Here is a 43,548-nt window from a genome sequence, read left to right as displayed (position 1 = left end):
GCGGACACCCTTGCCTTAAGCTAACGTTTACTGCTACCTTCAACGTTCGGGACTTTCACCCTATAGACATTGCCCATGCCGGGCACACATAAAAAGCCGCCTCGGCAATGCCGGGGCAGCTGTTTTAAGCAGTTTTTCTACCGGTATCAAAATTCAAAGCTCTTTTCGGGCACACCGCCGTGCAGCTGGCACACTTGATGCAATCCGCATCCATTAACCGGCCTGTTTCCTTATCCCGGTTGGGAGTTAGTCCCATGGGGCAGGCCTTGGAGCACAAACCACAGTCGGTGCAATTTTCGCTGATGTAAAGAGGTTCTTTTCCTTTCCCAAACCAACTGGCCAGTGTACCCATGGGGCAGATGTGGCACCAAGCCCTGGGATGTACAAAAACGGCCAGAACAATTCCTACAATGGTAGTAACTGTAAGTAATCTCACCATGGCCAATCCCATGCCGTGCAGATCTCCCCAGGCCAGGTAGAACTGTGTTCCCAGCACGGTAAAAATAACAGCCAGCATAAATGCCCGCAGTTTGTTGGAACGAAGCCAACTGGGAACGGGTTTGCTTTTATTCACACGCAGGAAAAAGATATCAAAAAAACTGCCCCGGGGGCACATCCAATCGCACCATGCCCTCCCGCGGAAAAAGGACAGACCCACCGCACCGATCATACATACAAACAACACAAACCCGGCCGGTGGATAAATCCAACCGGCAGCAATCACGACGGGCAGCACCACCCAGGTTAAGCCCTGCTTGCGAAACCTATTAATTAACAGTTTATTTCTCATTTTGATTCCCCCTTGATGTCTATTATATTCAACGTATCCCATTATACTTTTAAGTTATTTCACTGTCAATTAATTTAATGAAAAAAATCATAGAAATAATTGGCAATCATTTTATTCGTAAGAGGAAAATCAACCATATCGTCGAAAGAAAACAATTACATAGCATTTGTTGTTTTAAGGAGTGTTAAAAGGTTGAGACAAACTTGTGATCGGTGTAAGTACGGAGTTGAGATCATCCGCGGTGATTATAAGTGTGAAATACAGGAAGTAAAAATCTTCAGGGATGAAGCCTTATACCCCTTTAGACGCTGCAGCTTTTTTGTTTTTAAAAACAGCCTGGTTAAAGTAAAGAAGCTGCACAGCAAAGCTAAAATTCCCCAGCGGGCCACTGCCGGAAGTGCCGGCTTTGACCTGCACAGTATTGAAGGGTTCACCATCAATCCAGGAGAACACCGCACCATAAGAACCGGGTTGGCCTTTGAACTTCCCCCCGGTTACGTAATGCTGATTTATACCCGCAGCGGCAACGCCAAAAAACACGGCATTACTTTAAGCAACGCCGTGGGGGTTATTGATTCCGATTACCGGGGCGAAGTGGCTGTATTACTGTATAATTCCGGCCAGCACCCGGTTACCTTTCAGCCCGGGGACAGAATTGCCCAGGCGGTGGTACATCAAATTCCGGACATTGAACTGGTGGAATGCGAAGAGCTAACGGAAACAGAAAGAGGTAAAGGCGGTTTTGGCAGCACCGGTTCATAGGGTGGAGGTATGCCATGAAAATATCCAGTATTAATAAGCAGACATTTTGGCCCGATAAAAATAAAATTCAATCCAAGGGAGAAAAATCTTTCTTCAGCTACTTAGACATGAATCAAAGGGATCACAGTAAAGAGCAGTTAAGACAGATGCTGAAAAAAATTAAAAAAGCGGGCAGTAAGTTAAAACAACAGGTAACGGAAGCTAATATAATCGAGTATAGGCAGCTAATTACCGAGTATTTATCTTATGTATTAAAAAATTTTTATAAAATAAGAAAAACTCACAGCCTGGATTACAGCACTTTATATACCAGGATAGAAATAATTGATCAAGAAGTGGAAAAATTCACTCAAGAACTGCTGGAAGATCAAAAAGAAAACATCGACATCATGGCCTCTTTGGATAAAATTACCGGGCTGCTGTTAGATTTATATCAATAGAAACACCGCTTATTTTTTAATAAGCGGTGCCTTTATTTTTTACCCAGCCTTACTTTCAATCCGCAATTTATCTGCCACCATGGCAATAAATTCACTGTTGGTGGGCTTACCCCGTTCTAAATTGATGGTGTAGCCAAAGAATTTAGTCATCATTTCAATGTTACCCCTATCCCAGGCCAATTCTATGGCATGTCTTATGGCCCGTTCTACTCTGCTGGGGGTGGTATTGTATTTTTGGGCAATCATGGGATAAAGCTCCTTTGTCACCGCACCCAGCAAACTTATTTCTTCTATTACCATTAAAATGGCATCCCGTAGGTAGTGATAACCTTTAATGTGGGCCGGTACCCCCATCTCGTGGATGATATTGGTAACAGCCACATTTAAATTTTTTGTTTTAGATGGTACAATATACCCCGATACCTCTACGCCTTGGGCCAGCTGTCTGATTCTTTGGGCCAGTACGGAAAAGTCAAAGGGTTTTAAAATATAGTAATCTGCACCCAGTTCAACGGCCCGCTGGGTAACGCTTTCCTGCCCGAAAGCAGTTAACATTATTACTTTTGGTTTCACCGCCGTAGTACCGGATGATATTTTTTCCAACACGCCGATACCATCTAAATGGGGCATTATAATATCTAACACAACCACATCAGGCTTTTGCTGTTCGATAAGTTCTAACGCTTCAATGCCATTGGAAGCTATACCTGCCAACGCTAGATCTTCCTGAGAATTAACAAATTCTTTAAGCAATTCACAAAATTCCCGGTTGTCATCTGCAATCAGCACTTTAATAGCCATAATATTTACCCCCGCCTCCTAATTTTTACCTCTTTTTACCAATTATTGTATTTTTATTTATGTGCTTAGACATTCGACAACCGGGGGGCAAAGTCCTTTTTTGAATTGTAAAAAAATATCAATTATTTTAAAAAACCTCTAATTAAAAATTACACTCCTTTTTAATTTTATGCGGCATGTAAATTCGATAAATTCTTACCGGTTTCTTTTAAAAGGGTTTTAGTTTCTTCTAACATCCATTCTGCCAGTACTGCATATCCACGGGTGGGATCATTGATGAAAACATGGGTTACCGCCCCAACCAGTACCGGATTCCCGTTTTCCGTATATTGAATAATGGGACTTCCCGACATACCCTGGATTATTCCCCCGGTTTTTTGCAGCAATTTAGGATCGGTAATTTTTATTATCATTCCCTTACCATCCGGGCGAGATTGGCGGGTTACTTTTTCAATTTTAATTTTAAATCTTTCCATTCTATTTCCATGTAAAACGGTAATAATTTCTGCCGGTCCCTCTTTTATTTGGCTGGGTAATGCCACCGGTATGGGATTTTTAAAATAAGGGTTAGTAATGGGATAAGATAATTCTCCAAATATTCCATAGGGTGTGTTCTTTTTGATGTTACCACATAATTTACTGTCGTTTTCTAATAATCCTATCTTTTCCCCCGGCTGTCCCGTCTTTCCGGGGTGAATATCTTGTATTGATGCTTCAAAAATTCTACCGTTGGATAAATCAATCTTCTGGCCGGTGTCGCTGTCAGTTATTACATGACCAAGGGCCCCGTATATAGATGATACCTGGTCATAAAATGTCAATGTACCCACCCCGGCAGCACTGTCTCTTATTAATAATCCCAGGCGGTAATCTTTGGTCTCTTTACAATAAGCCGGCTTTACTTTGACGGTAAACTTTTTATTTTGTCTTTTAATTTCTAATATCACCGCTTCGCCTTTATGACCGGCTTTAGTTACCATATCCCTTACTTGGTTTTCGGTTTCAATGGATTGGTCATTGATTTTTAAAAGTATATCCCCCACTTTAATCCCCGCTTCCCTGGCCGGGTTATAACTTTTGCCCCGGCTGTTTTCTACAGCTGCTAAACCGACAACAATAACTCCCTGGGAATGCAGCATTACGCCTATTGACTGCCCACCGGGTAAAACTTTTACTTCGGGAACCACATCCACTGTCACATTACGTAAGGGTATAATTCCAAACAGTTTCAAGTACATATTAATTTTTCCCGGCGTTGTAGCAACCGGTGCTGCACCGGCCAGCGTGAATGTACTGTTGTTTAAAGTTAAACCTTCAACACAGTCGGCCTTTTCCGCTTCAATGTCCACCTGCAAAGCACGCAAAAATTCATTTGTTCTTTCAAAACCTAAATCCAAGGCCTCCCCAACCATAATTTTCTTCTGCATTGGCAGTGTGCATAAATGCATCACCTGGGTATTAAGGCACAATAATGCCAGTGCCAATATAAAGATCAGTGATAAAAGTTTTATTTTTTTATCCCGGTCCAACTTATTAAACCCCCCCTTTATTTTAAAGTGCCATAATACTTAATAATTTTAAAAGAATGAGCGTAATATTAAGGTAACCTTCTTAAAAAGCAATTATTATACCTAAATGTGCCGTCATTTTCCAAATTCAGTTTTTATCATCACTCCGGCGATTTTGTAATTTTTGTTTTATTTCCGCAAAAAAAAAAAAAAACAAATAAAAAAAGCGCGTATTACCGCGCCTTATTCCGATATAAAAAATTTTTACTTAGTACACTGATTTCAACAGTTCTTCGGCATGTTCCAACACTGCATTTGATGAATCCCCGCCGCCCAGCATTCTGGTTAGTTCATTAACTCTTCCCCGGTAATCTAACTTTTTAATGCTGGTATAGGTTCTGTTTTCAAGCACTTCTTTTTTAATTAAGTAATGGTTCCGGGCAAAGCAGGCCACCTGGGGAGCATGGGTCACCGTAATAACCTGGTGTTTTTGTCCGATTTGGGCCATCTTTTCCCCTACCGAACGCAGTGCCCGCCCGCCTATCCCGGTATCCACTTCGTCAAATATCAATGTGGGAACTTTGTCCGCTCCGGCCAATAAACACTTTACCGCCAGCATAAACCGGGACAATTCACCGCCGGAGGCAATTTTATGCAGCGGTTTTAAAGGTTCACCGGGGTTAGTGGCAATTAAAAATTGTACTTCATCCATTCCTTTAGGAGTGGGCTTATCCAGAGGTTGAAAACCCACTTTAAACCGCACTTTACCCATTTCCAGCGCGGCCAATTCTTTAGTGACCTTTTGCTGCATCTTCTCTGCCATCTCCCGGCGCAGGTTTGAAAGTGCCTCGGCTTCCTGCTTCCACAGCCGGTAATATTTTTCCCTCTGCTGCTTTAGTTCATCCAACTGTTCTTCGCTGCCGGACAGTTCATCCAGTTGATTAAGAATATTTTTGTGGTAGGATAAAATTTCCGCCACTGATTCCCCATATTTTTTCTTTAACCGGTTTATTTCGTCCAGACGTTTTTCTATGTAATCCAACCGCTGGGGGTCATATTCCACGTTATCCAAATAGCCGGATATCTCCCGGGCCACGTCTTCCACAGTGTACAGCGCTTCTTCCAACGACTGCAGCATCTGGGCCATTTTTTTGTCGTACTGGGTTAATTCCCGTAGGGAATTAACCGCTTCACCAATTAATTCCACCGCCGAAACACTGTACTGCCCACCACCGCTGTACAGGTTCCGGCGCACCGTGTTTCCCAGCAGGGAAATTTTTTCTGCATTGGCCAGTACATTTCTTTCATCCATTAACTGGTTATCTTCACCGGGTGCCAGATTGGCCTTTTCAATTTCCTGGGCCTGAAACTGCAGCATGTCAATTTGCCGGGCTATATCCCTGGCGTTGTTTTGCAGCTGCCGCAGGCGATTTTCCAGCTGCTGCCACCGGTGATAATACTCTGCCACCTGCTCCTTGCGGCTGGTTATCTGCCGGCCGCCAAAACTATCCAGCAGATCCAGGTGCCGCTCCGGGTCCAACAGCGACTGCTGCTGGTGTTGGCTGTGTAAATCCACCAGCCCCGCCCCCGCTTGGCGGTACATGGCCAGTGTCACCACCTGGCCGTTAACCCGGCACCAGTTGCGCCCGCTGCGGCTGATTTCCCGGGAAAGTATCAGCAAACCGTCCTCTGACGGTTCAAGGCCCAGCGATTCAAGCCGGGCTTTTAAATCAATATGTTCCGTTTGAAATGCCGCCTGTACCACCGCTTTATCTTTACCGGCCCGGATATATTCCGCCGAGGCCCGCCCGCCCAGTGCCACCTGCAGTGCATCCAGCAAAATAGATTTACCGGCACCGGTTTCACCGGTTAACACGTTGAAGCCCGGTTCAAACTCCACTGTGATATCATCTATCAGGGCAAAATTTTTAATATAAAGTGAGTGCAGCAAAGTATCACTCCTTGAACAAGTTATTAAACCTGTTAATCACGGTGGGTGCAGCTTTTTTGGGTTTAACAATCACCAGGATGTTGTCATCTCCCCCGATGGTTCCAATTATTTCCGGCCAATTGGAGTTGTCAATGGCTGAGGCAACTCCCATGGCTTCACCGGGCATAGTTTTTATCACTATCAGGTTTTCACTGTAATCCATTTCCAGTACAGATGTTTTAAATAACCGTTTTAAGCGCTCATCATTGTGACGAACTATTGGCTGGTTGGGCATGGCATATCTGGACACGTTATTCTCCCCGGGTATTTTTATCAGTCCCAGTTCTTTAATATCCCGGGAAACAGTGGCCTGGGTGACGTCAAAACCGGCTTTTCTAAGGGCGTTAACCAGCTCTTCCTGGGTTTCAATGGGCTGATCCCGCACTATTTCTTGTATCTTTAACTGACGCCTGGCTTTAGTCATCTCTAACCCACCCTTTCTATAAAAAATGATACCGGGGCAGCGGCCGGGCGGTTAACAAACCTTACTCCAACCACCCAATAATTACGGGAATCCAGCTCTTTTATTGCTGCTTCAACGGCATTAAATTCTTCCAGACCACCTTCATGACCGGTGTAAACCACCAGACTTATTTTTCCTCCCACCTTCAGCAGCCGGACAGCCTTTTGTAATGCCTCTACTGTACTGTCCGGTTTCGTAATGATACAGTGATCTCCCCCGGGCAGGTAACCCAGGTTGAACATCACCGCATCCACCGGCTCTTGTACATAGTTATCTATATTTTGATGGCCGTCATGAATTAACTTTACTCTATCCATAATCCCCTGCTGTTTCAACAGGTCTGCCGTATTATCCAGGGCCTGCTTTTGAATATCAAAAGCAAATACCCTCCCCTTTTTTAAATGCTGAGCTAGAAAAACAGTATCATTGCCGTTGCCCGCCGTGGCATCTATAGCTGTGCCGTCCACAGGCAGATTAGAAGCGATAAATTGATGGGCCATTGCCACAGCACTTCTCTGCTGTCTAAACATTTGAACTGTTCCACTCCTCCAGCTTTTCCCTTAGCACACTGTAAAAACTTCTTTGCTGTGTTCTGATAAATCGGGCTTTATACGGTGCCCGGCGCACCTGTACCTCGTCATTAGGTTCCAAAGGATAACCGTACTGACCGTCCAGGGTAAGCATAATTTCACCCCGGGAGGTTTCTGTGACCACTGTAACCACGTTGTCCGGGGATATAACCAGCGGTCTCGCCGACAAAGTGTGGGGACAAATGGGAGTAACTACCATTAAATCAATATTGGGTCCCACCAGCGGCCCCCCGGCAGACAGCGAGTAGGCAGTTGAACCGGTGGGGCTGGCTATGATAACCCCGTCAGCTGGGTAGCTGTTTACCAGTTCTTTATTGGCATATATTCTAAGCCAAATCATTCGGGCAAATGCATTTTTAGAAATAACTGCATCGTTTAAACCCCAGGATGTTTCCACCACCTGCCCCTGCCGGTATACCCGGGCTTCAATCATCATCCGTTCTTCAACGGTGTACTTACCGGCCAGCAGTCGTTCTAAACCGGGCAGAATATCAGGAATGTCTACTTCCGTTAAAAAACCCAACCGGCCGGCATTAACCCCGTAAAGGGGTGTTCCCAGCGGCGCGGCCACCCGGGCACAGTTAAGTATTGTCCCGTCCCCACCCCATACCAGCATGCAGTCCGACTGCCGGGCCAAACTGGCCAGCGGGTGGCCCTTCTCAGGCTGCCCTAAAGTTTCAGCACACTCGTCACTCAACAACACGTTTATATTTCTATTTTTCAGCCAGTGATATATTTTTTCAACCACCGGCGCCACTTGATATTTTTGTTTGTTTAGCACCAGACCGATGGTTTTCAAAAAATTAGTCCTCCCTTAACTAAAAGTAATGCCAATAACACCCCGGTGGCCATGGCCATAGCGTGGGTGACCCAGGTTTTTGCCCGGGAGGGCAGGATTAACTTAAATTCAACTGTATGTATATTTTTATTTTCCATATCCAGCAGCAGTACCCCATCGGTACGGTATATTAGATAATACTCCAGCAGCTGCCGCCTGATACCGGCGCCGGTGGGTTTTGCTACCTGTTTTCCGGTTTTAACCTCCACCACATATTTAAAGCCGCCTTTTTTGACTATAAAGTCTGCTTTAACGTGATTTTTATAACTGCGGCCGTCAATTTTCGTATATATAGGTACCCTTTTTTGAACCGCCACAATGGTATATCCCTGCTGCTGCAGGTATTTTTGGGCCTTTTGTTCCGCCCGCCGGGATTTTATTGACTGCCGCCTTAATTTATAAGCATGCACTAACTTGATTAAATAGTAAACTAAAAGGGCACCGAAAACAATGCCCAAAATTAAAAGATCTGCAGGCTTCATAATCACAGCTCCGCATTTGCGGTTTTAACCACCGCGCTTACATAATTATTATCTATCATTTTATCGTTTAAACCACCGGAAGAATTATCCCTGGTAAAATGAAGCAGGTATTCAATGTTCCCCTCCGGCCCCCTCACCGGAGAATAATCCAGGCCCAGTACCTGGAAACCCAGCTGCCGTACCACTTTCAATACATTGTTAATAACATCCTGGTGTACCGCCGGGTCACGAACCACACCTTTCTTGCCCACTCTTTCCCTTCCGGCTTCAAACTGCGGTTTAATCAGCGCCACCCCGCTGGCATCAGCAGTGGTTAACTCCGTTAACTTGGGAAACACTTTAGATAATGATATGAAGGATACATCAATTGTAACAAAATTGGGTAATTCTTCTAATTTATCCGCGGTAAGATAGCGGATATTGGTGCGCTCCAGCACCACCACCCGGGGATCTTGACGTAAGGACCAGGCCAGCTGCCCGTATCCCACATCAACGGAGTACACCTTTTCAGCCCCGTTTTGCAGGGCACAGTCGGTAAAGCCCCCGGTGGATGCTCCAATATCCATTACCACTTTACCGGTAAGATCGATGTTAAAGGATTTAATAGCCTTTTCCAGTTTCAAACCGCCCCTGCTCACATAGGGCAGCAGTTTTCCTCTAATATCAATTTTTGCCTCACCGTTTACCTGGTATCCCGGCTTGTCTACACGCTGCCCGTTAACAAAAACCAAGCCCGCCATCACTGCGGAGCGGGCTTTTTCCCGGCTTTCGAATTTACCAAGGGATACCAGCAGCTTATCTAATCTCTGTTTACCGGACATGGGTACCTCCAGTAATGGTAAGTATTATTCCTGGGCCGCCTGCAGCCTGGGTCTTTTCCCCACCATGTACAGGGCTTGCTTTAAAATACTGCCTGCCGTCAGCCCGTATTGTTCCTGCATTATTGACGGGTGACCGTGTTCTACAAACTCGTCACCAATTCCAAATCTGGTTACTTTAACGCCGCTCAGGCCCCTGGATTCCAGCATTTCTAAAACCGCGCTGCCGAACCCGCCGGCCAGAACATGTTCCTCCACCGTGATAACCCGCCCGGTTCTGCCGGCATAGTGGGCAATACATTCTTCATCCAGCGGCTTTACAAACCGGGCATTGATTACAGTGGCTTGTACACCCAGCTTGGCCAGTTCCCGGGCCGCTTCTTCAATCACCGGTACCATGTTGCCCACAGCTACCAGGGTTATATCACTGCCCCGGCGCAGCACCTCGGCCTTTCCCATGGGCAGTGCCAGCGGGGTTTCATCCATGGAACAGCCTACACCGGAACCCCTGGGGTAGCGCACTGCACACGGTCCCGGGTGCTCTAAAGCCGTTTTTAACATGTGCTGCAGCTCGTTTTCATCCTTGGGTACCATCACAGTGAGGTTGGGTATGGAACGCATAAAAGTTATGTCAAATACACCCTGGTGAGTGGCACCGTCATCACCGACAATACCGGCACGATCAATGGCAAATACCACCGGCAGGTTTTGCAGACACACATCATGCAGCACCTGATCGTAGGCCCGCTGCATAAATGTTGAATATATGGCCACCACCGGTTTGTATCCACTGCTGGCCATACCGGCCGCCAGCGTTACAGCATGCTGTTCCGCAATGCCCACGTCAAAAAAGCGTTCCGGGTAACGTTCGGCAAACTGTGACAGGCCGGTACCGCCGGCCATGGCTGCAGTAATGGCCAGTATTCTTTCATCCTGCCCGGCCAGGTTAACCAGCGTATCACTGAATACCGATGTATAGGTTGGCGCGCCGTTCTTTTTGTTTACTTCCCCGGACACAATGTCAAAGGGACCAACACCGTGAAATTTATCGGGATTTTCTTCCGCCGGTTTATATCCTTTGCCCTTTCTGGTTATGACATGAACCAGCACCGGTCCTTTCATCGCCCTGGCCTGCTTTAGTATGCTGGTAACTTCTTCTATATTATGGCCGTCTATTGGTCCCAAGTAAGTAAAGCCCAGTTCTTCAAATAACATTCCCGGTACCACCAGGTATTTTAAGCTGTCTTTTAATCGTTCGGCCACCTTTAATACCTGCTTGCCGATGGGCAGCTTTTTAAGCAGGTTTTCAATTTCGTCTTTACCCCGGGAATACATTGGATCGGTACGAATACGGGTGAGGTATTTGGACAACCCCCCCACATTTTCTCCAATGCTCATTTCATTGTCGTTTAAAATAACAATTAAATCCTTCCCCAGGTGGCCGGCATGATTAAGGGCCTCAAAGGCCATCCCGCCGGTCATGGCACCGTCACCGATTAACGCCACCACAGAGTAATTCTCACGGCGCAGATCCCGGGCCACCGCCATACCTAAAGCAGCGGAAATTGATGTACTGCTGTGACCGGTGCCGAAGGCATCGTGAATGCTTTCGGCACAGCGGGGAAACCCTGACAGGCCTCCATACTGGCGCAGGGTGTGAAACTCTTTCCGGCGCCCGGTAAGCAGTTTATGCACGTAGCACTGGTGACCGACATCAAAGATTATTTTATCTTTACTGGTATCAAAAACCCTGTGGATGGCCAGCGTCAGCTCCACCACCCCCAAATTGGGAGCCAGGTGCCCGCCATTTTTAGAAACGGTTTTTATTATCTCCTCCCGGAGCTCACCGGCCAGTATTTGCAGCTGCCTGCTGCTTAATGCCTTAACATCCTGCGGTGAATAAATGCTGTCCAGTAAATTCAAAACCTTTATACCACCTTTTGCCGCTATCCTTTGGAGCGACGGTTTTTGCGAAAGGGATCTTGTCCCAAAAGTTTCTCCAACCGCGCCATGTTCTTACCGACAAAAAAAATAATGTTGTTTGGACGGCTCAAAGCAAATTTTTTGCCCAAAGCCTTCCCGGACACCGTTATTGAGGCTACGGATGAAGTTATGAGGATATTGAGAATAAATGCATCCCAGCCGGGATTGAGCATTATTAAGCGGGCCACAATTGATATGCCCAAGGCACCGGAAACCGTTCCGGCAATATCTCCTATTACATCATTGGCTATATTTGCCACCCGGTCGGCATTGCGTATTAAGTATACGCCCTGCTGGGCACCCATAACGCGCTTTGCCGCCATGGCATGAAAAGGGGTTTCCTGGGCTGCCGTTACAGCCGTTCCCAAAGTGTCGGAAATTATACCTATAAATATAATTACCAACAAAATGATAAAAGATAACGCTATATTATCTAATTTACGAACAAACAGCTCGGAAATAATGGCAAAAATTACGGCCAGCGAAAATGAACCTATTCCAACTAATAGTATATATGAGCCGGATACACTGGATTTATTATGGCCCAATCATTACCACCCCATCCGGAAATACGCATATGGGCTGCTTTTTAGCAGCCCATGCAACTAATTTATGTAACCGAATGTGTAAGTGATAACTTACCGGGTAAACGTTGCGGCTTAGGTCTAGCAGGTTTTCCCAAAAGGCCACCAGCTGTCGCCAGACTGGCGGTTTCCCTTTAAGGCCTTTTCCGGCCGTCACCGGTTCCGGGGCTAGATTACCACTTAGTCCGCACTGAAATCCCCGGCAAGCCCTGGTTTAACACCAGACAGCCTAGGAGTTTTCCTCAACAGAACAAACCTTTTCTAGCCTCTTTTGCAGTAAGGGTTTCATCCGGACTTTACCCAGAATGGGCCCAGACTGAGCAAAGCCCCTTCATGGAATCCACCGTTACCACTCAAGGCAGGCTACGCTGCACGCAGCTTTCCCCACGTGCAGGTTTTCCCAAGGGTGATTTTACCAACCACGCCTTGGGCCTCCACGGTGCAGGGTCAGTTCCCACATGCCCTTGTGGCTGCCCTATCACCTTAACTCCCAGCACCGCCCCCGACTGGGCGTCGAAAGCAAGCACCAGGAACTTCATCGATGTGCCCGTTGCGGATTTTTAGGCCCGCTTTCGAAAAGGCAGTTCTGACTAGGATACTGCATCACTTATCCACGGTTTTTTTCCTGCGTAAAGATTATAGCATAATTAACTTATACTATCAAAGTCGATGTTTGACCGCTAAACTTCGGATTGGTTTTGTACCGTCATAAGTTTTACAGTAGATTCTTTAATCTTTCCCGCAATACTCCGCAGTTCGTTTTATGGCTTTATCCGTACTTAATGATCCCTATTAATTATAAAATGCACGGCAGCGCGCAAAAATTCCACTTCCGGCCCAAAAATACTTAATGCTTTAATGGCATTGTCTGCCGCCTGCCGGGCCTTTTGCCGTGCTGCTTCAATACCGAACAGTGCCGGGTAGGTGGCTTTTTTGTTCTTTTCATCGCTGCCCACCGGTTTACCGATTTTTGCAGTGTCACCCTCCACATCCAAAATATCATCCACTATCTGAAAGGCCAGGCCCAGGTTTTCCGCATAGCCTGTCAGTGCCCGCAGCTGTTTTTCGCCGGCACCTCCCAGTATGGCACCGGAACGCACCGCAGCCCGGAACAGCGCCCCGGTTTTATGCCGGTGAATATATTCCAAAGTTTCACTGTCCACTTCGTTATCTGCCGATACGGTATCCATCACCTGGCCGCCTATCAATCCCTGGGAACCGGATAACCTGGCCACTTCCCGTATTACCTGCACCACTGCCTCTGCCGGAGCAGTCCTGCTGTTTTCAGCCATTAATTGGAATGCCATGGTTAACAATGCATCACCGGCCAGAATAGCCATGGCTTCACCAAAAACCACGTGGTTGGTTGGTTTCCCCCGGCGCAGTTCATCGTTATCCATTGCCGGCAAATCATCGTGGATCAGCGAATAAGTGTGAATTAATTCCAAGGCACAGGCAGTGGGCATTACCCGCCGGGGATCGCAGCCCACCGCTTCGGCGGCACCAAGTACCAGCGCCGGTCTTAATCTCTTGCCACCGGCCAGCAGGCTGTACCGCATGGCCCGGTGTATAGCGGAAGGATAGGCAGACTCCCGGGGTATATACTGTTCAAAGGCGTCTTCCACCATTTTAGCCCGTTCTTTTAACTGCTGTAAAAAGTCCACTTTAAAACTGCCCTCCCCCATACCCCGGAGCTTCTTCCAGTACTGGTTCCCCGCATTGGTTAGTTACCAGGGTATTGATCCGCTGTTCCGCAGCTTCCAGCTTTTTATTACACACGTTAGCCAGTTCAATACCTTCAGCAAACAGTTCCAGCGCCTGTTCCAGCGGCAGCTGACCGTCTTCCAGCTTTTTAACCACTTCCTCCAGCCGGAACAGCGCATCTTCAAAATTCATCTCTTTTAGCTGCACCTGCATGTCCTCCTAACCCATCCGCGAGCGCACAAGTTCCACTGTTTTATTTTTCAACTGCAGTGCTTCCGCCCCAAGCCGTTGTTTTTCCCTACCGGCCCTATCCACAAAGGTTTGATCTTTTATGCGCGGTATATTGCAGTCAGCGGTAACCAGTGCTGCCTGTACCGCCGCCTCTGCCAGGTGGGCGGCCACCGCTGCATCGCTCACGGCATTTTCAGTGCCCACATCGGCCACCCGGCGGGCCAGTGCCAGCACTTCCACCCCGGCCGCCGCTATGGCCAGCGGGGTTTCGGTAGCCCCTTTTAAAGCCTGCTGAATGCGTTCCGCCCTTTCCGCCTGTTCTTCCGGTGTATTTTTGGGCAGGCTCAGCACTTCCATAAAGGTATCGAAGTGGGCCATATCTTCTCTGGCCAGTTCTTTAAGTTTTTCCATCAGTTCTGAGCCCCTGTTAACAAGCTGCTTCATTTCTTGTTCCACGTGGCGGTATTTTTCTTTTCCCACCGTCAGGTTGCCCACCATCTGTACCAGCGCCGCCCCCAGGGCTCCGGTCAAAGCAGCCACACTGCCGCCACCGGGAGTGGGGCTGTCAGTGGATGCTGCTGCCAAAAAATCGTCCACACTTTGTTTAAATACATCGTTCATCGGCTGAACCCCTTCTTTAAAGGCATGTTTTTTCGAACATCCTCTTTAATTAACTTTCAATTCTACTAAAGCATCCTGTATGGCTATACCTTTGAGCAGGTTTTTCAGCATCATGGCGGTGGTTAAACTGCCCACGCCGCCCGGTACAGGGGTAATGGCCCCGGCCACTTCTTTTACCCCTTCAAAATCCACATCACCGTAAATTTTGCCGTCAACTTCGGAGATACCGGCATCCACCACCACCGCCCCGGGTTTTACCATATCTTTGGTTATCAAACCCGGTTTGCCCACCGCAGTGAAAAGAATATCTGCCTGCCGGGTGTGATGGGAAAGGTCTGTCGTGCGGGAATGGCAGACTGTAACGGTGGCATTTTCGGCCACCGCCATGTATAACAGCGGTTTACCCACCGTTTCTCCCCGGCCTACCACCACGGCATGTTTACCGTCCATGCTGATATGCGAACGCTTCAGTATTTCCAGGCAGGACAGGGGGGTGGCGGGGTATATGCACTGGCCGCCGCTCAGTATGTAACCCCGGTTCACCGGATGCACCCCGTCTACATCTTTGGCCGGCAGAATGGCATCCATTACCCGCTGCTTGTCGATATGCTTGGGCAGCGGCAGCAGCAATAGTATACCATGAATATCCCTGTTGTGATTTAATTCGTCTATTACCGCCAAAACACTGTCCTCCGCTGCATCTTTTTTAAGCTGTTCCAGGTGAAACTTTGCCCCCACACCTGCGGCTACCTTTTCCAAAAACTTGGCATAAGCAGCGGAAGCCGCATCCTCTCCCACCAGTAATACCCCCAAACAGGGGTTTATTCCCTTGGCCTGCCATTTTTTAACTTCCGCCTTTATTTCTTCTTTAATTTGAGCAGCAATTGTTTTCCCATCAAGAATCCTGGCCATCAGTACCATCCCTTTCTCGGTGATCCGGTTCTAAGAGCATTTATTCCCGGTCATTCACTGTACACAATAGTTTACCCTTATGCAGTGTTACCTCTATATCACTGCCTATGTCCACTTCCCAGGCATTTTTAATTAATTCTCCGTTTTTACCGGTGCACAAACTATAACCCCTGGCCAGCGTGGCCAGCGGGCTCAAACTTTGCAAAGCTCCGGACAGTTCGCCCAAACGGTTCCTCTTTTCAGCCACCAGCAAACGAATATTTTTTATCATTTCTCTCTGCAGCACATCCACATGCTGGTAACGGGTATCTACTATTGCCCGCCGGGGGCTCTTTAATGCCTTACTGTTTTGTAAACGCCATAATGTCAGCCGGTGCTGTTTTACACGCTGGGATAAAGCCCGGTGGGCTCTGGCCAACAATATATTTAAGTAACGCTTCACTTCCTGTTGATCCGGCACCACCATTTCGGCAGCGTTGGACGGTGTGGCCGCCCGGGCATCGGCCGCATAATCGGCAATGGTAACATCTGTTTCGTGGCCAACAGCGGAAATCACCGGCAGCTTGGAATCTGCCACCGCCCTGGCCACCGTTTCACTGTTAAAGGCCCACAGTTCCTCCAGCGAACCGCCGCCCCTGCCAACAATAATAACATCAGCCCTTCCCCACCGGTTAACCTGTTCTATACCCCGCCGGATATCCCGGGGGGCGTTTTCACCCTGTACCAGCACGGGTACCAATACCAGCCGGGCCAGCGGCCAGCGCCTGGTTATTATTTTAATCATGTCCCGAACAGCCGCCCCGGTTGGTGAGGTTACTATGGCAATACAGTTTGGAAACTTGGGCAGCGGCTTTTTATTGGCCCTGTCAAATAACCCTTCCTGCTGTAACTTTTTCTTTAATTGTTCAAAGGCCATATGGAGGGCACCAACACCCTCCGGCTCCATTTCTTCTACATAAAGCTGGTAGCATCCACCGGGCTCATATACCGATATATACCCACGCACCGTCACGGCCATGCCGTTGTCCGGTTTGAACAACAGCCGGCTGACCCGGGAACGAAACATCACTGCCCTGACACAGCTGTGGTCATCCTTCAGGGTAAAGTAAACATGACCGGAACTATGCTGTTTGTAGTTGGATATTTCACCCTTTACCCACAGGTTGGCTAATAAATAATCACTATCTAATTTATTTTTAATGTGCCGGGTTAAATCGGCAACCGATAAAACATGCATTTTAAAACCTCGCACTTTGGGCTTTGCTCCTGGCTATAAGGAAAGGCAGGCTATGTATTTACTAGTATAAGGTATGTAGCAATCAGCTTGATTGTTCCGGTTTGTATTTTTCCGGGTGTTTAACCATTTGTCCCAAGATGCCGTTTACAAATCTTCCTGACTCTTCTCCACCGCCAAATACCTTGGCCAGCTCCACCGCCTCGTTTATCGAAACCACCGGGGGAATGTCATCACGGTACAATATTTCATAAAGGGCCAAACGTATTATATTGCGGTCAACGGTGGCTAAACGGTTAATGTCCCAACGTTTGGACAGCTTTTTAATTACTTCATCCAGTACCTCAATGTGCTGCAGTGTACCTTCAACTAACTCCCGGCTGAATTTTTCCGCTTTGGCAGAGGTGCCAAAGGATTCTCTTATATGTTCAAATGCCTGGCCCGCTTCCGTTTTGCCCATTTCAACTGCATAAAGTACCTGTAGGGCCATTTCCCTGGCCTGTCTCCTGCTCAATTTATTACCTCCTGATGCAATTTCACAGTAGCTACCTGAAAAATGCTGCGGTTCTAAGCCGGCGGCTTTTGTAACGTTCGCTAAAATTCCTTCGCCGGTCAAGCTAAGCGCCCGGTCTGCCGGTGCCGCACAGGATGCGCGGCACCCTGTCCCCACTTTTACCGGTCTCGAAACAACCTGTCAAAAACATGCCTGATATTATTACTTTCATCCAGTCTTTTACCAATAAAAAATCCCACCGCAATACAAAGGGTTACAAAAAGGGCTTTAAATAAGCCGTAAGTGATGGCAAACCAACCGAAAAACAAACCCAGTATAACGCCCAGCGCTTTGCCCCGGTGATATTCCAGTATTTCCTGTACAAACCGTTTATACCCCAATACAGACACCCCTTCGCATTTATTCCACCCGGGATCCCTTGGTAGAAATACTTTCTACCATTATTTTGACATTATGCACCGATATTCCTGTTATTTCTAAAAGATATTCCTTAACCTGGTGCTGGATATGCTTGGAAACTTCCGGGATGTTGATATCCGGGGCAACGGCAGCTTTAATAACCACGCTAATACCACCGGCGCTGGTAATTATCCGGGGTTTTATTTCCCGTACTCCTTCCACTTTAAAAGCCGCTTTTTTTACCAGTTCTTCCATGGCCGGCATTGTAATGCGCACCTGACCCAGGGAATATTCCTGTACCACCGCCCGCTGCTCCCTGCCGCGGCGTAAACTGGCATAAAACAACCACAGCCCGGCCAGCACCAGTGCAGCTATGATTGTCCACAATATGGTGCTGTTTTCAGGATCACTGGGAGCCTTTAATATTATATCCAAAGGCTCTATCCACCAACCACCCAGGACAAGTACCGATATCAACAATAATACGGTAACGGTAAGAGAATATACCGCCAGTAGGCCCCGGTCGAAAATACCCACAGGCACACCTCCCCACAAAACAAGATAGAAGTGGGAAACGTTACCCACTTCTTTTTTCCTGTTTTTTATCTTCGAAATAACGCTGCGGTTCTGAGCCGCTGCTTTTTATCCCCTGGTGGTGCCGCAAGGCGGCAGGGGAAACCATTCCTAACGTACCCGAACAGGTTCATCCTCTTTTTCTTCGCTGGGAAATACAACACCCTGCACGTGGATATTCACTTCAACCACAGTTAACCCGGTCATACCTTCAATGGCCTGCTTCACATTGCTTTGAATGTTTGCAGCCACTTCGGGAATGCGCACGCCAAAATCTACAATTACGTAAAGATCCACAGCCGCCTCTTTTTGACCCACTTCAACCTTTACACCCTTGGACAGGTTTTTGCGGCCCAGCATTTCAGCAATGCCCCCGCCCAACCCGCCGCTCATGCCGGCTACACCGGGTACTTCGGTGGCAGCCAATCCGGCAATAATGCCCACCACATCATCAGCAATGCGAATGGAGCCTAAATTGTTTTCCATATCATGTACATAAATGTCTTTTTTATTTTCCACACACAGCACCTCCAAAAAATAAAACTTCCGGTTAATCAAACATCAAATTACTTAATTCAGTATACCAAAGAATGCCAATTACCGCAACTTAAGTTCTTCTTCAGGCAAAATACGACGCTGTATAAAGTTGGTATATACTTCGCCCCGGCGGTAAAAGGCATTTCCTAAAACCCGCAGGTGAAAGGGAACGGTGGTGGGCACGCCTTCAATGGCCAGCTCTTTTAAAGCCCGCTCCATACGGGCGATGGCTTGTTCACGATTTGGTGCCCATACAATTAACTTGCCAATCATAGAGTCGTAAAAGGGTGGAACTTTATAACCCTGGTAAACAAAACTGTCCATCCTTACACCGGGCCCCCCGGGGGGCAGGTAGGTGGTAATGGTGCCCGGCCCGGGCATAAAGTTTTTGGCCGGATCTTCGGCATTAATGCGGCACTCAATGGCCCAGCCGCGAATTTTGATGTCACTCTGCTTATAACCGAGGGGTTCCCCGGCAGCAATACGAATTTGCTCTTTTATCAAATCAATACCGGTGACCATTTCCGTTACCGGGTGCTCCACCTGAATTCTGGTATTCATTTCTATAAAGTAAAAATTATTATGCTTATCCAGCAAAAACTCCACTGTACCGGCGTTGTAATAATTTACCGCCTGGGCTGCCTTGATGGCCACTTCACCCATCCGCCGGCGCAGTGATGGAGTTAAGGCAGCTGACGGTGCTTCCTCCAGCAGTTTTTGATTGCGCCGCTGAATAGAGCAGTCTCTCTCGCCCAGGTTAACTATATTGCCGTGCTTGTCGGCCAAAATTTGAAACTCAATATGGCGGGGCTGCTCCACATATTTTTCCAAATATACCCCGCTGTCTCCAAAGGCAGCTTGAGCTTCAGACTGGGCAGCGGTTATGGCTTTAACTAAATCTTCCTGGTTGTGGGCTACCCGCATACCCCGCCCGCCACCGCCGGCGGAGGCTTTTATCAGCACCGGATAACCTATTTCCCCGGCCACTTTAACTGCCTCTTCGGTGTCATGAATAACCCCTTCGGAACCGGGAACCACAGGCACCCCTGCTTTAATCATTGTTTGGCGGGCTAACGCCTTGTTACCCATCCGCTCTATGGCTTCCATCGACGGGCCGATAAAGGTAATGCCGCAGCTTTCACAAATATCGGCAAAATTAACGTTCTCAGACAAAAAACCGTAACCGGGGTGGATGGCTTCCGCCCCGCAAAGTTCAGCAACACTGATAATATTGGCAATGTTTAAGTAGCTCTTATCCGACGAAGCAGGGCCGATACAGTAGGATTCATCGGCCAGGCGAACCGGTAAGCTGTCCCGGTCAGCTTCAGAATAAACAATTGCTGTTCTGATACCCATTTCCCGACAGGTACGAATTATTCTCTGCGCTATTTCTCCCCGGTTAGCTATTAATATTTTCTTAAACATACTTCCTCCATTACTTCTTAATTTTAAACAGCGGTTGGCCATATTCAACGGGCTGGCCGTTTTCTACCAAAATGTCCACTATTTCACCGGGGAACTCAGCTTCAATTTCATTCATTAGTTTCATCGCTTCAATGATGCACAGGGTTTGACCGGTTTCCACCTTTTGACCCACTTCCACAAAGGGATCTGCATCGGGCGCCGGGGCCCGGTAGAAGGTTCCCACCATGGGCGCTGTAACCGTTTCTACATTTTCATCATCAACAGTTTCTTTCTTTTCCGGTACTGCCGCCTCGGGTTTCGGCTTCACAGCAGCTTTAACTTCTGCTGCCGGCACATCGGTAATCTCCGGTGCAGCTACCACAGCAGTTTCAGCGCGGCCGCTGCCCTTTTTAATGGACACTTTCACCCCGTCGCTTTCCAATGATATTTCCGATATATCGGTATCGTTTAAAATTTTAATCAACTCTTTTAAATCGTTAAGGTTCACTTTATTACCCTCCTTGGTTCCATGCAGTTTTCCGCCTGCTTTATCCTTCTGCGCATTTTTTCTTGCCTTTTCTGCTTCAGCTTTAGCCTTGGCCTCCAGCTCTCCGCGGGCCCGGGCCTGGAAAAACCTCCTGGCTATTTGTGGAAAAAGAGCGTAAGAAAGCACATCTTCTTCCGAAGCTGCCAAATCCTTTATTTCTTCCCTCAGTTTATCCAATTTGGGTTCCAGCAAATCCGCCGGGCGGCAGGTAATCATCTCTTTATCTCCCAACACCTTGCGGGAAATGGCCGGATCAATGGGGGCAGGAGGTTCACCGTACAACCCCTGCACATAGGCCCTTACTTCACCGGGAATCAACTTATATCTTTGACCGGTTAAAACATTCAACACCGCCTGGGTGCCCACTATCTGACTGGTGGGAGTAACCAGCGGGGGATATCCCAGTTCTTCCCGCACCCGGGGAATTTCTTCCAGCACCTCGTTCAAACGGTGCAGCGCCTTTTGTTCTTCCAGCTGGCTGACCAGGTTGGTAATCATTCCACCGGGAACCTGATGATCGAACACCTTCATGTCGTTAATTCTAGTTACCCCGCGTTCCTTTCCTTCTTTTTTACGCAGCTTTTCAAAGTAATCGGCCACTTCAAACAGGGCGCGCAGGGACAACCCGGTATCGTAAGGTGTAGACTTTAACGCCCGTACCACCGTTTCCACCGGGGGCTGTGATGCTCCAAAGGCCAGCGGCACCGATGCCGTATCAATTACATCAACCCCTGCTTCAATGGCCTTGAGATAAGCCCCCACCGCCATACCGCCAATGTAGTGGCAGTGCAGCTGCACCGGTAAACCGATTTTTTCTTTATACAGTTTAACCAGCTCATATGCCTTGTAGGGCGCCAGCAGACCAGCCATATCCTTAATGCAGATAGAATCTGCACCCATTTCAGCCAGCTGCTGCGCAATTTGCAGGTAGTTCTCAATGGTATGCACCGGGCTTACCGTATAGCTCACCGTGGCCTGGGCATGCCCGCCGGCAGCCTTGGTGGCCTTAATGGCCACTTCCATGTTGCGCACATCGTTCAGCGCGTCAAAAATTCTAATGATATCGATACCGTTTTCCACGGACTTGTGCACAAACGCTTCCAGCACATCATCAGGATAATGGGTATAACCCACTGCAGCCTGTCCCCTCAGCAGCATTTGTAAAGGAGTGTTTTTAACCACTCTCTTTATGGCCCGCAGTCTTTCCCAGGGATCTTCATATAAATAACGCAGACAAACATCAAAGGTGGCGCCACCCCATACTTCCAGGGAGTGGTATCCTATTTGGTCTAACTTCTCCGCCACCGGCAGCATATCCTCTGTACGCATTCTGGTGGCCCATAAACTTTGGTGTCCGTCCCTCAGCGTTGTGTCAGTAATTTTTACGCGGTGGTGTTGCAAAGCAGTCCCCCCTATCTGAATACAAAAACTCAGGCTACCGCAAACCTGCTCACCTGAGCTTGCTTGGCAGAATTATCAAAAATTATTAGCCATATTCCATTTGGCTGCACAACTATGCACAACTATTATATTATAACAGCAAATAATTGGGAACAGTTTACTTCCAAGTATACATAATGCTTTATATTCCCACTTCTATTTTATTTATAGACAATTTTAACCCTGTTTAAAACAGGGTTAAGGTTTGGGGATAATAACTATGCCGTTCATCGGTATTCCGGTATTCCGGGAAACCAATTCTGCAATTTTGGCCGCCTGTTCGGTGGTTAAACTTTCTGACTGCACCACCACCGTAGCCCCTTTGTCCTGCAGCAGCACCACCGCATCCTTAAATCCTTTGGCCCGGATCAGGTTTTCCATTTCCATTTCTTTACCGATGTTCTGGGTAATAGCGTACAATTTTTCCTGGGCCTTTTTCCTGGTATCGGCTTCAGCATTGGGGTTGTTGATGATTTCCCGCAGCCACTCCACCTGCTGACCCCTGGTTCTTTCCCGTTCCAAGCGGTATTCAATAAAGAACCCGTCATTCTTTTTCTGTTCTTTTCCCGAACCTTCACTCTGCGGCTTTTCCAGCGCTGCATTCTCCGGTTTTACTTCAGTAACGGTAGCTGCAGTGGTTTCAGCCGGTATATCACTGTCCATTTTACCGATACCGGCATATCCAATGCCCACCAGCGCCGCTCCCACCAGTGCCAGTACCATTATAAAAGCACCCCGTTTAGGTACTATAATTTTCACCCTCTCCGCCCCCTTCTGTTATTTACCTTTAGCCAGCACCAGTATTTTTTGCGGTTCCACCCCCAGGGCAACCTTTACCGCTTTAAAAAGCTGGGCCTTAATGACCGGATCGCCGGCCCCTTCGGCCACCACCAGCACCCCGGATACTTTGGGTGCCAGTTCCTGGCGCAGAACGGGAATTTCACCGCCGCTGCTATCCCTTATCAGCACCAATTGGCTGCTATCGTTATCTTCGGTCTGTACCCTGGTACCGCCGGCTTGATCCTTTTCCTGGGTTGTTTTAGAATCGGTGGTGGTATTGATAGCGTATTCAGCCCGGGATGAGCTTTCCAACTGCACCGTTACATGTACTTCGCCAGCCCCTTCCACCATTTCCAGCATCCGCTGCAGTTTATCCGCCAGGTATTTTTCTTCAGCAGCTGTGCTGGGCTGTGACTTATTATCACTGGTGTTTTTACTCCCCTGCCTTTGCTCAGATATGTCCTGTACCGGGTGCCGGGGGGGAGCGGGTGAATCAAAAGGGCTGCCGCCAACTATAAGCATTAATCCCACAGCGGCAGCAAAAATTGTCCCCAACCATTTCATTTTATCTTTATCAAAGTTTTTCCAAAAGTCTTTGTTCAACCCCACTGACCTCCTTTATTCTACCGCTCATTCATAAATGCTCATTTACACAAAAGGCCGCCCGCTTTTCATCCGCTGATGGTGCCGTTTGCAGCCCTTTAAATGCTCAGTTTGTATAAATCACCTGCACCTGCTCTGGGGGCAGATTATAAAAATTGGCCACCGTTTTGGCCAGTTTATCCATGGCCTGCTGTTTTTCTTCCGTCACCTGTCCTTGTTGATATGAGTCACCGCCGTCTGCTCCCACCTGGATTTCCACCGGCTTTATTTTTCCTGCCCCTTGTTCTGTCTGTGGTTTATCTGTTACAGTGAGCTGAATTAACTGCAGTCGGCCGAAGTTTTCCCCCCGGCTGGTATTTAAATCCACCCGGGCATCCAACACCGCCAGTTCCCGGTTCAAACGGGCCAGTGCCAGCACCTGTTTGGCAATACCGCTGCGATAATCCTCCAGCGCCCTGTTTTGATAATGCTCGGACAATTCCTTGGCATTGGCCTGTACCTGTTCCAGCGCCGCCGAAGGGGTGGAAGACAGCTTAGGTACATGGAGATAAAAGTCGGTGTGAAAAAAATCAAATACCACCTGCAGCACCGCAATAACCACCAGCAGCCCCATCACCATTTTTACATAACCCTGCATAGTGCCGGAGGGTAACAGCAGTTCTAAAAAAACCGCCAGCATGACAATAATTATTAAACTCTGCACCAACTGGCGTAATATCTCCACCTTCCATTCCCCCTTACCTGAGCATTACCGTGAGGTTGCCCATACCCACCACTATGGTAATAGCAAAGAAAAAGAGCAATCCCACCGTGGCCACGGCGCCAAACACCATAATTAAACTGTTTCCCAAGCCGGTTAAACAGTCTGCCATTTGACCGTCGCCAACCGGCTGCACCACTGCACCGGCCAGGCGGTAAACAAAGGCAATGGCCAGGATTTTTACCAGGGGTAAAACAGTTAACAGGGCAATAACCACTACGCCGGCCACACCCACTGCATTTTTCATCAACAAAGCTGAACCCATAACCGCCTCCAGCGCGTCGGACAGCGTTCCGCCAACCACCGGCACAAAGGCATCGGTGGTAAATTTGGCTGTGCGCAGCGCCACCCCGTCACTGACGGAACCGGCCACACCCTGAACAGCCAGTATCCCCATAAACACGGTGGAACAAAGTCCCAGTATCGTCATCCCGGCCGTCTTAAACAAATCTGCCATTCTGGATACTTTAAACTTTGCCGATACACCGTTGACCACACTTAACACCGCGGCAAAAAATATCAACGGCAGCACCACATTTTTAATAACTGTGCCCATCACCGTTATCGATCCCAAAATTATGGGGTGAAATAGGGTGGATGAGGCTATACCTCCCATGGCCGCCAGCAGTGTAAGCAAAAGGGGCAGCAGGGCCTGCATAAAAATCACCATGTTATCCACCGCTTCCCGGCCAATATTAATAGTCAGGGTAAAAGTACCCACCGCCAGCGTTATCAGCACCAGGTAACAGATGAAGTAAGCTATTTTCCCCACTGTGGCCTTTTCAAAGGCTGTCATCAGGTTCTGCAGTACAGCAGTGATAATAGCCAGCACCACCAGCTTGCCCAGCAGCAGCAGATTGGCCAGCACTTCATTAAAGATAAACTTTATTAACCAGTTAAATACTTCACTAATATTCCACTCCAGTTCACCCCGGGCCAGCTTGGCAGTCAAAGAACGAAAATCCAACTGCGGCACAGCCTGCTGTATTTCATCATCTAACTGCCGCACCACCTGTTCCACCGCTTCCATATCCAGCACAGATAAGTCTATATCCCCGGGGTTGTCCTGCTGGGCCGCCCGGACAGGCAGTGAAAACAGCAAGTTCAACGCCAGTATATAAAAAATTAATATTTTTCTAATCATCTCACCACCTACGTCGGTATTATTTTCAGCAGTGCCTGCAGTACCGCCACAATGATGGGTACCGCCAAAACCAAAACCAGAATTTTAGCTGCAAACTCCACCTTGGCAGCCAGGGCACCTTCACCGGCATCCCGGCAGATTTGGGCCCCAAAATCAGCTATGTAAGCAATACCCACGATTTTGAGGATCGTTCCCAGGTAAGCCATACTGATGTTGGCCCGGTTGGCCAGGTCTTTTAATACCTGAAACACAGAACTGATCGGGCCCAGAACCATAAAGAAGATTATCAGGCCGGCAGTTAAACTTAATAACACCCCCATTTCACTGCGGCCAAATTTAATGATACCGGCTAATATGGTAGTTACTAAAGCGATACCAATTATCTGCATAATCTCCATAAACTACCACCTTCAAACCATTAAAACAGGTTAAATACTGACTTTACTTCGGCAAAAAATGCCCCCAAAAAATCTATCACCCAAAACAGTATCACTACCACACCGCCCACTGTAACCCAGTGGGCATATTCTTCCTTGCCAGCATTCTTTAAAACGGTATGCAGTGCTGCCACCAGGATACCGATACCGGCAATCCGGAAAATAATGTCAATACTGCCCATGGCGTTCCTCCCTTTCAGATCAGAATTAATACTATGGTCAGGCCCCCTAAAAAACCCAGGTAGTTGTACAGTTTTACATTTCTAACTGCTTCCTCCTCGGCTTTGGCAGTTTCGATTTTTAATTGTTCCCGGGCCAAACGCAGGTGTTTTACCTGATCTTCCCGGTCTGATATTCCCAAACCGGCACCCAGAGCTTTCAGCACCGCCGCGTCTCCGGCCTTAATGGCACTGCTGCGGTAAAATTGTTTTAACGCTTCATCCCACGCTTCCCGGGCAGTAATTCCTTCCCCGTTTAAAAGCTGTTCTCTGGTTAAAGCAAACAGCCCGGCCACGCTGCTTTCACTGCGCCTGGCCACCTGTTCCAGGGCATCGGGCAGCGGGGTGGCTCCATAAGATATTTCGGTTTCCAGCATCTGCAGTGCCGACTGCAGGCAGCGCAGTTCTTTGGGCCGCTGCTGATAATTCCTGGCCATGGAAAAACCGGCATAGCCGCAGGCACACAGTACCATCACCGCCCCGAAAAGTTTCAGCATCTCTTCACCCCCAACGGCCGGTAAGTTATACCGTCCATAACCATCTTTATCGTGCCGGCCCCCCTGCTGCGGTCCAAAAACACCAGCCGTTCAATGACCTGCAGTTTCAACAGTTTCTGTATGGCCGGGCGGCGTTTTAATTCTTCCAGAGATGAACCGTGTACCGTGGTTAACACCTTTACCCCGGCGTTAAGCACTTCCTCCAGCGCTTCCACATCCTCCATACGACCAATTTCGTCGGTGGCAATCACCCGGGGCGACATTGATCTCAGCAGCATCATCATTCCCTCTGCCTTGGGGCAGGCATCCAGCACATCGGTGCGCACACCCACATCCTGCTGGGGAATACCCCGGTGGCAGCCGGCAATTTCCGACCGCTCGTCCACCACCGCCACAGTGGTGCCCGGAAAATTTAAGCCCGGTATCCCGTTGGACAATTGACGCACTATATCCCGCAGCAGAGTAGTTTTTCCGCACCGGGGCGGAGAAATGAGCATGGTATGATACACCTCTCCCTGCGGAGATATCAGATCTTTCAACACCTCATCCGCCGCCCCCAACACCTGGCGGGAGATGCGGATATTAAATCCCGAAATATATTTAATGGTTTTCACCCGGCCGTGTTCCGCCACCACTTTACCGGTTATTCCCACCCGGTGGCCGCCCGGAATGGTAATATAACCGTTTTTTAATTCTTCTTCCAAAGCGTAAACAGAAGAATTGCTCACCAGCTGGGTGGTGCGCTGGATATCATCGGCATCAACAATGTATGCCCTTTCCGGTGACTTTGTCAGCCCCCCCTCCCGCTGTAAAAAAACATCTCCATCACTCAACCCCACCACCAGCGGACGATTTTGTCTTAATCGCAGTTCTTCCAACCGGGCCAGCACATCAGGTTGAAGCTGCCGTATCTTTTTACGCAGGTGGGTTGGCAGTACATTTATCACCATATCTAACGGCTTGGGAAAACCTTGTACCGCCCCGGCTTTTTCTTTGTTGTTAAAAACCACATTCACAGCATTCAACTGCTGTCCCTCCTCAGGAATATATTTATGGCTTTTACTGGTAAAATATGCCGGGAATTTTTGTCGTAAATGATCCATAAACACATAAAGTAAGTGTTCGAAAAGGAGCACGAGAGACACGAGAAGTTCAAGGCGGCGAAGGCTTTGAGGAGCGGAGCGTATACGAAAATACGTGAGCACGCAAAAGCCGAGACAACGTAGAAATTCGAAGTGGATCTGGCGCGGACTTTTCGAACATTCTCATAAAAAGAACCCCTGCCTAAATTTATAGGCAGGGGTCCTTAAATTCGGGGAAGTTATAACAGGCTGCGCTCTGCTTTCTGAATGGCGTACTTTACAAAATTGCCACATTCACGGGAAGTTAGTTCACCGTAGTCTGCCCCTTTAATTTTGTGGGCCACACCCATTTCCTGGGCAATTTCGTACTTCAGAGCATCACTCATAATTTTTGATCTAGCCATATAACATCCCCCCTTAACGATATGTTGACCATTATTCTTTAATACATACAGGGGATGTAATGGCTGTTATGTTTTATTTTTTCTCAAATTCTAATTCATACGGCCAGGCATTATAACCGCCTTCCAGAATTTTCACATCCTTAAATCCTGCACCCTGCAAGATTCTTGCTGCTTCATAGGCCCGGGAGCCCATGGCACAAATGGTAATGATTTCTTTATCCCTGGGAATTTCATTAATGCGCTCCCGCAAATCTCCCAGTGTAACCTGCATTACCCGGTCATCTTTAAAGTGCTTAGGAGCAAATTGTTCCGGAGTACGCACGTCCAGCAGTACCATGTCTTCGCCCCGTTCCACTTTCTCTTTAAACTCTTTGGCAGAAATACCGGTGGCCAGTCCTGCAGCCTTGTTGCTGATAAAGTTAGCGGTATGCACAACCGGGTCAATGGGTGCAGAAAACGGCGGTGCATATCCCAGGTCAATATTGATTAAATCATCCACTTTGGCCCCAAAGGTAATGGCAGTGGCGATAACATCAATCCGTTTGGCCACTTCAGCTTTACCAATGGCCTGGGCACCTAAAATACGCTTACTGTCTCTATCAGCAATAACTTTAATAAACATCAGGCCGTGGGCCGGGTGATAGTGAGTGCGGTCAAAGGCGGAATGTAGGGCAGTAATTACATTATAACCCAGCTTTTTAGCTTGTACTTCACCTAAACCGGTGCGGGCCACATTCATCTCAAATAATTCTGCCACCCCTGTTCCCAGTACACCTTTAAAGGTAGAATTTCCCCCGGTCAGGTTGTCACCTACCACGCGACCCTGGCGGTTGGCATATGTAGCCATGGGAGTATACACCTTTTCTCCGGACACCAGATGGGTATTTTCAACGCAGTCACCGCAGGCATAAATGTACGGATCGGTGGTTTGCATGGAATCATTAACCACAATGGCACCGGTTTTACCGATTTCCAAGCCGGCTTCCCTGGCCAGTTCAACATTGGGACGCACGCCCACGGACATAATTACCATTTGGCATTCTATAAATCCCCGCTTCTCAGTTACCACACCTTTAACGTTACCATTCTCGTCGCCTTCTATGCGCAGCACCTTATCACCAAGACACAGGTCCACATCTTCTTCTCTCATGTGCTGCTGCAGTTTTTCTGCCATATCCGGGTCCAACATGCCCGGCAGTACCTGCTCCTGCAGTTCTACTATGGTAACATCTACCATTTTATTAAATAACGCGTCAGCACCTTCCAAACCGATTAAACCCGCTCCGATTACTACGGCCCGCTCAATTTCACCGGTATCCAACGCTTCTTTTATTTTTAACGCATCTGTGGGATGATTTAACTTGTAAACACCCTTCAGCTCCTTACCTTCAATAGGCAGTTCAACGGGTGAAGCACCTGTGGCCAGCACCAACTGGTCATAGGGGAAAACCATTTCTTCCCCTGTTTCCAAATTAACTGCTTTAACTTCTTTTTTATCCCGGTCAATAGCTTTGGCTTCGGTGCGGGTATACAGTTTTACACCCTTCTCACGGCCAAAGTACTGGGCATCACGTTTTACACCGTAAGCAGTGTTAAAGAGCTGGTTGTAATCCTGTATCATGCCTGAAACGAAAAAAGGCATACCGCAGCCGGCATAAGATGTCATTTCACCCCGCTCCAGCATAATGATTTCGGCATCAGGATTACGCCGGCGAGCACGGGCAGCAGCCTTCGGCCCGGCAGCTACACCACCGATTATCACTATTTTTTGTTTTTCACCCATTATTTATTACCCCCATTTCTAATAATAACGTTTGGACATAACCCCAAATGATTACTATATTACCATTAACAACATTTTATTTGATAATATAGATATATTCAAGGGGCTGTCGAAGTAATTTTCTACATTTTCTGACATGTAAATAGGCGCGTAAAATGTAAAAATATATTTTACGCGCCTATTTAATATAATTTAAGTTAAAGGTCTTCTCCAGCGCCCACACCAGCAGCAGTCAATTCCTCCGGCTCGTCTGCCGACACGTATGTGTTGTCATTTACAAAGACCACTTCATCACAGTTGGGGCAGGTAACCTCTATTAACTCATCTTCTTCAAGAATGTCTGAATCAAACATTACCGTTTCGCCGCAGCCGGGACACTTTACCTCCACGTACTCATCGTATTCTTCAATATCATCCTCGGGAAGGTACGACTGGTGATCATAAAAATCATCTTCCAATTGATACAAATCCTCATCCAAAGCTTCAATATAGTCTTCCATCTGCTCATGGGTTTCCTGCAGTTCCCTAACTTCTTCGGCAAAATCGGTGAGCACATCCACAATCCCCTGCAGCAGCTGGCCCTCCCTACTATCCCGTGAAATGTTTAAGCCATTAGCCAACCCCTGCAGGTAAGATACCCTCGCCCTCAAATCCATAATAAACCCCCCTTGGAAATTTTATGCCAGCATCGGCAAATGCTAGTTTATTATTTCACTAAAAGGGGGTTTTTAAACAAGTATTAAATATTTTTCTATACCCGCTTGATATAGTGGCCGGTGCGGGTATCAATTTGCAGTACATCACCTACATTGATAAAGAAAGGAACGTTAACCACCATACCCGTTTCCAAAGTAGCAGGCTTGCTGCCGCCGGAAGCTGTATCACCTTTAATGCCGGGTGAAGTTTCTACAACCTCCAACTCTACGAAGTTGGGCAGGTCAACCCCAATGGACTGCCCCTTGAACAGCAGGTTTGTAATGATCATATTATCTTTAAGATATTTAACCGCATCCCCCAGCTGTTCCTTAGTCATCTCAAACTGGTCATAGGTTTCCATATCCATAAAATAATAATTGGCGCCATCGTTGTACAGGTACTGTACTTCCCGGCGGTCCACGTGAGCCTTAGGAATTTTTTCACCGGCATTAAAGGTTTTATCCACCACTGCCCCGGTACGCATATTCTTTAATTTGGAGCGCACAAAAGCCGAACCCTTGCCGGGTTTCACGTGTTGAAACTCTATTACTTGATATACATCACCTTCAAATTCAATGGTTAAGCCTGTTTTAAAATCGTTGGTTGAAATCACTGAACTTTCCTCCCTGCTCTTAAAAAAATTTTATATCACCGGTAACTGGTTTTTAGGCGTTTTAGTTAAAATTCGACAACCATTTTCCGTTACCAGCACAATGTCTTCTATTCTTACCCCGCCCCATCCGGGCAGGTAAATACCGGGTTCTACCGTCAGCACCATACCCGGCTTCAGTATCAACTCTTGTTCTTGAAAGGAAATCCTGGGTCCTTCATGAATGGCCAACCCCACCCCGTGCCCGGTACCGTGGCCAAAATTTTGTGCGTAACCGTAACGTTCAATAACTCCCCTGGCTGCCAGGTCCACCGACGCGGCGGGCACCCCGGGCCGTACCGCTTCAATTCCCGCTACCTGGGCTTCTAAAACTATATTATATATCTCCTGCTGTTTTTCATCGGCTTTCCCCAATACAAAATTTCTGGTCATATCAGAATGATACCCCTTGTATACCGCCCCACAATCTATGGTTACCATATCACCCGGTTGTATTACCCGGTCCGACGCCACACCGTGGGGCAGTGCTCCCCTGGGGCCTGAAGCCACTATAAAATCAAAGGCCCTTCCCTGGGCACCTAACCGCCGCATAATAAATTCCAGCTCCAGAGCCAGCTCTTTCTCAGTCATGCCCGTTTTTACCAGCTGCAGCATCTCGCTATAGGCCCGGTCGGTAATATCCACCGCCTTTTCTATCAACTGCAGTTCCTCAGAATTTTTGATCAACCTCAGTTCCTCTGCAATATCCTTTACCGGCACAAGCTGAACGCCGGAAAGTTCTCCGGCCATTTTGTCATAGCTCTCATAGGTTACATAGTGGGTTTCAAACCCCAGCCGACTGACGCCGGACTTCTGCAGCAAATGCAGCAGTTTCTGATAAAAATCATCACCGATTTGTATAACTTTAAAACCTGGGCACTGTTCTTTAACTTGTTCCACGTAGCGAAAGTCGGTAAACAGGTAAGCATTTTGTTTGTCTATCAGCAAGGTACCGGCAGAACCGGTAAAACCGCTTATATACCTGCGATTTTCCGGTTTACTGATCAGCATCGCTTCTATATTATAGCGGTCTAAAATTTGCTGCAATTTCTTAACCCTATCGCTCATATCTCAGCCTCCGTTTTTTTAGCCAGTGCCACCGCCGCCTGCAGACCCAGCAAGTAGCTGTGTATTCCCAACCCGGAAATTTGCCCCGCCGCCACCGCAGCTATTACAGATTGAGTGCGAAACTCTTCCCGGGCGTGAATGTTGGAAAGGTGCACTTCAATCACCGGCAGGCCTATTGCCGCCACCGCATCCCGCAGGGCAATACTGTAATGAGTAAAAGCACCGGGATTAAACACAACGGCATCAAATGATTTTACGGCCTGGTGAAGTTTATCTATTAGTATACCCTCATGATTGGATTGAAAGCATTCTATTTTAACTCCAAGCTCATCGGCCAACCGCCGCAGTTTGTTATTTACCTCTTCCAAAGTGGTTAAACCGTATACACCAGGTTCTCTTTGACCCAGCAAATTAAGATTTGGACCGTGCAGTACTAAAATTTTCAAAAGTGACACCTGCCTATTTAACCGAAAACATTTTACCATAATATTCATTTATTGCAAAGATCCAGTTAGGCTGAAGTGATTAACTCCCGCCCTCTCACACCACCGTACGTACCGTTCAGTATACGGCGGTTCATATTAAAGAAAAACTAACCGTAAGTTATTAATTTTGAGGCATCATCGATAAATGCTATCAAATACGTTTGTTTTTTAGACTTACCCACCTTGAGCCAGGGGCCATACATAATATCCGTTTGCCAGTCTATACATTAATTTGATAAGTCTTAAAATCCCTTCCTTCAACCGGTTAAGGTAAAAAAATACAGTACAGCCATAAAGATACGTCCTATGGAGTACTGGAAGTACGGCAGACAAAAAGAGGGCCGGTAAGAAAAAGTCTTACCGCAGCAGGAGCAGTAGTAACGACGGATTAGAATTTTGTTAGAGAAATCCTGACAGATACAATTGCGGCTGTAGAACCCGTGCTTTTTAGGTGATATTTGTACAAGGCAGGATTAAAGCAGCTTTCAGGTTGCGGGAAGGAAAATTTTCTACCCATGTCAAAATATTCTTTTGGGGTTACTGAAGTTTAAAAAATTTGCTGCATAAGTAATCACTCCCGCAGCAAATTTTTTAATATTTTGGTACCAAAATATAATGAATTATTTTTAGCCTTAAAATTATTTGCAGATTATTTAATTTGAGAATACAAGAGCGGTTTAGAAGTTTTTAATTTAAAGTTTTACAGGGTTCATCAGGCGATATTTTTAATGATAGAAGTGGAGTGAAAAATGTTCCGCAGTAGAAGATTTAATATAGACAATCTCTGGTGGTTGGGTTTTGTCGGACTTCTTGGAACAGTATATCAACCTCTAAAGCCGTTTAAGTTTTTTTACTTATTCTTTCTATTACCATTAATATCTTTAATACTCAAGTTTGTTAAAATGTCAGGGAAAAAAAGAAAAGAACTGGCAGATTACTGCATAGCAGTTATGAACGGTATGTTTTTCAACCCTTATCTTTCGTATCAAGCTTTACTTCACACATTCGGGCAGCTATTAGCTATTTTGAGATGTAAGGGCAATCTTCCATCACCAGAAAATTATCACCAAAAAACAAAGTTTTCATTACCTTTTGAAGGTTTCTGGACTATAGAAAATGGAGGGATAAGCAAAGAGGTGTCCCATTCGTGGGATATTGTTAATCAGCGTTATGCTTATGATTTTGTGATAAAAGACGAGCAAGGGAAAACTTACAAGAATAATGGAAAAAAACTCGAAGATTATTATGCATTTGGAAAGCCGATATTAGTGCCAGCAGATGGAGTTGTTATCCAGATGAGGAATGATGCTGCTGATTATTTCAATATAGGGCATATTGATTGGAAAACCAAGGATTTTAGGGGTAATTTTGTGGTTATTAGACATGCTAAAAATGAATACAGCTTCCTTGCCCACTTGAAACAGGGAAGCATTAGAGTTGAAGTCGGCGATAGAGTTAAGAGAGGGCAGGTGATAGGGCTATGTGGGAATTCCGGATACTCAACTGAACCACATCTCCACTTCCATGTGCAAGATCATCCAAATTTCTTTCTAGCTGTGAGCCTTCCCATAAAGTTCAGCAACTTTTGCTTAAAAGAACTCAATGCTGTAAAACACACAAAATGCGGATATATTGTCACAGAACAGCAAATTGCAAACAATCAAAGTAGTGAAGCTGAAAACGTTTACTAACAGCAGACGCGCGAAGTTTCACTTCTTCCAAATTTACTCATTTCGTTCATTGGTTACTAACTGGTGAGAATTTCATTGAAAAAGTAACTTTACCCAAGTGCAATACCCCCATTAAATAAAACCGGGGTCACCCCGGTTTTATCCAAATTAAATTTTGTTCCTACTTACCGCTCACTGTCATCCGGGCCACCCTTACCGTGGGGGCACCTTTACTGCCGTAAAAACACAGGTCACTGCCCACAGCATCCACAGACTTAAGCAGTTCCATCACGTTGCCGGCAATGGCTACACCGCGAACCGGTTTGGTAAATTCCCCCTTTTCAATCCACATACCCGCCGCTCCCAGCGAAAAGTCACCGGAAATAGGGTTGGCTGTATGCATGCCCATTACTTCGGTTATATATAAGCCTTTGTCAATATCTTTAATAATATCTTCATGGCTAACTGTTCCCGGTTCAATATAAAAATTAGTAGTTCCCACTTCGGGAGTGCTCTTAAATGAATTGCGCACCCCGTTGCCCGTGGACTGCACCCCGTCTTTAGCAGCGGTGTATGTATTATGCAAATATCCCTGCAGTCTTCCATCCCGGATCAATACCGTTTTAGACGAAGGCACTCCTTCACCGTCAAAGGGAGCCGAGGCAATGCCGCCGGGTCTCGAACCGTCGTCAACAATGGTAACGTGCTGCGAAGCCACTTCCTGCCCCACCTTGCCGGCAAATAGGGACCGGCCCTTCTGCACCGCTTCCGCCGTCAGCGCCGGTCCCAACAGGCCTAGAAAATTGGTGACTATGTACGGGTCTAAAACCACAGGCACGTTTTGAGTGGGCACCGGCTTGGCCCCCAGCATGCGCACCGCCCGCCGGGCAGCCAATTTGCCCACCCCGGCCGGATCAAGTTCCTTATATTTTAAACCATACTCAAAGGCAAACCCCGTTTGACTGTCATCACCCTCGCCGGCCACCAAAGCAATATACAGGCCGCTGTATGCTCCCCTGTAACCGGCTTTGATACCCTTGGAATTAACAATGATAATCTCCGCCTCACCGTCTTGATAGCTTGAACTTTCAATTATCTTAACGCGGGAATCATACGCCCTGGCCTGCTGCTCCATGGTTACGGCCAGCTTAATTTTTTCTTCCACCGGTGCCGATTTTATATCCGGATCATACAAATCCAGCTGCGGGTAGCGGGCAGCCGGATCCGGCAGACAAATGTTTTCGTCACGTTCCGCACTGCCGGCATTGGCCAGGGCCTGTCTAACCAGTTCATTCACGCCATCAACAGTAAGTTCCGTGCTGTAGGCAAAACCAACCCTGCCGTCTTTAATCAACCGCAGTCCAATCCCCCGGTCCTCGGCTAACTTCATGGTTTCAACCTCGCCGCTGCGCACTTCAATGGATAATTCTTTTGACCGGGCTATATAGGCTTCAGCCATACTAACACCGCTTTTACCGGCACTGGCAATAGCACTTTCTGCAGCGCTTAACAAGTTTTCTCCCATCGCTCCGGTACAACTCCTTTCCCAAATAACTAATATAACCCCTGCTAAAAACATGAGTTTTTTAACAGCAGCTTTTTTACCAGTCTTTCCCCGTTATATCTGTTTGGTCAAAATAAAATTCTAGGACAAACAATATTTTCCTTCATTATTATAACCCGGCAGAGCGGGGCTCATTAGAACCCAATAAAAAAAACACCCGCGGCACGGGTAGTTAGTGAACCACTGTACTGGCTGTCAAAGCAAATAAATCTCGAGCGGTGACGGGACAAAGATCCTGCACTGAAGATTCCACAATCAAGCTGGGATCTAATAGAGCCAGAATCGCCACCCTTTCCCCGGTACTTTGATTAGTATAAAAACCTAAAATACAAAATTGCATACTTTCACCATATACCTTTTTGGTTACGATATCACCTATTTTCACCCCTACCCCCCCTAAAGAACAGACACCTTCAAGTTAGGTTTAATGTAACATATGTCCCCAACAGGGCAGGTGTGTATGGAAGAACTTTGATAAATTCAAGGATAAAACTGGGTGGGCGGGCTGTGGGAATACATTCGAATACAGTTGCCTTTGGAACCCCGAAACAGCATTTTAAAAAACCGGTCAAATTCCCCTTTGTTCATACATATGGGATGCTGGGGATTGGTCAGCACACCGTTAACGTACATATCAAAGTGTATATAATATTTGCTTTCCAGCACAATAACCAGCTGATATTTATCCAATTTAAACACCACACTCCAATATTAAATTATATCATCGGCTGCGATATACTTTATTGTATGCCTTTAATGATAAATCATTTTATCCTCTAACGAAATACTTAACAGCACAATTGGACTTGATTATATTCAATTTTCTGATATTATATATAGTAGAAAATATAGTAAAAAAATTACAGAGGTGAATAAAATGATTAAAGCTTTGATTTATCTCGCCTTTTTAGGAGGAGCAGGCATCATCGCCTTTATGCTGGGACGGGTTAGCGGTGGTATTAAACCTGCCGGTCATAGGGATGGCCGTACCCTGGGCGGCTAAATTTTAAGACCAGTTAACATTTTCAAAGCAGCCGTATACTGTCCCGGTATCACGGCATTTTTTATCAGTTTTCTTTTAACCCGGAATACCGCATAGATTTTAGGGACATATTTAAAATATAATTACTTTTTCTCCCTTGAACATACCCACCCTATATCTACCCGGACTTTTATGTCCGGTATTTTTTATACCCCTGCAGCACCCGTTTTTTTGTTGAATAAAGTTATTTTTCTGGACACGCCCATGATATTTGGATTATCTTTTGGTAATGTCCGGAGAAAAGAATACCTACTAAGCAGGAGTTATATCACATTCGTAGAAATATTACTAAATCATTTTTATTATAGCATAACTTTCCTCTATTAACATTTTTATACACCAGTAAGGAAAGGAAGAAAACCTTTGGCAGCTAAAGTTGGCATACCGCGTACACTGTTTTACTACGTATATTATCCAATGATAGAAACTTTCTTCAAAGAACTGGGAGTAGAAACGGTAACTTCCCACAAAACTTCCAGAAAAATTTTAGATGATGGTGTGCGTGAAGCCCTGGCCGATGCCTGCGTTCCTGTAAAAGTATTTTTCGGCCACGTGCAGGCTTTAAAGGGTAAGGTTGATTTTTTATTTATACCGCGGGTGGTTTGTTTAAACGGTAAAACCATTTATTGTCCCAAATTTTTGGGATTGCCGGATATGATTAAACACTCCCTGGATGGCTTACCTGAAGTTATCGATACGCGCATTGACGTCCGGGATGAACGGTTTGCCATTTGGAAGGCTTTCTACAGCATAGGCCGGCGTTTTAGTAACAGCAAAACAAAGATCTTAGTAGCCTATTTAAAAGCCAAAAAGACATTGAAAAAATATCAAAAGTTAATGCTAGAAGGTTTGACCCCTGAAGAAGCCATGCTGGCGCTCCAGCATAAAAAGCAAAGGGCTCCCAAAACCGGCAGCATTTCGCTGCGTTTTGCCGTTTTGGGCTATCCTTACATTGTACATGACAATTATATCAGCGTTAACATGCTGGACAAGTTAAAAAGTTTAGGGGTAGAAGTGATTACATTGGAGCAGGTTCCAATGCGGTGGATTAATAAAGCAAAGCTAAAAATTCCCAAAGATATGTTTTGGACTTTTAGTGATAGGGTTCTTAAATCATCATATCATTTTTTCGAAAACGGCGGCGTAGATGGCATTATTCATCTAACAGCCTTTGGGTGCGGTCCTGACTCCATGGTGGACAAATACATGGAGCTAAAATCTAAAGAGCATCCCCAGATACCCTTTATGAGTATTACCATTGATGAACACAGCGGTGAAGCAGGTATGTTCACCCGCTTGGAAGCCTTTGTGGATATGGTAAGGCGCAAGAAAGAGGCGATGGCTGATGCGTAAGGTAACATTCCCGCATATGGGGCACTCATACATTGCTTTTAAAATGTTAATGGAAGATATGGGTAATGAGGTAATTTTGCCTCCTCGCCCCAGTAAAAAAACTTTAGATTTGGGAGTAAAATACGCTCCCGAATTTGCCTGCCTGCCTTATAAAATACTGCTGGGCACATATCTGGAAACTGCCGCCAAGGGCATGGACACCATCGTTACTTCCGGCGGCTCCGGGCCCTGCCGGGCCGGGCATTATGCCCATCTGCACCAGGCCATACTGCGCAGTTTAGGGCATAATGTAGATTTGGTTTGTTTTGAATCTCCCAAAAAACACCCCATCGATTTTTATCGCAAAATACAAAAGCTGAACAGCGCCCGGTTATCAATTCGTTCCGTTATTAAAGCCATTAAGAGGGGGTGGCACAAGCTAAAGGCACTGGACCACATGGAAAGGTTGAGTCATAAAATTCGGCCCAGGGAATTAAAGAAAGGAACCACCAGTAAAGTGTACCGTCAAACCCAGGCCTGGCTGGATGAAGCCCGTACCCACGAACAGATCGCAGAGGCAGAAGCAGCAGGGGTAAAAGCATTTCAGGACATCCCCCAGGATCCCAACCGCAGTGTATTAAAGGTGGGCCTGGTGGGCGAAATATATGTTTTGCTGGAACCGGCCAGCAATTTAGAAATTGAAGAAACCCTCGGGCACATGGGAGTTGAGGTAGAGCGTTCCATGTTCCTGACCGGCTGGACCAGGGATAACCTGGGTAAAGGTACGGAGGAACTGGCTAGTGCAATCGAAGCCGCTCAACCTTACCTGCCGGAATTAATCGGTGGCCACGGCAGGGATACGGTGGGACACACAGTACTTTACTCCAAGCGTAATTTTGACGGGGTAATACAAATAGCTCCCTTTACCTGCATTCCGGAAATTGTAGCCCGTACCATTTTAACTAAGGTAAGTAAAATACATAACATTCCCGTTTTAACTTTCTTTTTGGACGAGCAAACCGGCAAGGCAGGCATGGTCACCCGCTTGGAAGCCTTTGTGGATCTGTTGAGACGCAGGAAGCAGTACCAAGCGCTTGAGCAGGCTGCCCCTACCTAAACAACAAGGACCGGTGAGCGGTGTGCAGATGCCGCCGGGCCTAGCAGGATATCATTTTTATGCCGCAAATGGCACCATAGCAGGCGGCCTTTTGTATTATGGATGAACCGCAGGAATTTTAGCGAACGTTACAAAAGCCGCCGGCTTAGTTAAGATAACATTTTTCAGGATAGAAAGGATATAGAAAAATGAAGGCATACTTAGGTGTTGATGTAGGGTCTGTAAGTACAAACATTGTTGTCATTGACGATGACGGTGAAGTGCTTGTTAATTTATACCTGCGCACCAATGGACGCCCCATTGAAACAATTAAAAACGGGTTAAAAGAAACCGCTGCTCAGTTAGACTCTCAGGTGGAAATCGCCGGGGCAGGTACCACCGGCAGCGGTCGCTACCTGGCCGGCGTAATGATCGGCGCCGACGTAATAAAAAACGAAATTACCGCCCATGCAGTGGCAGCCTCAACAATGGTACCGGGGGTACAAACGGTATTAGAAATCGGCGGCCAGGATTCTAAAATTATAATTCTGCGCAACGGTATAGTTACTGACTTTGCCATGAACACCGTTTGTGCCGCCGGAACGGGATCTTTTTTAGATCAACAGGCTGCGCGCCTGAATATACCGATTTCCGACTTTGGCGCTCTGGCACTGAAATCCAAAAACACCGTTCGTATTGCCGGCCGCTGTACCGTTTTTGCTGAATCGGATATGATACACAAGCAGCAGATGGGGCACCCGCTGCCGGACATCATCAACGGTTTATGTGAAGCACTGGTGCGCAATTATCTAAATAACGTGGGTAAAGGAAAAGAACTGCTGGAACCCATTGTTTTTCAGGGCGGTGTTGCTGCCAATGTGGGCATTAAAGCAGCCTTTGAACGGGAACTGGGCAAGCCGGTAATCATTCCCAAATACTTTAATGTAATGGGAGCGGTAGGTGCAGCACAGCTGGCAAAGGAAGAAACTTTAAAAACCGGCAAAACAAAATTTAAAGGTTTTGCCATTACCGATCTGCCCCATCAAACCAGCAGTTTCCAATGCGACGGCTGCTCCAACGCCTGCGAAGTGGTGGAAATTTATGAGCAGGGTAAGGTTATCGGCCGGTGGGGCAATCGCTGCCCCCGGTGGGATATAGTAGATAACTAACGATAACCGCATAACTTCACTAATAAATAAATTGTAACAAAATCGTGACATTTTAATAACAACTTTGCCATATTTGACGGTTATACTATAGATAAAAATAAATAAAAGATTGTGAGGTGAAGTTTATGCGGAAAAAATTAATCATCACAGTGGCAGTTGTAGCTGTACTGGCGCTGGCCATCCCGGCTTTTGCCGCCACCGTCAACGGGCTGAACTCCGAACAGGTCAAAAAGATCAACCAGCTGCACCAGGAAATGATTAAGCTGCGCATGAAAATGGTGGATGAGTACCAAGCTGCAGGTTTAATTGACAAATCCCAAGCCCAACTTATAAAAAATAACATGCAAAATCGCCTGCAGTACATTCAGCAAAATCCCGGAGCATTCGGCCCAATGGGCCCGGGTTACGGCGGCAGGTGGAACGGCGGCGGTCCCGGACCGGGACGCGGTTACGGCTGCGGCGGTTGGGGAAACTGCCCCTACTACCAGCAAATTCCTCAAACCAACAATCAGCAGTAATATACTGAAAACTGGAACTGTAAAAAACAGTTCCAGTTTTAATTTTCTTTGGGCAGAGTAAATGTAAAGGTACTGCCCTTCCCCAGCTTACTCTTGACACCAATTGTTCCCCCATGCATTTCTATAATCTTCTTGCTTATCACCAGGCCCAGACCGGTCCCCGCCCCTTCCCTGGTACGGGACTTATCCACTTTATAAAAACGCTCCCAAATTAAGGGAAGCTCCTCTTCCGGTATACCGGGCCCGGTGTCGCTAACGCTCACTGATACAGACTGCTGTTTTTCTTCTGCCGAAACGGTGAGCTTATCTCCCGGGGCGCTTACCCGCAGTGCATTATCCAGCAAATTTATCAATACCTGGGCCAACCGGTCTTCGTCGCCGCTAACAGCAGATAAATTATGCGGCAGCGCGGTAATTATTTCTACACCTTTTTCCACCGCAAGGGGTCTGATACCGTTTACCACCCGCTGAATAACTTCCAGCAAGTTTACCGGTGAAAAACTTATATTTATCTGCCCTGTCTCCAAACGGCGCAGATCAAGCAAATCATCTACTAAACGCCTTAATCTCATCAGTTCATCGTGTATATTCGTTAGATACTCCTGCCGCTGCCGTTCATTTTTAGCCAGCCCATCCTGCAGAGCTTCGGTATAACCTTGAACTATGGTCAGCGGTGTCCGCAGTTCATGGGAAACACTGGCCACAAAATCCCGGCGGGTTTGATCCAGCCGTTCCAAGGTGTCAATTTTTTCTTTCAACTCAGCAGCAAGGGTATTAAAGGATTGAGCCAGCATTCCAATTTCATCACTGCTTTTAATATTTAACTTACGATTATAATTTCCCCTGGCCATATCCCGGGCCGCCCTGTTTATTTCTAACAGCGGCTTTACCAAAGAACGGGACAAAAACAAACTTAATACCGTGGCTAAAAGCACACCCCCTAGGGCGGTATATACCGTTACATGCTGCAGCGCCCTTAAACGGGTGGTTAACTCCGGAACCGGGGCATGCATCAGTAAAATGCCGGAAACATTATTTCCCACCGCCACCGGTACGCCAACAGAGAGCACCTCTGTTCTAAACCAGGGAGAATACTCTCGTTTAGTTACCACACTGCCTTTTAGCACCTTATTTACATCCACTTCGGGCCAAACCTGTCTTTGATCCATCATGCTCCTGTGATGGCCCATTGTCCTTCTTACACAGCCATACCTGTGCCTGCCTTCTTTTGCGCTTTGGCTGAACAATAACCTCCCCTGGCTGTCCAGCAGCATAATATGGGCGCCGGAAGCACTGGCGGTATTTTCTATCCTGTACCGGATGATGTCAGCATCATTTTCCATGGCAATATCCTCTGCCAGGCCCCGGGCTGTGGTAATAAGCCGGTGGGTCTGCTGCTTATAATAGGTGTGCTGCAGCAGCCCGGACTGAACCAATGCCGAAAAGCCCAGCACTGTTAGCACCAGCAGTGTCATGGCCAGCCACAGCTTACCAATGATACTTTTAAACCCGATCATTTACTTACCTCAAATTTATACCCGACACCCCATACGGTGGTTATATACTGGGCAGTGCCTGTTTTATTCAGCTTATCCCGCAGGCGGTTAATATGAGTATCCACCGTGCGCAGGTCTCCATAATAATCATACCCCCAAACATTCTCCAGCAGCTGCTCTCTGGAGATGGCCCGGCCCGGGCTCCTGGCCATATAGTACAGCAAATCAAACTCTTTGGGAGTAAGCGGTATCTGTTTACCGTTCACAGATACCTCCCGCGCACCCGGATTAATGGTTAAATTATTAAATACCAGTTTATTATCCGCGCCCTTTTTATTGGGCTGCACCGCACCAGCCCGCCTTAACACCGCCTTTACCCTGGCCACAACTTCCCTGGGACTAAAGGGTTTTACTATATAATCATCGGCACCCAGTTCCAATCCCAGCACCCGGTCGATTTCGTCCCCCCTGGCAGTTAACATAATAACCGGTATTTCGGAATGCTGTCTAATCCTACGGCAGACCTCCCAACCATCAATACCCGGCATCATTAAATCCAAAATCACCAGGTCATAGTCACCGCTGGCCAGCATATCCAGCGCCTGCTGGCCGTCAGAGGCCTGATGCACACCAAAACCTTCGTTCTGCAGGTATATATCTATTAATTCTCTTATCTTTTTCTCATCATCCACAACTAAAATTTGTTTTTTATTCACCGCACAGCCTCTTTTCTAATCATTTATACCACCATTTTAACTGTGAGGGTAAAAAGTGTCAAAAGGATCGCACCGGCAAAAAAAATCGAGTAGGAGGGAGTGATTAACTCCCGTCCTCTCACACCACCGTACGTACCGTTCGGTATACGGCGGTTCATGTTGTGGAACGAAGTT

At 47.0% G+C, this 43,548-nt stretch carries 50 protein-coding genes; 8 read left to right on the top strand and 42 right to left on the bottom strand.

What is annotated here, in order from left to right; genetic code table 11:
- Positions 1 to 124 precede the first annotated feature (124 nt).
- Positions 125 to 790 carry a 4Fe-4S binding protein gene (locus JOC37_RS09400; protein WP_204618308.1) on the bottom strand — a complete coding sequence of 222 codons (666 nt, stop codon included), beginning with the start codon at positions 788 to 790 and terminating at the stop codon, positions 125 to 127.
- Between the two features lie 192 nt (positions 791 to 982).
- On the opposite strand from JOC37_RS09400, the gene dut reads away from it, so the two are divergent.
- Together dut and JOC37_RS09390 are read left to right on the top strand one after the other, a co-directional pair.
- Positions 983 to 1,552 carry a dUTP diphosphatase gene (gene dut, locus JOC37_RS09395; protein WP_204618307.1) on the top strand — a complete coding sequence of 190 codons (570 nt, stop codon included), beginning with the start codon at positions 983 to 985 and terminating at the stop codon, positions 1,550 to 1,552.
- A gap of 14 nt (positions 1,553 to 1,566) precedes the next feature.
- A complete protein-coding gene (locus JOC37_RS09390) occupies positions 1,567 to 1,992 on the top strand; it encodes a YaaR family protein (protein WP_204618305.1) in 426 nt (141 codons plus the stop codon).
- Between the two features lie 39 nt (positions 1,993 to 2,031).
- Here the strand turns inward: JOC37_RS09390 and spo0A are convergent, their stop codons facing one another.
- From spo0A to JOC37_RS13715, 36 genes are all read right to left on the bottom strand, one after another.
- Positions 2,032 to 2,793, bottom strand: coding sequence for a sporulation transcription factor Spo0A (gene spo0A, locus JOC37_RS09385; RefSeq protein ID WP_204618303.1), 762 nt, complete (start codon positions 2,791 to 2,793; stop codon positions 2,032 to 2,034).
- A 167-nt stretch (positions 2,794 to 2,960) separates the two neighbouring features.
- Positions 2,961 to 4,322 (bottom strand): SpoIVB peptidase, encoded by a 1,362-nt coding sequence (spoIVB, locus tag JOC37_RS09380; protein WP_204618301.1) that lies wholly within the window; start codon positions 4,320 to 4,322, stop codon positions 2,961 to 2,963.
- 247 nt (positions 4,323 to 4,569) lie between these two features.
- The gene (recN, locus tag JOC37_RS09375; RefSeq protein WP_204618299.1) at positions 4,570 to 6,252 is read right to left on the bottom strand and encodes a DNA repair protein RecN; all 1,683 of its coding nucleotides are present in this window, start codon (positions 6,250 to 6,252) and stop codon (positions 4,570 to 4,572) included.
- A 4-nt stretch (positions 6,253 to 6,256) separates the two neighbouring features.
- Entirely contained in the window at positions 6,257 to 6,715 is a 459-nt protein-coding gene (gene argR / locus JOC37_RS09370; protein WP_204618297.1) for an arginine repressor, read from the bottom strand.
- 2 nt (positions 6,716 to 6,717) lie between these two features.
- Positions 6,718 to 7,284, bottom strand: coding sequence for a tRNA 5-(aminomethyl)-2-thiouridylate-methyltransferase MnmM (gene mnmM / locus JOC37_RS09365; protein WP_238480848.1), 567 nt, complete (start codon positions 7,282 to 7,284; stop codon positions 6,718 to 6,720).
- Positions 7,277 to 8,143 carry an NAD(+)/NADH kinase gene (locus JOC37_RS09360; RefSeq protein ID WP_204618296.1) on the bottom strand — a complete coding sequence of 289 codons (867 nt, stop codon included), beginning with the start codon at positions 8,141 to 8,143 and terminating at the stop codon, positions 7,277 to 7,279. The genes mnmM and JOC37_RS09360 overlap by 8 nt, the downstream gene beginning before the upstream one ends.
- Positions 8,140 to 8,664 (bottom strand): hypothetical protein, encoded by a 525-nt coding sequence (locus JOC37_RS09355; RefSeq protein ID WP_204618294.1) that lies wholly within the window; start codon positions 8,662 to 8,664, stop codon positions 8,140 to 8,142. Before JOC37_RS09355 ends, JOC37_RS09360 begins: the two co-directional genes overlap by 4 nt.
- 2 nt (positions 8,665 to 8,666) lie before the next feature.
- Positions 8,667 to 9,485, bottom strand: coding sequence for a TlyA family RNA methyltransferase (locus JOC37_RS09350; protein WP_204618292.1), 819 nt, complete (start codon positions 9,483 to 9,485; stop codon positions 8,667 to 8,669).
- Between the two features lie 24 nt (positions 9,486 to 9,509).
- The gene (gene dxs / locus JOC37_RS09345) at positions 9,510 to 11,405 is read right to left on the bottom strand and encodes a 1-deoxy-D-xylulose-5-phosphate synthase (RefSeq protein ID WP_207754971.1); all 1,896 of its coding nucleotides are present in this window, start codon (positions 11,403 to 11,405) and stop codon (positions 9,510 to 9,512) included.
- Between the two features lie 23 nt (positions 11,406 to 11,428).
- The gene (locus JOC37_RS09340) at positions 11,429 to 12,013 is read right to left on the bottom strand and encodes a hypothetical protein (RefSeq protein WP_204618291.1); all 585 of its coding nucleotides are present in this window, start codon (positions 12,011 to 12,013) and stop codon (positions 11,429 to 11,431) included.
- A gap of 815 nt (positions 12,014 to 12,828) precedes the next feature.
- Positions 12,829 to 13,713, bottom strand: coding sequence for a farnesyl diphosphate synthase (locus tag JOC37_RS09335; protein ID WP_204618289.1), 885 nt, complete (start codon positions 13,711 to 13,713; stop codon positions 12,829 to 12,831).
- 1 nt (position 13,714) lies between these two features.
- On the bottom strand, positions 13,715 to 13,960 hold the full coding sequence (xseB, locus tag JOC37_RS09330) for an exodeoxyribonuclease VII small subunit (protein ID WP_204618287.1): 246 nt from the start codon (positions 13,958 to 13,960) through the stop codon (positions 13,715 to 13,717).
- A 12-nt stretch (positions 13,961 to 13,972) separates the two neighbouring features.
- Complete coding sequence (locus JOC37_RS09325; protein WP_204618286.1) at positions 13,973 to 14,605, bottom strand: cyclodeaminase/cyclohydrolase family protein; 633 nt, start codon at positions 14,603 to 14,605, stop codon at positions 13,973 to 13,975.
- Between the two features lie 45 nt (positions 14,606 to 14,650).
- On the bottom strand, positions 14,651 to 15,517 hold the full coding sequence (locus JOC37_RS09320) for a bifunctional 5,10-methylenetetrahydrofolate dehydrogenase/5,10-methenyltetrahydrofolate cyclohydrolase (RefSeq protein ID WP_204618284.1): 867 nt from the start codon (positions 15,515 to 15,517) through the stop codon (positions 14,651 to 14,653).
- 40 nt (positions 15,518 to 15,557) lie between these two features.
- The gene (gene xseA, locus JOC37_RS09315; RefSeq protein WP_204618283.1) at positions 15,558 to 16,754 is read right to left on the bottom strand and encodes an exodeoxyribonuclease VII large subunit; all 1,197 of its coding nucleotides are present in this window, start codon (positions 16,752 to 16,754) and stop codon (positions 15,558 to 15,560) included.
- Positions 16,755 to 16,836: 82 nt separating this feature from the next.
- Positions 16,837 to 17,265, bottom strand: coding sequence for a transcription antitermination factor NusB (nusB, locus tag JOC37_RS09310; RefSeq protein WP_204618281.1), 429 nt, complete (start codon positions 17,263 to 17,265; stop codon positions 16,837 to 16,839).
- A 158-nt stretch (positions 17,266 to 17,423) separates the two neighbouring features.
- On the bottom strand, positions 17,424 to 17,645 hold the full coding sequence (locus JOC37_RS09305; RefSeq protein ID WP_204618279.1) for a DUF2273 domain-containing protein: 222 nt from the start codon (positions 17,643 to 17,645) through the stop codon (positions 17,424 to 17,426).
- 19 nt (positions 17,646 to 17,664) lie between these two features.
- A complete protein-coding gene (amaP, locus tag JOC37_RS09300; protein WP_204618277.1) occupies positions 17,665 to 18,201 on the bottom strand; it encodes an alkaline shock response membrane anchor protein AmaP in 537 nt (178 codons plus the stop codon).
- Positions 18,202 to 18,348: 147 nt separating this feature from the next.
- Positions 18,349 to 18,723, bottom strand: coding sequence for an Asp23/Gls24 family envelope stress response protein (locus tag JOC37_RS09295; protein ID WP_204618314.1), 375 nt, complete (start codon positions 18,721 to 18,723; stop codon positions 18,349 to 18,351).
- A gap of 111 nt (positions 18,724 to 18,834) precedes the next feature.
- A complete protein-coding gene (gene accC / locus JOC37_RS09290) occupies positions 18,835 to 20,199 on the bottom strand; it encodes an acetyl-CoA carboxylase biotin carboxylase subunit (protein WP_204618275.1) in 1,365 nt (454 codons plus the stop codon).
- A 10-nt stretch (positions 20,200 to 20,209) separates the two neighbouring features.
- Positions 20,210 to 22,126 (bottom strand): acetyl-CoA carboxylase biotin carboxyl carrier protein, encoded by a 1,917-nt coding sequence (accB, locus tag JOC37_RS09285; protein ID WP_204618273.1) that lies wholly within the window; start codon positions 22,124 to 22,126, stop codon positions 20,210 to 20,212.
- Positions 22,127 to 22,363: 237 nt separating this feature from the next.
- Positions 22,364 to 22,924, bottom strand: coding sequence for a SpoIIIAH-like family protein (locus tag JOC37_RS09280; RefSeq protein ID WP_338017369.1), 561 nt, complete (start codon positions 22,922 to 22,924; stop codon positions 22,364 to 22,366).
- 18 nt (positions 22,925 to 22,942) lie between these two features.
- Entirely contained in the window at positions 22,943 to 23,548 is a 606-nt protein-coding gene (locus JOC37_RS09275) for a hypothetical protein (protein ID WP_204618272.1), read from the bottom strand.
- Positions 23,549 to 23,654: 106 nt separating this feature from the next.
- Positions 23,655 to 24,272 carry a stage III sporulation protein AF gene (spoIIIAF, locus tag JOC37_RS09270; RefSeq protein WP_204618270.1) on the bottom strand — a complete coding sequence of 206 codons (618 nt, stop codon included), beginning with the start codon at positions 24,270 to 24,272 and terminating at the stop codon, positions 23,655 to 23,657.
- A 13-nt stretch (positions 24,273 to 24,285) separates the two neighbouring features.
- Positions 24,286 to 25,452 carry a stage III sporulation protein AE gene (spoIIIAE, locus tag JOC37_RS09265; protein WP_204618268.1) on the bottom strand — a complete coding sequence of 389 codons (1,167 nt, stop codon included), beginning with the start codon at positions 25,450 to 25,452 and terminating at the stop codon, positions 24,286 to 24,288.
- A gap of 8 nt (positions 25,453 to 25,460) precedes the next feature.
- Positions 25,461 to 25,850 carry a stage III sporulation protein AD gene (gene spoIIIAD / locus JOC37_RS09260; protein ID WP_204618266.1) on the bottom strand — a complete coding sequence of 130 codons (390 nt, stop codon included), beginning with the start codon at positions 25,848 to 25,850 and terminating at the stop codon, positions 25,461 to 25,463.
- Positions 25,851 to 25,870: 20 nt separating this feature from the next.
- Positions 25,871 to 26,071 carry a stage III sporulation protein AC gene (gene spoIIIAC / locus JOC37_RS09255; RefSeq protein ID WP_204618264.1) on the bottom strand — a complete coding sequence of 67 codons (201 nt, stop codon included), beginning with the start codon at positions 26,069 to 26,071 and terminating at the stop codon, positions 25,871 to 25,873.
- Positions 26,072 to 26,085: 14 nt separating this feature from the next.
- Entirely contained in the window at positions 26,086 to 26,604 is a 519-nt protein-coding gene (spoIIIAB, locus tag JOC37_RS09250) for a stage III sporulation protein SpoIIIAB (protein WP_204618262.1), read from the bottom strand.
- On the bottom strand, positions 26,598 to 27,554 hold the full coding sequence (gene spoIIIAA / locus JOC37_RS09245) for a stage III sporulation protein AA (protein ID WP_204618310.1): 957 nt from the start codon (positions 27,552 to 27,554) through the stop codon (positions 26,598 to 26,600). The genes spoIIIAB and spoIIIAA overlap by 7 nt, the downstream gene beginning before the upstream one ends.
- A gap of 371 nt (positions 27,555 to 27,925) precedes the next feature.
- Positions 27,926 to 28,090: a small, acid-soluble spore protein, alpha/beta type gene (locus JOC37_RS09240; protein ID WP_204618260.1), complete on the bottom strand. Its 165-nt coding sequence runs from the start codon at positions 28,088 to 28,090 to the stop codon at positions 27,926 to 27,928.
- A 73-nt stretch (positions 28,091 to 28,163) separates the two neighbouring features.
- Positions 28,164 to 29,873, bottom strand: a complete 1,710-nt coding sequence (locus JOC37_RS09235; protein WP_204618258.1) for an FAD-dependent oxidoreductase — start codon at positions 29,871 to 29,873, stop codon at positions 28,164 to 28,166.
- Positions 29,874 to 30,070: 197 nt separating this feature from the next.
- Positions 30,071 to 30,529, bottom strand: a complete 459-nt coding sequence (locus JOC37_RS09230) for a CD1247 N-terminal domain-containing protein (protein ID WP_204618256.1) — start codon at positions 30,527 to 30,529, stop codon at positions 30,071 to 30,073.
- A 95-nt stretch (positions 30,530 to 30,624) separates the two neighbouring features.
- Entirely contained in the window at positions 30,625 to 31,182 is a 558-nt protein-coding gene (efp, locus tag JOC37_RS09225; protein WP_204618255.1) for an elongation factor P, read from the bottom strand.
- 30 nt (positions 31,183 to 31,212) lie between these two features.
- A complete protein-coding gene (locus JOC37_RS09220; RefSeq protein WP_204618253.1) occupies positions 31,213 to 32,286 on the bottom strand; it encodes a M24 family metallopeptidase in 1,074 nt (357 codons plus the stop codon).
- A complete protein-coding gene (gene aroQ / locus JOC37_RS09215; protein WP_204618251.1) occupies positions 32,283 to 32,732 on the bottom strand; it encodes a type II 3-dehydroquinate dehydratase in 450 nt (149 codons plus the stop codon). Before aroQ ends, JOC37_RS09220 begins: the two co-directional genes overlap by 4 nt.
- A gap of 296 nt (positions 32,733 to 33,028) precedes the next feature.
- Positions 33,029 to 33,160 (bottom strand): hypothetical protein, encoded by a 132-nt coding sequence (locus tag JOC37_RS13715; protein WP_420797290.1) that lies wholly within the window; start codon positions 33,158 to 33,160, stop codon positions 33,029 to 33,031.
- Positions 33,161 to 33,520: 360 nt separating this feature from the next.
- Between JOC37_RS13715 and JOC37_RS13490 the strand changes: the two genes are divergently transcribed.
- Complete coding sequence (locus JOC37_RS13490) at positions 33,521 to 34,462, top strand: M23 family metallopeptidase (RefSeq protein ID WP_204618249.1); 942 nt, start codon at positions 33,521 to 33,523, stop codon at positions 34,460 to 34,462.
- 160 nt (positions 34,463 to 34,622) lie between these two features.
- Here the strand turns inward: JOC37_RS13490 and JOC37_RS09205 are convergent, their stop codons facing one another.
- The 3 genes from JOC37_RS09205 to JOC37_RS09195 form a co-directional block, all read right to left on the bottom strand.
- Positions 34,623 to 35,966, bottom strand: a complete 1,344-nt coding sequence (locus tag JOC37_RS09205; RefSeq protein ID WP_204618247.1) for a TldD/PmbA family protein — start codon at positions 35,964 to 35,966, stop codon at positions 34,623 to 34,625.
- A gap of 211 nt (positions 35,967 to 36,177) precedes the next feature.
- On the bottom strand, positions 36,178 to 36,390 hold the full coding sequence (locus JOC37_RS09200) for a hypothetical protein (protein ID WP_204618319.1): 213 nt from the start codon (positions 36,388 to 36,390) through the stop codon (positions 36,178 to 36,180).
- A gap of 95 nt (positions 36,391 to 36,485) precedes the next feature.
- On the bottom strand, positions 36,486 to 36,695 hold the full coding sequence (locus JOC37_RS09195) for a hypothetical protein (RefSeq protein ID WP_204618245.1): 210 nt from the start codon (positions 36,693 to 36,695) through the stop codon (positions 36,486 to 36,488).
- A gap of 187 nt (positions 36,696 to 36,882) precedes the next feature.
- Here JOC37_RS09195 and JOC37_RS13485 point away from each other — a divergent pair, with 187 nt between their 5' ends.
- The 5 genes from JOC37_RS13485 to JOC37_RS09175 all read left to right on the top strand — a co-directional run bounded on the left by JOC37_RS13485 (position 36,883) and on the right by JOC37_RS09175 (position 41,162).
- Positions 36,883 to 37,008: a hypothetical protein gene (locus JOC37_RS13485; protein ID WP_274380946.1), complete on the top strand. Its 126-nt coding sequence runs from the start codon at positions 36,883 to 36,885 to the stop codon at positions 37,006 to 37,008.
- Positions 37,009 to 37,410: 402 nt separating this feature from the next.
- The gene (locus JOC37_RS09190; protein WP_204618243.1) at positions 37,411 to 38,400 is read left to right on the top strand and encodes an acyl-CoA dehydratase activase-related protein; all 990 of its coding nucleotides are present in this window, start codon (positions 37,411 to 37,413) and stop codon (positions 38,398 to 38,400) included.
- Entirely contained in the window at positions 38,393 to 39,496 is a 1,104-nt protein-coding gene (locus JOC37_RS09185) for an acyl-CoA dehydratase activase-related protein (protein ID WP_204618241.1), read from the top strand. The genes JOC37_RS09190 and JOC37_RS09185 overlap by 8 nt, the downstream gene beginning before the upstream one ends.
- Positions 39,497 to 39,684: 188 nt before the next feature.
- Positions 39,685 to 40,644 (top strand): acyl-CoA dehydratase activase, encoded by a 960-nt coding sequence (locus JOC37_RS09180; RefSeq protein ID WP_204618239.1) that lies wholly within the window; start codon positions 39,685 to 39,687, stop codon positions 40,642 to 40,644.
- 125 nt (positions 40,645 to 40,769) lie between these two features.
- The gene (locus tag JOC37_RS09175; RefSeq protein WP_204618237.1) at positions 40,770 to 41,162 is read left to right on the top strand and encodes a DUF2680 domain-containing protein; all 393 of its coding nucleotides are present in this window, start codon (positions 40,770 to 40,772) and stop codon (positions 41,160 to 41,162) included.
- Between the two features lie 38 nt (positions 41,163 to 41,200).
- Here JOC37_RS09175 and JOC37_RS09170 read toward each other — a convergent pair whose 3' ends face one another.
- Together JOC37_RS09170 and JOC37_RS09165 are read right to left on the bottom strand one after the other, a co-directional pair.
- On the bottom strand, positions 41,201 to 42,679 hold the full coding sequence (locus JOC37_RS09170) for a sensor histidine kinase (protein WP_204618235.1): 1,479 nt from the start codon (positions 42,677 to 42,679) through the stop codon (positions 41,201 to 41,203).
- Entirely contained in the window at positions 42,676 to 43,374 is a 699-nt protein-coding gene (locus JOC37_RS09165; RefSeq protein ID WP_204618234.1) for a response regulator, read from the bottom strand. The genes JOC37_RS09170 and JOC37_RS09165 overlap by 4 nt, the downstream gene beginning before the upstream one ends.
- Positions 43,375 to 43,548: the final 174 nt, after the last annotated feature.

The organism is Desulforadius tongensis (assembly GCF_016907915.1).
Classification (GTDB): Bacteria; Bacillota; Desulfotomaculia; order Desulfotomaculales; family Desulfohalotomaculaceae; genus Desulforadius; species Desulforadius tongensis.
This window is presented reverse-complemented; position numbering and strand designations above follow the sequence as displayed.

Bases quoted from the DNA above. Each gene is read 5' to 3' on its own strand.
- JOC37_RS09180 (WP_204618239.1), top strand. From the start codon at position 39,685: ATGAAGGCATACTTAGGTGTTGATGTAGGGTCTGTAAGTACAAACATT.
- JOC37_RS09205 (WP_204618247.1), bottom strand. From the start codon at position 35,966: ATGGGAGAAAACTTGTTAAGCGCTGCAGAAAGTGCTATTGCCAGTGCC.
- spoIIIAE (WP_204618268.1), bottom strand. From the start codon at position 25,452: ATGATTAGAAAAATATTAATTTTTTATATACTGGCGTTGAACTTGCTG.
- JOC37_RS09390 (WP_204618305.1), top strand. From the start codon at position 1,567: ATGAAAATATCCAGTATTAATAAGCAGACATTTTGGCCCGATAAAAAT.
- JOC37_RS09230 (WP_204618256.1), bottom strand. From the start codon at position 30,529: ATGGATTTGAGGGCGAGGGTATCTTACCTGCAGGGGTTGGCTAATGGC.
- JOC37_RS09320 (WP_204618284.1), bottom strand. From the start codon at position 15,517: ATGGCCAGGATTCTTGATGGGAAAACAATTGCTGCTCAAATTAAAGAA.
- spo0A (WP_204618303.1), bottom strand. From the start codon at position 2,793: ATGGCTATTAAAGTGCTGATTGCAGATGACAACCGGGAATTTTGTGAA.
- xseA (WP_204618283.1), bottom strand. From the start codon at position 16,754: ATGCATGTTTTATCGGTTGCCGATTTAACCCGGCACATTAAAAATAAA.
- argR (WP_204618297.1), bottom strand. From the start codon at position 6,715: ATGACTAAAGCCAGGCGTCAGTTAAAGATACAAGAAATAGTGCGGGAT.
- JOC37_RS09175 (WP_204618237.1), top strand. From the start codon at position 40,770: ATGCGGAAAAAATTAATCATCACAGTGGCAGTTGTAGCTGTACTGGCG.
- accC (WP_204618275.1), bottom strand. From the start codon at position 20,199: ATGTTTAAGAAAATATTAATAGCTAACCGGGGAGAAATAGCGCAGAGA.
- JOC37_RS09220 (WP_204618253.1), bottom strand. From the start codon at position 32,286: ATGAGCGATAGGGTTAAGAAATTGCAGCAAATTTTAGACCGCTATAAT.
- JOC37_RS13485 (WP_274380946.1), top strand. From the start codon at position 36,883: ATGATTAAAGCTTTGATTTATCTCGCCTTTTTAGGAGGAGCAGGCATC.
- JOC37_RS09170 (WP_204618235.1), bottom strand. From the start codon at position 42,679: ATGATCGGGTTTAAAAGTATCATTGGTAAGCTGTGGCTGGCCATGACA.
- JOC37_RS09325 (WP_204618286.1), bottom strand. From the start codon at position 14,605: ATGAACGATGTATTTAAACAAAGTGTGGACGATTTTTTGGCAGCAGCA.
- JOC37_RS09240 (WP_204618260.1), bottom strand. From the start codon at position 28,090: ATGGCTAGATCAAAAATTATGAGTGATGCTCTGAAGTACGAAATTGCC.
- JOC37_RS09185 (WP_204618241.1), top strand. From the start codon at position 38,393: ATGCGTAAGGTAACATTCCCGCATATGGGGCACTCATACATTGCTTTT.
- spoIIIAD (WP_204618266.1), bottom strand. From the start codon at position 25,850: ATGGAGATTATGCAGATAATTGGTATCGCTTTAGTAACTACCATATTA.
- spoIIIAC (WP_204618264.1), bottom strand. From the start codon at position 26,071: ATGGGCAGTATTGACATTATTTTCCGGATTGCCGGTATCGGTATCCTG.
- JOC37_RS13490 (WP_204618249.1), top strand. From the start codon at position 33,521: ATGTTCCGCAGTAGAAGATTTAATATAGACAATCTCTGGTGGTTGGGT.
- spoIIIAA (WP_204618310.1), bottom strand. From the start codon at position 27,554: ATGGTGATAAATGTACTGCCAACCCACCTGCGTAAAAAGATACGGCAG.
- JOC37_RS09355 (WP_204618294.1), bottom strand. From the start codon at position 8,664: ATGAAGCCTGCAGATCTTTTAATTTTGGGCATTGTTTTCGGTGCCCTT.
- JOC37_RS09350 (WP_204618292.1), bottom strand. From the start codon at position 9,485: ATGTCCGGTAAACAGAGATTAGATAAGCTGCTGGTATCCCTTGGTAAA.
- spoIIIAB (WP_204618262.1), bottom strand. From the start codon at position 26,604: ATGCTGAAACTTTTCGGGGCGGTGATGGTACTGTGTGCCTGCGGCTAT.
- JOC37_RS09295 (WP_204618314.1), bottom strand. From the start codon at position 18,723: ATGGAAAACAATTTAGGCTCCATTCGCATTGCTGATGATGTGGTGGGC.
- JOC37_RS09400 (WP_204618308.1), bottom strand. From the start codon at position 790: ATGAGAAATAAACTGTTAATTAATAGGTTTCGCAAGCAGGGCTTAACC.
- JOC37_RS09235 (WP_204618258.1), bottom strand. From the start codon at position 29,873: ATGGGTGAAAAACAAAAAATAGTGATAATCGGTGGTGTAGCTGCCGGG.
- mnmM (WP_238480848.1), bottom strand. From the start codon at position 7,284: ATGTTTAGACAGCAGAGAAGTGCTGTGGCAATGGCCCATCAATTTATC.